Origin of the sequence: Pandoraea pulmonicola, assembly GCF_000815105.2 — a bacterium.
Classification (GTDB): domain Bacteria; phylum Pseudomonadota; class Gammaproteobacteria; order Burkholderiales; family Burkholderiaceae; genus Pandoraea; species Pandoraea pulmonicola.
In genome coordinates, this window is record NZ_CP010310.2 from 5,516,320 (window position 1) to 5,573,990 (window position 57,671).

Annotated in this window: 37 protein-coding genes, 6 tRNA genes and 3 rRNA genes (1 of these 46 running past the window's edge); 14 read left to right on the forward strand and 32 right to left on the reverse strand. The window is 62.5% G+C overall.

The window, feature by feature from the left end; genetic code table 11:
- Nucleotides 1-143: the 5' end (the start) of a 2-oxo-hept-4-ene-1,7-dioate hydratase gene (gene hpaH / locus RO07_RS23875; protein ID WP_039406393.1), read on the reverse strand. Its footprint begins 661 nt before the window's first position; only the first 143 of its 804 coding nucleotides appear in the window; the start codon lies at nt 141-143; its stop codon lies beyond the left edge, outside the window.
- 521 nt (nt 144-664) lie between these two features.
- Here hpaH and RO07_RS23880 point away from each other — a divergent pair.
- Complete coding sequence (locus RO07_RS23880; protein WP_039406395.1) at nt 665-2,848, forward strand: TonB-dependent receptor family protein; 2,184 nt, start codon at nt 665-667, stop codon at nt 2,846-2,848.
- A gap of 122 nt (nt 2,849-2,970) precedes the next feature.
- Here RO07_RS23880 and RO07_RS23885 read toward each other — a convergent pair whose 3' ends face one another.
- The 20 genes from RO07_RS23885 to RO07_RS23980 form a co-directional block, all read right to left on the reverse strand.
- Entirely contained in the window at nt 2,971-6,024 is a 3,054-nt protein-coding gene (locus tag RO07_RS23885) for a Fic family protein (RefSeq protein ID WP_039406397.1), read from the reverse strand.
- Nucleotides 6,025-6,381: 357 nt separating this feature from the next.
- The gene (gene rpoC / locus RO07_RS23890; RefSeq protein WP_039406400.1) at nt 6,382-10,593 is read right to left on the reverse strand and encodes a DNA-directed RNA polymerase subunit beta'; all 4,212 of its coding nucleotides are present in this window, start codon (nt 10,591-10,593) and stop codon (nt 6,382-6,384) included.
- 26 nt (nt 10,594-10,619) lie between these two features.
- Nucleotides 10,620-14,726 (reverse strand): DNA-directed RNA polymerase subunit beta, encoded by a 4,107-nt coding sequence (rpoB, locus tag RO07_RS23895; protein WP_039406403.1) that lies wholly within the window; start codon nt 14,724-14,726, stop codon nt 10,620-10,622.
- A 482-nt stretch (nt 14,727-15,208) separates the two neighbouring features.
- The gene (rplL, locus tag RO07_RS23900) at nt 15,209-15,586 is read right to left on the reverse strand and encodes a 50S ribosomal protein L7/L12 (RefSeq protein WP_023593799.1); all 378 of its coding nucleotides are present in this window, start codon (nt 15,584-15,586) and stop codon (nt 15,209-15,211) included.
- Nucleotides 15,587-15,646: 60 nt separating this feature from the next.
- On the reverse strand, nt 15,647-16,144 hold the full coding sequence (gene rplJ / locus RO07_RS23905; protein ID WP_010804162.1) for a 50S ribosomal protein L10: 498 nt from the start codon (nt 16,142-16,144) through the stop codon (nt 15,647-15,649).
- Between the two features lie 333 nt (nt 16,145-16,477).
- Nucleotides 16,478-17,173 carry a 50S ribosomal protein L1 gene (rplA, locus tag RO07_RS23910; protein WP_039406406.1) on the reverse strand — a complete coding sequence of 232 codons (696 nt, stop codon included), beginning with the start codon at nt 17,171-17,173 and terminating at the stop codon, nt 16,478-16,480.
- Nucleotides 17,173-17,604 (reverse strand): 50S ribosomal protein L11, encoded by a 432-nt coding sequence (gene rplK, locus RO07_RS23915; protein WP_010804164.1) that lies wholly within the window; start codon nt 17,602-17,604, stop codon nt 17,173-17,175. Before rplK ends, rplA begins: the two co-directional genes overlap by 1 nt.
- Nucleotides 17,605-17,747: 143 nt before the next feature.
- On the reverse strand, nt 17,748-18,305 hold the full coding sequence (nusG, locus tag RO07_RS23920) for a transcription termination/antitermination protein NusG (protein WP_039406409.1): 558 nt from the start codon (nt 18,303-18,305) through the stop codon (nt 17,748-17,750).
- A gap of 1 nt (nt 18,306) precedes the next feature.
- Entirely contained in the window at nt 18,307-18,687 is a 381-nt protein-coding gene (gene secE, locus RO07_RS23925; protein ID WP_039406412.1) for a preprotein translocase subunit SecE, read from the reverse strand.
- Between the two features lie 22 nt (nt 18,688-18,709).
- A tRNA-Trp gene (locus RO07_RS23930) sits at nt 18,710-18,785 on the reverse strand.
- 64 nt (nt 18,786-18,849) lie between these two features.
- Nucleotides 18,850-20,040 (reverse strand): elongation factor Tu, encoded by a 1,191-nt coding sequence (tuf, locus tag RO07_RS23935; RefSeq protein ID WP_039406415.1) that lies wholly within the window; start codon nt 20,038-20,040, stop codon nt 18,850-18,852.
- 73 nt (nt 20,041-20,113) lie between these two features.
- A tRNA-Thr gene (locus tag RO07_RS23940) sits at nt 20,114-20,188 on the reverse strand.
- Between the two features lie 34 nt (nt 20,189-20,222).
- Nucleotides 20,223-20,296 (reverse strand) — tRNA-Gly (locus tag RO07_RS23945).
- A gap of 73 nt (nt 20,297-20,369) precedes the next feature.
- Nucleotides 20,370-20,455 (reverse strand) — tRNA-Tyr (locus tag RO07_RS23950).
- A 175-nt stretch (nt 20,456-20,630) separates the two neighbouring features.
- Nucleotides 20,631-21,386 (reverse strand): glycosyltransferase family 25 protein, encoded by a 756-nt coding sequence (locus tag RO07_RS23955; RefSeq protein ID WP_039406418.1) that lies wholly within the window; start codon nt 21,384-21,386, stop codon nt 20,631-20,633.
- Nucleotides 21,387-21,829: 443 nt separating this feature from the next.
- A 5S ribosomal RNA gene (gene rrf, locus RO07_RS23960) occupies nt 21,830-21,942 on the reverse strand.
- A gap of 123 nt (nt 21,943-22,065) precedes the next feature.
- Nucleotides 22,066-24,943 (reverse strand): 23S ribosomal RNA (locus RO07_RS23965).
- A 332-nt stretch (nt 24,944-25,275) separates the two neighbouring features.
- A tRNA-Ala gene (locus RO07_RS23970) sits at nt 25,276-25,351 on the reverse strand.
- Between the two features lie 50 nt (nt 25,352-25,401).
- Nucleotides 25,402-25,478, reverse strand: a tRNA-Ile gene (locus RO07_RS23975).
- 64 nt (nt 25,479-25,542) lie between these two features.
- Nucleotides 25,543-27,075 (reverse strand): 16S ribosomal RNA (locus RO07_RS23980).
- The 16S, 23S and 5S rRNA genes sit together here with 2 tRNA genes alongside, the layout of an rRNA operon.
- A gap of 1,024 nt (nt 27,076-28,099) precedes the next feature.
- Here RO07_RS23980 and RO07_RS23985 point away from each other — a divergent pair.
- Nucleotides 28,100-29,494: a phospholipase D family protein gene (locus RO07_RS23985; protein ID WP_237171335.1), complete on the forward strand. Its 1,395-nt coding sequence runs from the start codon at nt 28,100-28,102 to the stop codon at nt 29,492-29,494.
- A gap of 27 nt (nt 29,495-29,521) precedes the next feature.
- On the opposite strand, the gene RO07_RS23990 is transcribed toward RO07_RS23985, so the two are convergent.
- From RO07_RS23990 to RO07_RS24015, 6 genes are all read right to left on the reverse strand, one after another.
- A complete protein-coding gene (locus RO07_RS23990) occupies nt 29,522-32,092 on the reverse strand; it encodes a TonB-dependent siderophore receptor (protein ID WP_084072785.1) in 2,571 nt (856 codons plus the stop codon).
- 107 nt (nt 32,093-32,199) lie between these two features.
- Nucleotides 32,200-33,234, reverse strand: coding sequence for a DUF4880 domain-containing protein (locus RO07_RS23995; RefSeq protein WP_039406421.1), 1,035 nt, complete (start codon nt 33,232-33,234; stop codon nt 32,200-32,202).
- Complete coding sequence (locus tag RO07_RS24000; RefSeq protein WP_039406423.1) at nt 33,231-33,746, reverse strand: sigma-70 family RNA polymerase sigma factor; 516 nt, start codon at nt 33,744-33,746, stop codon at nt 33,231-33,233. Before RO07_RS24000 ends, RO07_RS23995 begins: the two co-directional genes overlap by 4 nt.
- 405 nt (nt 33,747-34,151) lie before the next feature.
- Nucleotides 34,152-35,534, reverse strand: coding sequence for a 2-hydroxycarboxylate transporter family protein (locus tag RO07_RS24005; protein WP_039406425.1), 1,383 nt, complete (start codon nt 35,532-35,534; stop codon nt 34,152-34,154).
- A gap of 69 nt (nt 35,535-35,603) precedes the next feature.
- The gene (locus tag RO07_RS24010) at nt 35,604-36,833 is read right to left on the reverse strand and encodes a CaiB/BaiF CoA transferase family protein (RefSeq protein ID WP_039406427.1); all 1,230 of its coding nucleotides are present in this window, start codon (nt 36,831-36,833) and stop codon (nt 35,604-35,606) included.
- A 118-nt stretch (nt 36,834-36,951) separates the two neighbouring features.
- Entirely contained in the window at nt 36,952-37,851 is a 900-nt protein-coding gene (locus tag RO07_RS24015; protein ID WP_039406429.1) for an HpcH/HpaI aldolase/citrate lyase family protein, read from the reverse strand.
- A gap of 103 nt (nt 37,852-37,954) precedes the next feature.
- Here RO07_RS24015 and RO07_RS24020 point away from each other — a divergent pair, with 103 nt between their 5' ends.
- The 9 genes from RO07_RS24020 (at nt 37,955) to RO07_RS24060 (ending at nt 45,793) form a co-directional block, all read left to right on the forward strand.
- Nucleotides 37,955-38,842 (forward strand): LysR family transcriptional regulator, encoded by an 888-nt coding sequence (locus RO07_RS24020; protein WP_039406432.1) that lies wholly within the window; start codon nt 37,955-37,957, stop codon nt 38,840-38,842.
- A gap of 244 nt (nt 38,843-39,086) precedes the next feature.
- Nucleotides 39,087-40,094: a 1,2-phenylacetyl-CoA epoxidase subunit PaaA gene (gene paaA / locus RO07_RS24025; protein ID WP_039406435.1), complete on the forward strand. Its 1,008-nt coding sequence runs from the start codon at nt 39,087-39,089 to the stop codon at nt 40,092-40,094.
- A 54-nt stretch (nt 40,095-40,148) separates the two neighbouring features.
- Nucleotides 40,149-40,445, forward strand: coding sequence for a 1,2-phenylacetyl-CoA epoxidase subunit PaaB (gene paaB, locus RO07_RS24030; RefSeq protein ID WP_039406438.1), 297 nt, complete (start codon nt 40,149-40,151; stop codon nt 40,443-40,445).
- Between the two features lie 48 nt (nt 40,446-40,493).
- Nucleotides 40,494-41,306: a 1,2-phenylacetyl-CoA epoxidase subunit PaaC gene (gene paaC, locus RO07_RS24035; protein ID WP_039406441.1), complete on the forward strand. Its 813-nt coding sequence runs from the start codon at nt 40,494-40,496 to the stop codon at nt 41,304-41,306.
- Between the two features lie 31 nt (nt 41,307-41,337).
- A complete protein-coding gene (gene paaD, locus RO07_RS24040; RefSeq protein WP_237171336.1) occupies nt 41,338-41,943 on the forward strand; it encodes a 1,2-phenylacetyl-CoA epoxidase subunit PaaD in 606 nt (201 codons plus the stop codon).
- Nucleotides 41,944-42,029: 86 nt separating this feature from the next.
- Nucleotides 42,030-43,118 (forward strand): 1,2-phenylacetyl-CoA epoxidase subunit PaaE, encoded by a 1,089-nt coding sequence (gene paaE / locus RO07_RS24045; RefSeq protein WP_039406444.1) that lies wholly within the window; start codon nt 42,030-42,032, stop codon nt 43,116-43,118.
- Between the two features lie 323 nt (nt 43,119-43,441).
- Nucleotides 43,442-44,230: a DUF1835 domain-containing protein gene (locus RO07_RS24050; RefSeq protein WP_039406447.1), complete on the forward strand. Its 789-nt coding sequence runs from the start codon at nt 43,442-43,444 to the stop codon at nt 44,228-44,230.
- Between the two features lie 9 nt (nt 44,231-44,239).
- Entirely contained in the window at nt 44,240-44,893 is a 654-nt protein-coding gene (locus RO07_RS24055) for a TetR/AcrR family transcriptional regulator (RefSeq protein ID WP_052266850.1), read from the forward strand.
- 243 nt (nt 44,894-45,136) lie between these two features.
- The gene (locus RO07_RS24060; RefSeq protein WP_039406450.1) at nt 45,137-45,793 is read left to right on the forward strand and encodes a GNAT family N-acetyltransferase; all 657 of its coding nucleotides are present in this window, start codon (nt 45,137-45,139) and stop codon (nt 45,791-45,793) included.
- Between the two features lie 249 nt (nt 45,794-46,042).
- On the opposite strand, the gene RO07_RS24065 is transcribed toward RO07_RS24060, so the two are convergent.
- Together RO07_RS24065 and RO07_RS24070 are read right to left on the reverse strand one after the other, a co-directional pair.
- Nucleotides 46,043-46,531 carry an Lrp/AsnC family transcriptional regulator gene (locus RO07_RS24065; RefSeq protein ID WP_039406452.1) on the reverse strand — a complete coding sequence of 163 codons (489 nt, stop codon included), beginning with the start codon at nt 46,529-46,531 and terminating at the stop codon, nt 46,043-46,045.
- Between the two features lie 239 nt (nt 46,532-46,770).
- Nucleotides 46,771-46,980 (reverse strand): hypothetical protein, encoded by a 210-nt coding sequence (locus tag RO07_RS24070; RefSeq protein ID WP_039406454.1) that lies wholly within the window; start codon nt 46,978-46,980, stop codon nt 46,771-46,773.
- A gap of 588 nt (nt 46,981-47,568) precedes the next feature.
- Here RO07_RS24070 and RO07_RS24075 point away from each other — a divergent pair.
- Nucleotides 47,569-51,135 carry an indolepyruvate ferredoxin oxidoreductase family protein gene (locus RO07_RS24075; protein WP_039406456.1) on the forward strand — a complete coding sequence of 1,189 codons (3,567 nt, stop codon included), beginning with the start codon at nt 47,569-47,571 and terminating at the stop codon, nt 51,133-51,135.
- Between the two features lie 158 nt (nt 51,136-51,293).
- On the opposite strand, the gene RO07_RS24080 is transcribed toward RO07_RS24075, so the two are convergent.
- Nucleotides 51,294-53,573: an NADP-dependent malic enzyme gene (locus RO07_RS24080; RefSeq protein WP_039406459.1), complete on the reverse strand. Its 2,280-nt coding sequence runs from the start codon at nt 53,571-53,573 to the stop codon at nt 51,294-51,296.
- Between the two features lie 322 nt (nt 53,574-53,895).
- Complete coding sequence (locus tag RO07_RS24085) at nt 53,896-55,143, reverse strand: MFS transporter (RefSeq protein WP_084072787.1); 1,248 nt, start codon at nt 55,141-55,143, stop codon at nt 53,896-53,898.
- A 357-nt stretch (nt 55,144-55,500) separates the two neighbouring features.
- Between RO07_RS24085 and RO07_RS24090 the strand changes: the two genes are divergently transcribed.
- Together RO07_RS24090 and crcB are read left to right on the forward strand one after the other, a co-directional pair.
- Nucleotides 55,501-56,190, forward strand: coding sequence for an orotate phosphoribosyltransferase (locus tag RO07_RS24090; protein ID WP_039406462.1), 690 nt, complete (start codon nt 55,501-55,503; stop codon nt 56,188-56,190).
- A gap of 125 nt (nt 56,191-56,315) precedes the next feature.
- Entirely contained in the window at nt 56,316-56,714 is a 399-nt protein-coding gene (gene crcB, locus RO07_RS24095; RefSeq protein WP_039406465.1) for a fluoride efflux transporter CrcB, read from the forward strand.
- 23 nt (nt 56,715-56,737) lie between these two features.
- On the opposite strand, the gene RO07_RS24100 is transcribed toward crcB, so the two are convergent.
- Complete coding sequence (locus RO07_RS24100; protein WP_039406468.1) at nt 56,738-57,583, reverse strand: helix-turn-helix transcriptional regulator; 846 nt, start codon at nt 57,581-57,583, stop codon at nt 56,738-56,740.
- Nucleotides 57,584-57,671: the final 88 nt, after the last annotated feature.

Below are 57,671 nucleotides of genomic sequence, written 5' to 3' on the forward strand. Positions count from 1 at the left end.
GCCAGCCATGCCTGCGCAATCGCGTAACTGTCGGCAATCGTCATGTCGGGGTAGCGGCGGGAAAACTGCATGACCGGCGTGCGGCTGCGTTCGGCGTCTTGCAGCTCGCGCGCGAGGGCCTGATGTGTCGAGGCGTCCAGCATCGCGTTGTCTCCGTGGGCCGCCTTCCCGGGCGGCGCGTTCTTCTGTCGATGCCCTCTATTCTTGCGGCCGCTCCGCCCACGAACAATCAATCGATTTTGGCCGATTGATAAGTAAAACCGGATAATCGGCGCCCCCTCCGGGGCTGTGGGCCGCCGAAATGCGGCGAACGTTGCAACGCTACGACGCCTTCAACCGAACGTTGAAGGGAATCGCGCCATGCCTGCCACCGCACTTCTTCCGGCTTCGTGCCGCCTTTCTTTCCCTTTGCCAACCAACGTCGCGCTTTCCCGGCGACTGGCTTGTGGCTCGGCAGTCTGGCACCGGAATAGCGACTCACAATCGATTCTCAACATAATGAATGAGAGTGATTTGCATTTATAATCCGCTCGCTTTATTACACCGCATTACCCATGACGAAGCGTCCGCCGCCGTCCTTTCTGCTCGGCGGCGGGTCGCGCGCGACACACGCTCGCCATTACCCAAGTCATCCAGATCACCCAGGTCAAGAAGGTCAGCCAAGATGAAGAAGTCCGACAGTCGCCGCGCACTCGCGGCCGCACGCGTCACCTCGCACGTCGCCGTCCACACCCCGCCACGTCATCGTCTGCCGCGCGCCACGACGTGCGCCGTCGCACTGCTCATGGCGACGCTCGGCACAGCCCACGCCCAGCAGGCGACGACTGCCGCAGGGACGCGCGCCGCCGACGAAGCCAGGGCCGAAGTGGAACTCGGCGCGGTAAACGTCTCCGGCGACTGGCTCGGTACTGGCCTCGACACCAGCGCGAAGACCTTCCCCGGGGCACGCACCGTCGTGAAGAAGCCGCAGATCGAGGAGTCGGGTGCCACGAGCATCGGCGACGTCATGCGTCGCATTCCGGGCGTGCAGGCCACCGACAACTCGAGCACGGCCGGGAGTGCGATTTCGCTGAACATCGGTGTGCGCGGCCTCACGGGCCGCTTCACGCCGCGCTCGACGGTCCTGCTCGACGGCATTCCGATGGCGGTGGCGCCTTACGGTCAGCCGCAGTTGTCGTTCGCACCGGTCAGCCTGTTCAACATCGAGAGCATCGACGTGGTGCGCAGCGGCGGCGCCGTGCGCTATGGTCCGCAGAACGTGGGCGGCGTGATCAACTTCAAGACGCGCTCGATCCCGAACACGCCGGGGCTCACCGCCGACGCGACGGTGCGCGAGAACATCTACACCGCCGGCGGCGGCGCCAACACGCAATACGGTCTGTTCCTCGGCACGCAGATGGACAACGGCCTGGGCCTCGCCTTGCTGTATTCGGGCATGGTCGGGCGCGACTGGCGCCGCGGCAGCGACGAGCGCGTGAACGACCTCGCGCTGAAATTCCGCTACGAGATCACGCCCGAGCAGATGGTGTACGGCAAGGTGTCCTACTACGACGTGAAGTCGAAGACGCCGGGCGGCCTCACCGTCGCGCAGTTCAATGCCGATCCGTTCCAGAACACGCGTCCGGACGATTACTGGAGCGGCAACCGCACCGGCCTCGACTTCGGCTACCTGAACACGATCTCCGAGACGCAGGAGTTCGAGGTCCGCACGTTCTACAACGAGAGCTATCGCCAGAGCACGCTGGTCAATCCGGCCTTCACGCAGACCATGCATCAGCCGCGCAACTATCAGACCTTCGGCTTCGAGCCCCGCTTCACGCAGCGCCTCTTCGCCGGCCCCACCGCGCATGACGTGACCGTGGGCTACCGCTACGTGCACGAGCGCGGCGACGACAACAACTGGACGACGACGCTCGCCACCGGCCGCAACTCCGCCATCCAGACGTTCAACAACTTCACCAGCGCGAACGCGTTCTACATCGACGATCGCATCGCGTGGGGCAACTGGCGACTCACGCCCGGCGTGCGCTACGAGACGATCAGCTCGCAGCGCGTGGACAACGCGACGAATGCAACGTACCGCACCGACAACAACAAGGCGCTGCCGTCGGTCAACCTGTCGTATCTCGTGAACGACGCCTGGACGCTGTTCGCCGACTACAGCACCTCGTTCGGCCCGGTGCAGAACACGCAGCTCAATTCGATGTCGGCCTCGAACCCGCTCGAGCCCGAGCTCGCGCGCACGTACGAGATCGGCACGCGCTGGACTGACAAGCGCTGGAAGGCGGAACTCACCGCGTTCAGGATGAAGTTCGACAACCAGATCCTGCAGGTGCCCGGCAGCAGCCCGGCGACCTTCCAGAATATCGGTGCGACGAACCACGACGGCATCGAGACCGCCCTCGACTACACGTTCGATCAGGACAGCGCGCTGCGCGGTCTGAACCTGTACGCCAACTTCACGTACGTGCGCGCGATCCAGAAGTCGGGCGCGACGTCGGGTCTCGATGTGCCGTTCTACTCGCGCTTCACCGATACGCTGGGCGCGCGCTACGAGATCGGCCAGTGGACGTTCAACGTGTCGACCACGCACCAGAGCTCGCAGTACTCGGATCTGGCGAACACGGAAGCGGAATCGGCCGACGGCAGCAACGGCAAGGTGCCGGGCTTTCGCGTCTGGAACCTGCAGGCCATGTACAGGATCCCCGGGTACAAGAAGGCCGACATCACCGTGGGCCTGAACAACGTGTTCGACAAGCGCTACTACACGCGCAACGTCGACAGCAACGCGGGCCGCATGGTCGGCGCGCCGCGCATGGTCTACGTGCAGGGGCACTTCGGGTTCTGATCGGCCGCGCGCCGGCGCACCGCGCAAAAACCCCCAAAGGGTTGGCGCTATGTCCAACGCTTGGGGGGCGGTTCATTTCGATGGCAGGCTTTTTCCCTGCCGAGACGCGGCAGGCAGGCGCGCTACCTGATCTTCTTCTTGCGGCCGCCGGACGTCTTCTTGCGCTCCGCCCATGACGTACGCTTCGGCTTGCGGGTGCCGGACGATTTCCTGGGCGTCCTGGCACTTCGCGCACCGCCGGTCGAACCGCCGCGCATCTTCTCCAGTGCCGCCACCTTCGCGGGCCGTGGCAGCGGCGGGACGATAAGGTCCGCGCTCTCGAGGAACCGCTGCGTCCGCCGGTTGATTCTGCGAGCGCGCGGGACGACGGGCTGTGGCTGTGGCTGTGGCTCGACGAGCATACTGTGATCGTCGGACGACGGCACGACGTCCATCGTATCCTGCGCGTCGTCCTCATCCTGCGCGACCGGTTCGACGACCATCGCGGTCGTATTGTCCGTCGCTGCCGGAACGGACGTCGGATCGCCGTCGTGCTGCGGGTCGAGACCGGCGCTCAAGCGCTGCACTATTTCGATTTCCAGACGTCGCTTGAGCGCTACGGCATCCGCATACGCCTGCCTCGATACGGTGCCCCTCCGCATTGCGCCGTGAGCCTGCACAAACCGGTTCATCTCCTGAACAAGTTCATCCGAGAGCCATGCCTCGCGGTGCGGGATGTAGGCGAGCAACTCCTCGACGACCCACATGTCGTCCCGCTCGATACGCCCTCCCGTCGCCAACCGATCTTCCTCCTCGCGAACACCGGTCAGACGCTCGTCCATCTTGCCGCCGGCAAGTCCGCTCACGAAGCGGTCGACGTCCTCCGTTTCATTGATCGGCATCGAGGCAAGCGACATGTCCCGGTTCGACAGGGGCGAGGGCAGCGCCGACGGCGGTCTGGCAAAGCTGGCTTTCCATTCGCGCGCCGGAGTGGTCTGGTCGGCGTCCTGGTCGAACACGCGCAGCGGTTGCTGCGGTTGATCCGGTTGGATGCCGAAACCCGCACGGCGCAGGATCAGATAGGCATAGGCCCGACTGATCCGTCCGTTCCCGTCGTGCAGCGGATGCAGCACGCTGAGCCTTTGCTGGATCTCGGCGGCCAGCGCGGCGACCCTGGCTTCGTTATCGGGCGACGGCGTTCCCATGATCCGTTTCAACTGCGTCGCCCCGTCTCGCAGAATGGCCTTGAGCAGCGGCTGTTTGTCTTCCTTTTGATAAGCGACGCGGTATTCACCAGGCTTCCGCGTCTCCTTACTGACTGTCATCCCGTTATCAACGAGCGCCTTGTGCGCGCGTTTATCCAGCTTGACCGGTTCGCCCCAGGTCGACGGCGTGTCCGCCTGCGTGATGAAATCGATGTCCTTGGCCGTCCCCCCCGTGAGCCGGGCGGCGATGGACTTGAATCCGTCGATGGACCAGATGTCGGTGCCGTCATCGGTGATCACCTCGTGCCACACTTCGGCCGTCCTCTTGCCGTAGGGATAGGCAAAGCTCGCGTCGCTCTGCCCCTCGACCGTGCCTCCGACGCTATTCGAAATGAACCACGCCTGCGTGCGCTGATCGAGCCCGCTTTGGGGCAGGCCGGTCAACCACCGGTCTTTCGGATTGAGCAGCGCCTCCTGGCTGTGCTTCACGGCGTTGACGTGCGACGACGATTCGCCCTGCTCCAGCAGCGTGACAAGACGCGTGACCCCCGCGCCGAAATTCCCCTCTTCGATCGACAGGACCTTGAATGTCGCCCGGGCGCGGAACACGACTTCACGCTGACCATGACCCACCTGCGGCGCGACCGGACTGATGGGAATGCCGTTGAATCCCTTCGCGTAGATCTTGTAGCGGTCCATGGCGTTGCTACTGTCGGCCACGGCGCCCTTGGAAAACGTGACGGTGCCGCCGGCCGATTCGCTGGCGCTCAACGGCGTGCCCTGACTGAACACCTCGCCGACCTTGAGTGAGTCGTTTCGCGCATAGGCGGCATAGAGCGTGCCTTCGATGGGCGCGATTTGCGCGAGCGTGGTATCGAGCAGCGAGATATTGGCCCCCGGGGTGGAGCGCTTGCGCGACACCTTGCTCTTGGTCACAGTCTCCTGGTCCATGCCCACGTTGTCGCGTTGCATGCTCGTCGCCGGCGACGCCCATTTCGTCAGAATGTCGCGCTCGTTGCGTTTGTCGTTACCGCCCAGACGTTTATGCAACTGCTCGGTGCGTTGGCGCAGGAAGGGACGGTCTTCGATCAGCTCGCGGTGCGACGTCCAGTCGACCGCGGAGACATCGCTGTACTTGGGGGGGCTGTACGCTTCGACCCTGGGCGATTTTCCGCTTCGCACGTCGACGATCGTCTGCAGATAGCGGCCCTTGTCGCCAAGCCCGGCCTCCTTGCCTACGCTTTGGCCGTCGCCACGTCGCGCCGCCAAATGGCTGTAGAGCGCGATCACGTAATCGTCCTTGCCCGATGCGCCTGAACTCACCAGGCGCTCGAGGATTTTCGTGAGCTCGCCGAGATTGTTCCGATGCGTGCCCAGTGTCGCTCTCTGCTCGTCGGTCAGGTTATCCCATGTCGTGTGGTCGATCGTCGCGAGCCGACCCGCGAAGTCCACCGCTTCGTCCGGGTTCCACGGGGCTTGCGCCTCGGGCGATTCCTCCCGGGCGAAAGGAAATATCGTCCTGTAGTGCTTTGCAATCGCTTTGCGGTGGTTGTCGACGGAATAGCGCGAGAGCATCGGAATGTCCCGGGCCGCGCTGTCGAGAAGGCCGGCGTCGTTCTCGGGAGAGGTGCCGAGCGTGTTTGCCTGGCTATCGTCGGGCGGCGCATACGGGGCAAGTTGTTCCCACGCCAATGCGATGTTGTTCGAGAGCCGGACGTTGTTGGGAGACCGCTCTGCCGCCATCCATGTCAGGCGCACATGCGCGAAGCTTTTCCCGCTCGCCTGCTTGAGCTTCGTCAGGTAGGCGTCCTTGGTGTACTGCTTGTCGACGTCGCTCGCGAAGTCGACCACGCGCTGAATGGGGGCGGACGAGGTCGGGGCGACGGGGCGCTGGAGTTGCGGGGCTGGCGGCGCGGCGATGATCTTGCGCTGTTGCGCGACGGCCTGCGTGCGAGGACTGGCGTCGATGGCTGCGCGCATTTGCGCGTGCATGCGGCTCCCGGGTCGATGGTCGTCGATCGCCCAGGTCTGTGCGGACGCCGAAGCGGATGCCGGCGTGCTGTCCGACCTGGTGTCCACCTGCGGCCTTCGCGTCGTCTCCCCTTCGCTCATCGCTGCCCCGTGTCGTGCGTCCCCAGCTTTTTGTGCGTCTTCTCCGGCCTCGCTTGAGGGAGCAAAAATTATATCGCCCTTTCAAGGACATAAGACGACATTGCGGTGGCGCTTCGCGCCGTTTTACCCACGCGCAAAAAAAACGGCACCCCGCAAAGGGTGCCGTCTTCATGACGCTTCGTCCCGGTCCGGCAGCCCCCGCTTTCGCGAGCGCCGCCGTTCCGAAGGTCGCGTGGCTTACTCCGCCGCGCGCTCCTCCTCCGAGGTCGGCATCGGCGCAAACGCCTCTTCCAGCGCGATCTGGTCGTGACGCTCGCGATCCGACGTCTCGCGGGCCTTGCGGGCCTTGTGATACGCCAGACCCGTACCTGCCGGGATAAGACGACCGACGATGACGTTTTCCTTCAGGCCACGCAGGTCGTCCTTCTTGCCCATGATCGCGGCTTCGGTCAGCACGCGCGTCGTTTCCTGGAACGATGCCGCCGAGATGAACGAATCCGTCGACAGCGACGCCTTCGTAATACCCAGCAACACGTTCTCGTACTGCGCCGGACGCTTGTCCTGGGCGATCATCGCGTCGTTCTCGTCGAGCATGTCCGAACGTTCGACCTGCTCGCCGGTGATGAAGCGCGTATCGCCCGAATCGACGATCTGCACACGACGCAGCATCTGGCGAACGATCACCTCGATGTGCTTGTCGTTGATCTTCACACCCTGCAAGCGGTACACGTCCTGCACTTCGTCGACGATGTAACGCGCCAGCGCCTCGATACCCTGCAGACGCAGAATGTCGTGCGGATCGGCCGGGCCGTCCACGATCATTTCGCCCTTGTTCACCACCTGGCCGTCGTGCACCAGCACCTGCTTTTCCTTCGGAATCAGGAACTCGTGCTGGTTGCCGTCCAGATCGGTGATGACCAGACGCTGCTTGCCCTTCGTGTCCTTGCCGAACGACGTGGTACCCGTGACTTCGGCCAGAATGCCGGCGTCCTTCGGTGCACGCGCTTCGAACAGTTCGGCCACGCGCGGCAGACCCCCCGTAATATCGCGGGTCTTCTGCGATTCGGTCGGGATACGTGCGAGCACTTCACCCACCGGCACATGCTGGCCGTCCTTGACGGTAATCAGTGCGCCCACCTGGAAACCGATCGTCACAGCGTGATCGGTGCCCGGGATCTTCACTTCCTGACCGTTCTCGTCGAGCAGCTTGACCTGCGGACGCACGTTCTTCGACGCCGGACCACGACGCTTCGGATCGATCACGACCAGCGTGGACAGACCCGTCACATCGTCGATCTGCTTGGCCACCGTGACGCCTTCCTCGACGTTCTCGAACTTGGCGATACCGCCGTGCTCGGTAATGATCGGGCGCGTCAGCGGATCCCACGTACCCAGCTGGGCGCCGGCCTTGACCTGGGCACCGTCCAGTTGCAGCAGCGTGGCGCCGTACGGCACCTTGTGACGCTCGCGCTCGCGGCCATGGTCGTCCGTGATCAGGATTTCGCCCGAACGCGAAATCACGATCTGCTCGCCCTTGCCGTTCGTCACGTAACGCATGGTTGCCGTGAAGCGAACCGTACCGTTCGACTTGGCTTCGATCGACGAGGCCACTGCCGCACGCGACGCCGCACCACCGATGTGGAACGTACGCATCGTCAGCTGCGTGCCCGGCTCACCGATCGACTGTGCGGCGATCACACCCACCGCCTCGCCGACGTTCACGCGCGCGCCGCGGCCCAGGTCGCGGCCGTAGCAGGCTGCGCACAGACCGTAGCGCGTGTCGCAGGTCAACGGCGTGCGCACGCGCACTTCGTCGATACCGAGCGACTCGATCGTCTCGACCACATCTTCGTCGAGCAGCGTGCCGGCTTCGAACACCGTCTCTTGCGTTTCCGGATTCACGACGTCGGCGACAGCCACGCGACCCAGGATACGGTCGCGCAGGGCTTCGACCACTTCACCGCCCTCGACCAGCGCCTTCATCGCCACGCCGTTGCTCGTGCCGCAATCGTCTTCGACCACGACCAGATCCTGCGTCACGTCGACCAGACGACGCGTCAGGTAACCCGAGTTTGCCGTCTTCAGTGCCGTATCGGCCAGACCCTTACGTGCACCGTGGGTCGAGATGAAGTACTGCAACACGTTCAGGCCTTCGCGGAAGTTCGCGGTAATCGGCGTCTCGATGATCGAGCCGTCCGGCTTGGCCATCAGGCCACGCATACCGGCGAGCTGACGAATCTGGGCGCTCGAACCGCGAGCCCCCGAGTCGGCCATCATGTAAATCGAGTTGAACGACTCCTGATCCACGGCGTTGCCGTCGCGGTCGATCGTCTTCTCCTTCGAGAGCTGCTCCATCATCGCCTTGCCCACGGCGTCACCGGTAGCACCCCAGATGTCGACGACGTTGTTGTAACGCTCCTGCGCCGTGACCAGACCCGACATGTACTGACGATCGTATTCCTTGACCTTCTTCGACGCTTCGCCGATCAGCTCTTCCTTCTTCGTCGGCACGAGCATGTCGTCGACGCAGATCGAGATACCGGCGCGCGTGGCCAGGCGGAAGCCCGATTGCATCAGCTTGTCGACGAAGATCACCGTCTCGCGCAGACCGCAGCGGCGGAACGCCGTGTTGATCAGCTTCGAGATTTCCTTCTTCTTGAGCGACTTGTTGAGCACCGAGAACGGCAGGCCCGGCGGCAGAATTTCCGACAGGATCGCGCGACCGACGGTCGTCGGGTACAGCGTGACCTTCGGCGTCTTCTCGCCCGTTTCCGGATCGACCGTGTACTCCGTGATACGCACGTTCACGCGCGAAGCCAGTTCGACTTCCTTGTTGTCGTACGCGCGCAGCACTTCCGAGACGTCGACGAACGACAGGCCTTCGCCGCGACCGTTGATCTTGTCTCGGGTCGCGTAGTACAGACCCAGCACGATATCCTGCGACGGCACGATCGACGGATCGCCGTTGGCCGGGAACAACACGTTGTTCGAGGCCAGCATCAGGGTACGCGCTTCCATCTGCGCTTCGAGCGACAGCGGCACGTGGACGGCCATCTGGTCACCGTCGAAGTCGGCGTTGAACGCCGCGCAAACCAGCGGGTGAAGCTGGATTGCCTTGCCTTCGATCAGCACCGGCTCGAACGCCTGAATACCCAGACGGTGCAGCGTCGGTGCGCGGTTGAGCATGATCGGGTGCTCGCGGATCACCTCTTCGAGGATGTCCCACACCACCGGCGTCTGGTTCTCGACTTCCTTCTTCGCGGCCTTGATCGTCGTGGCCACGCCCATCACTTCCAGCTTGTGGAAAATGAACGGCTTGAAGAGTTCGAGCGCCATCAGCTTGGGCAGACCGCACTGATGCAGCTTGAGCGTCGGGCCCACGGTAATCACCGAACGGCCCGAGTAGTCGACGCGCTTGCCCAGCAGGTTCTGACGGAAACGACCGCTCTTGCCCTTGATCATGTCGGCCAGCGACTTGAGCGGGCGCTTGTTCGCACCGGTCATCGCCTTGCCGCGACGGCCGTTGTCGAGCAGCGAGTCCACCGATTCCTGCAGCATGCGCTTTTCGTTGCGCACGATGATGTCCGGGGCCTTGAGCTCGAGCAGACGCTTCAGACGGTTGTTACGGTTGATGACGCGGCGATACAGATCGTTCAGGTCCGAGGTCGCGAAGCGGCCACCGTCGAGCGGCACCAGCGGACGCAGCTCGGGCGGTAGCACCGGCAGCACTTCGAGCACCATCCACTCGGGCTTGATGCCCGAGCGCTGGAAGGCCTCGAGCACCTTCAGGCGCTTGGCGTACTTCTTGATCTTGGCTTCCGAGCCCGTGGCCTGCAGCTCGGCGCGCAGATGCTCGACCTGCTGGTCGATGTCGATCGAGCGCAGCAATTCGCGCACGCCTTCCGCGCCCATCTCGGCACGGAATTCGTCGCCGTATTCCTCGACCTTGTTGTAGTAATCCTCCTCGGTCATGATCTGGCAGCGCTTGAGCGGCGTCATGCCCGGTTCGAGGACCACGTACGCTTCGAAGTACAGCACGCGTTCGATGTCGCGCAGCGTCATGTCGAGCACCATGCCCAGACGCGACGGCAGCGACTTCAGGAACCAGATGTGCGCGACCGGCGAGGCCAGCTCGATGTGGCCCATGCGCTCGCGACGCACCTTCGCCAGCGTGACTTCCACACCGCACTTCTCGCAGATCACGCCGCGGTGCTTCAGGCGCTTGTACTTGCCGCAAAGGCACTCGTAGTCCTTGATCGGACCGAAGATCTTTGCGCAGAACAGACCGTCACGCTCGGGCTTGAAAGTCCGGTAGTTGATCGTTTCCGGCTTCTTCACTTCGCCGAACGACCACGAACGGATCTTGTCCGGCGAAGCCAGACCGATCTTGATCGCGTCGAACTGTTCGTCCTGTTGGACTTGCTTGAATAGATCGAGCAAAGCTTTCATTGCTTTCTCCTGTTGCCTGAACGCGATTAACCGCGCTCCAGGTCGATATCGATACCGAGCGAACGGATTTCCTTGACCAGCACGTTGAACGACTCCGGCATGCCGGCATCGATCACGTGATCGCCCTTGACAAGGTTCTCGTACACCTTCGTACGCCCCGTCACGTCATCCGACTTCACGGTCAGCATTTCCTGCAGCACATACGATGCGCCGTACGCTTCCAGCGCCCACACTTCCATTTCACCGAAGCGCTGACCACCGAACTGGGCCTTACCGCCCAACGGCTGTTGCGTCACCAGCGAGTACGGACCGGTCGAACGTGCGTGCATCTTGTCGTCGACCAGGTGGTGCAGCTTGAGCATGTGCATGAAGCCGCACGTGACCGGACGCTCGAAGGCTTCACCGGTACGGCCGTCGAACAGCGTGACCTGGTTCTTCGACGGGGTCATGCCCAGTTCCTTGGCGATCTCGTCCGGGAACGCCAGGTCCAGCATGCGACGGATTTCGTCTTCATGCGCACCGTCGAACACCGGCGTTGCGAACGGCACGCCGTTCTGCAGGTTGCGCGCCAGCGCCATCACTTCGTCGTCCGACAGGCTGTCGATATCTTCCTGCTGACCGCTCTCATTGTAGATCTTCGTCAGGAACTTGCGAATTTCCTGGACCTTGGTGTGCGCCTGCAGCATTTCGCCGATACGCCAACCCAGACCCTTCGCCGCCCAGCCGAGGTGCGATTCGAGAATCTGACCCACGTTCATCCGCGACGGCACGCCGAGCGGGTTGAGCACGATGTCGGCCGGACGGCCGTCGGCCATGTACGGCATGTCCTCGATCGGCACGATCTTCGAGACCACGCCCTTGTTACCGTGACGGCCGGCCATCTTGTCGCCAGGCTGCAGACGACGCTTGACCGCCAGGTAGACCTTGACCATCTTCAGCACGCCCGGCGGCAGTTCGTCGCCCTGCGTGAGCTTCTTGCGCTTCTCTTCGAAAGCCAGGTCGAACTGGTGACGCTTCTGCTCGATCGATTCCTTGATCTGCTCGAGCTGTTGGGCGCCTTCGTCATCGGCCAGGCGGATGTCGAACCAGTGGTAGCGATCGAGATCGGCCAGGTATTCCTTGGTCAGCTTGGTGCCCTTGGCGAGCTTCTTCGGACCGCCGTTCGCGGTCTTGCCCACCAGGAAGCGCTCCAGACGCTGGAACGCGTCGCCTTCCACGATACGCAACTGGTCGTTCAGGTCCAGGCGATAGCCCTTCAGTTCATCGTCGATGATCTGCTGGGCGCGCTTATCGCGCTGGATGCCTTCACGCGTGAACACCTGCACGTCGATGACGGTGCCGCTCATGCCCGAGGGCACACGCAGCGAGGTGTCCTTCACGTCCGAAGCCTTCTCGCCGAAGATCGCGCGCAGCAGCTTTTCTTCCGGCGTGAGCTGGGTTTCGCCCTTCGGCGTGACCTTGCCCACGAGCACGTCGCCGGCTTCGACTTCGGCGCCGATGTACACGATGCCCGACTCGTCCAGACGGCCCAGTTGCACTTCCGCCAGGTTCGAGATGTCGCGCGTGATTTCCTCGGGTCCGAGCTTCGTGTCGCGAGCGACCACGTTGAGCTCTTCGATGTGGATCGACGTGTAGCGGTCTTCCGCAACGACACGCTCCGAGATCAGGATCGAATCCTCGAAGTTGTAGCCGTTCCACGGCATGAACGCGATCAGCATGTTCTGACCCAGCGCCAGCTCGCCCAGATCGGTCGACGCGCCGTCAGCGATCACATCGCCGCGCGCCACCTTGTCGCCCACTTCCACGATCGGGCGCTGGTTGATGTTGGTGTTCTGGTTCGAACGCGTGTACTTGATCAGGTTGTAGATGTCCACGCCGACTTCACCGGCGACGGCTTCGTCATCGTTCACGCGAATCACCACACGGCCTGCGTCGACGTAATCGACCACACCGCCACGGAACGCCTGCACGGTCGTACCCGAGTCGACAGCCACCGTACGTTCGATACCCGTACCCACGACCGCCTTTTCCGGACGCAGGCAAGGCACGGCCTGGCGCTGCATGTTCGAACCCATCAATGCGCGGTTCGCGTCATCGTGCTCGAGGAACGGAATCAGCGAGGCGGCGACCGAGACGATCTGCGACGGCGCCACGTCCATGTACTGGATGCGGTCCGGCGTGACCATCAGCGTTTCGCCGGCTTCACGCGCCGACACGAGTTCGTCGGTCAGCTCGCCTTGCCCGCCGATCGAGGCGTTCGCCTGAGCGATCACGTAGCGGCCTTCTTCAATGGCCGACAGGTAGTCGATCTGGTCGGTGACCTTGCCGTCCACCACCTTGCGGTACGGCGTCTCGAGGAAGCCGTATTCGTTCAGGCGGGCGTACAGGGCCAGCGAGTTGATCAGACCGATGTTCGGACCTTCCGGCGTTTCGATCGGGCACACGCGACCGTAGTGGGTCGGATGCACGTCGCGCACTTCGAAGCCGGCACGCTCGCGCGTCAGACCGCCCGGGCCCAGTGCGGAAACGCGACGCTTGTGCGTGATTTCCGACAACGGGTTGGTCTGGTCCATGAACTGCGAGAGCTGCGACGAACCGAAGAACTCGCGAATGGCCGACGAGATCGGCTTGCTGTTGATCAGGTCGTGCGGCATCAGGTTTTCCGACTCGGCCTGACCCAGACGTTCCTTCACGGCACGCTCGACACGCACGAGACCGGCGCGGAACTGGTTCTCGGCCAGCTCGCCCACGCAACGCACGCGACGGTTGCCGAGGTGATCGATATCGTCGACTTCGCCGCGGCCGTTGCGCAGATCCACCAGGATCTTGATCGTCGCGAGAATGTCGTCGTCCGTCAGCGTCATCGGTCCGAGCACTTCGTCACGGCCCACACGACGGTTGAACTTCATACGACCCACCTTCGACAGGTCGTACGCTTCCTCGCTGTAGAACAGACGGTTGAACAGTGCCTCCACCGCATCTTCGGTCGGCGGCTCGCCCGGGCGCATCATGCGGTAGATCGCGATACGCGCGGCCGTCTTGTCGGCGGTCTCGTCGATGCGCAGCGTGGCCGAGATGTACGAGCCCTGGTCCAGATCGTTCGTGTACAGCGTCTGGATGTCCGACACGTCCGACTCGCGCAGCTTTGCCAGCACGCTTTCGGTGATTTCGTCGTTGGCGTTGGCGATCACTTCGCCGGTGTCGCCATCGATCACGTTCTTCGCGAGCACACGGCCGAGCAGGTAGTCTTCCGGCACCGAGATGAACTTGGTGTTGGCGTTCTCCAGATCGCGGATGTGCTTGGCGTTGACGCGCTTGTCCTTCTGGACGATGACCTTGCCTTCGCGATCCGTGATGTCGAAGCGCGCGACTTCACCGCGCAGCCGCTCCGGCACGAACTCCATCTGCGCGCCTTCCGGCATCAGCTTGAAGTTGTCGAACACGAAGAAGTTCGCGAGGATCTGTTCCGGCGTGAGACCAATGGCCTTGAGCAGAATCGTGACCGGCATCTTGCGACGGCGGTCGACGCGGAAGTACAGGATGTCCTTCGGATCGAATTCGAAGTCGAGCCACGAGCCGCGGTAAGGGATGATACGCGCGGAGAACAGCAGTTTGCCCGAGCTGTGCGTCTTGCCCTTGTCGTGTTCGAAGAACACACCCGGCGAACGGTGCAACTGCGAGACGATGACACGTTCCGTGCCATTGATGACGAAGGAACCCGTGGAGGTCATGAGCGGAATTTCGCCCATGTACACTTCCTGTTCCTTGACTTCCTTCACTACCGGCTTGTTCGGCGATTCCTTGTCGAGAATCACCAGACGAACCTTGGCGCGCAGAGCCGAGCAGAAGGTCAGGCCGCGCTGTTGACATTCCTTGACATCGAACGCGGGAGTGCCGAGCACATAGCTGACAAACTCCAGGCGTGCGAACCCGTTGTGAGAAACGATCGGGAAAATGGAGGAGAAGGCTGCTTGCAGACCCTCCGGCTTCCGCTCCGATGCAAGCGCGTCGGCTTGCAAGAACGATGTGTACGAGGCGAGCTGGGTGGCCAGCAAAAACGGCACCTTGTGCACGGTCGGACGCTTCGCAAAACTCTTGCGAATGCGTTTCTTCTCGGTGAAGGAATAGTGCATTACGATCTCCGAATCACTACGCTGACGACGACGGCAGGCATCGTCAACGGGTGTTCATCGACTGAGACCAGACGTCCCCCACGGCGGGCTTGCCGCGGAGCAACGAGCTTGGTGGTTGGCCGCTACCAACCGCTGGCTGACGGCGACGGATGCCTGTGTTGCCCGTCGCCCGACCAAACTTGCCTTCTGCAGTCGCTTCAGAAGACAAAGAGAAAACCGCCGGGCAAGCCACGCCGCGATTTTTTCTTTGGCCTCTTCGGTACTTCCCGTACCGAGCGCTTCGCTCCGCGCTCACGTGAGACATCCGTTTGAAACGGCACCGTTCACGTGCACTTTCGCAAAAACGCCTTACTTTCAATCACTTGGCATTCGACAACATCGACTTTCGAATCCCGCATCCCGGTTTTGGGATTTGCATCTCCAGAAAGCACAAAAAGGCTGACGACATTTCGTCGCCAGCCTTCCCTACGCGCAGAGTCGAATTACTTGACTTCGACCTTGGCGCCGGCTTCTTCCAGCTTCTTCTTGGCTTCGTCGGCGGCAGCCTTGTCGACGCCTTCCTTGACAGCCTTCGGAGCGCCGTCAACCAGATCCTTGGCTTCCTTCAGGCCCAGGCCGGTGATTTCGCGCACGGCCTTGATGACGCCGACCTTGTTGGCACCGACTTCCGCCAGGATGACGTTGAATTCGGTCTGCTCTTCAGCAGCAGCGGCACCGCCGCCAGCACCCGCCGGGCCAGCCACTGCCAGGGCAGCTGCCGACACGCCGAACTTCTCTTCGAACGCCTTGACCAGGTCGTTCAGTTCCATAACCGACATCGCGCCTACGGCTTCGATGATTTCGTCTTTCGTGATTGCCATTTGTAAAACTCCTAGATTGTGTTCGGACCGAAGTCAGCGATCGTGTAACCGAAGCGAGAATTAAGCAGCTTCCGCTTGCTTCTTCTCTGCCACGGCAGCCAGGACGCGAGCAAAGCCGGAAACCGGCGCTTGCATGACACCCAGCAACTTCGCGAGCAGTTCGTCGCGGCTCGGGATCGAGGCCAGCGCTTGCACGCCTGCCTTGTCCATCACCTTGCCGTCGTACGAGCCGGCCTTCAAGATCAACTTGTCGTTGCCCTTCGAAAAGTCGTTCAGGACTTTCGCAGCGGCTACGGGATCCGTCGAGATACCGTAGATCAGAGGACCGGTCATCTGCTCAGCCAGGTCAGCAAACGGGGTGTTTTCCACCGCGCGGCGAGCCAGCGTGTTCTTCAGAACGCGCAGGTAGACGCCTTGCTGACGCGCATTGGCGCGAAGCTTCGTCAGATCGCCAACCGTGATTCCGCGATATTCAGCCACAACGATGGTCGAAGCGCCGGCGACTTGCGCCGATACTTCAGCCACGACGGCTTTCTTATCATCAAGATTAAGTGCCACGGTTAACCTCCAAAATTGACATCACCTCATGGTGATGCCGTTCCACTAACGGCTTGCCGACATGTCTGGAGTTTCTACCCTCGCGCCCGGTTGCCCGTGTGCGAGGGTGTGACTGCATAACCTGTTCGGGTTCGCCATCTGCGTTGGCTGGCGTATTAAGGGAGTGTCAGTGAATGCCCATTCCCGCCAACGGTCTTTGATAACCGGAAGCGATTTCCGAGGAATCCGCTTCCGCCCAAAGTCTTTTGCTACTGGCTGTCGATCTCGAGGATCTCGGCCATCGCAGGGGACGCCATCACCCTGCGATTGCGATACATTGCAACGTGGTGTCGCTTAGGCGCTCAGGCTGGCCTGGTCCACACGCACGCCAACGCCCATCGTGCTCGACAGAGCGATCTTGCGCAGGTAGACGCCCTTGCTCGAGGCCGGCTTGGCCTTCGTCAGGGCTTCCAGCAGCGCCGAAAGGTTCTGCTGCAGCGCGCTCGGTTCGAACGATGCACGGCCGATGGTCGCGTGGATGATACCGGCCTTGTCGACACGGAACTGCACCTGACCTGCCTTGGCGTTCTTCACAGCCGTGGCGACGTCCGGGGTCACCGTGCCGACCTTCGGGTTCGGCATCAAGCCGCGCGGGCCGAGGATCTGGCCCAGCGTACCGACGATACGCATCGTGTCCGGCGAAGCGATCACGATATCGAAGTCCATGTTGCCGGCCTTGATCTGCTCGGCGAGGTCTTCCATACCCACGATTTCAGCGCCAGCGGCCTTGGCTTGCTCAGCCTTTTCGCCCTGGGCGAAAACAGCCACGCGAACCGACTTGCCCGTACCGGCCGGCAGAACGACCGAACCACGAACCACTTGGTCCGACTTCTTGGCATCCACGCCCAGCTGAACGGCGACGTCGATCGACTCGTCGAACTTGGCGCTTGCGCATTCCTTAACCAGGGCCAGAGCGTCGCCGACCGGGTACAGCTTGTTGCGGTCGACCTTGGCGGCCAGTGCTTGTTGACGCTTCGAGATCTTAGCCATTACAGACCCTCCACCGTGATGCCCATCGAACGTGCGCTGCCAGCGATGGTGCGAACCGCGGCATCCAGATCGGAGGCGGTAAGGTCAGGCATCTTGGTCTTCGCGATTTCTTCCGCTTGTGCGCGGGTGATCTTGCCCACCTTGTCGGTGTGCGGCTTGCTCGAACCCTTTTGCAGGTTGGCAGCCTTCTTGATCAGCACCGTTGCCGGCGGGGTCTTCAGGACGAACGTGAAGCTCTTATCCGCGAAAGCGGTGATCACCACCGGAATCGGCAGACCCGGCTCGAGGCTCTGCGTTTGCGCGTTGAACGCCTTGCAGAACTCCATGATGTTCAGGCCACGTTGACCCAGGGCCGGGCCCACGGGGGGCGACGGGTTGGCTTTACCTGCAGGAATCTGCAGCTTGATAAAGCCGATGATTTTCTTTGCCATGGTTTACTCCGGAACGAATATGTGGCGCATATTCGGGGTTGAGTCATAGCGCGCGTTCACCAGAAACGGGCTACTGACGCTCCTCGGCGACGGTTGTCACCAACGCAAAAACGCGCCGGACGTCGCGCCGGCGCATTTTATTCTTAGATCTTTTCGACTTGTCCGAACTCCAGCTCTACCGGAGTCGCCCGTCCAAAAATGGTGACGGAAACACGGAGGCGGGACTTTTCGTAGTTCACTTCTTCCACCGAGCCGTTGAAGTCCGTGAAAGGACCATCCTTGACTCGTACCAGCTCGCCTACCTCGAACAACGTCTTCGGACGGGGTTTTTCCACGCCATCCTTCATCTGAGACATGATCTTGTCGACTTCCGCCTGGCGGATCGGCTGCGGACGATTGCCCGTGCCGCCGACAAAACCGGTCACCTTGGAAGTGTTCTTCACCAGGTGCCATGTCTCATCCGTCATTTCCATCTCGCACAGCACATAGCCGGGATAGAAACGACGCTCGGTGACCGACTTGTGGCCACCCTTGATTTCTACGACTTCTTCGGTCGGAACGAGAATCTGACCGAAATAGTCTTCCATACCTGCACGGACAATACGCTCACGCAGCGCTTTGACCGCACTTTTTTCCATGCCGGAATACGCTTGAACGACGTACCAGCGCTTCTTACTCGGTGCAGCCCCGGTATCAGACATATCATTTCCAGCCAAGAATCAAAGAGAAAACCGCCCATTCGATCGTCTTGTCGCTGATCCAAAGATACAGCGCCATGACAATGACGAACGCGAAGACGATCGCGGTCGTTTGAGCGGCCTCTTTACGGGTCGGCCAAACGACCTTACCCACTTCCCGGTACGCATCCTTGGCAAAAGCCAGGAAGCCTTTGCCGGTTTGCGATGCCAATCCAACACCTGCTGCGACGGCCAGAACGACGACGATAGCGGCAACGCGCACATACAGTGCTTGTTGCTCCAGCGCGTAGAACGCCACGACGCCAGCAATCACGAGCAGCCCGGCCAGAGCCAGCAGCAGCTTGTCGCCAGTCGTACGTACAGTTTCTACGGGAGAATTCGCCATTTCAAGCTTGCAGACAGTTGTTTGGCAGGGGCAGAGGGAATCGAACCCCCAACCTTCGGTTTTGGAGACCGACGCTCTGCCAGTTGAGCTATACCCCTAAAACAGCAGTGGGGCCAGCCGCCAAAAGCTGACCCCGTAAGCGCGGACCGTTAAGGTACCGGCTTAAGCGATGATCTTGGCAACCACGCCGGCGCCGACGGTACGGCCACCTTCACGGATTGCGAAGCGCAGACCTTCGGTCATGGCGATCGGAGCGATCAGCTTGACCGTGATCGAAACGTTATCGCCCGGCATGACCATTTCCTTGCCTTCCGGCAGGCTGATCGAGCCCGTCACGTCCGTCGTACGGAAGTAGAACTGCGGACGGTAGTTGTTGAAGAACGGAGTGTGACGACCACCTTCATCCTTCGACAGCACATACACTTCGCCCGTGAATTCCGTGTGCGGGGTGATCGAACCCGGCTTGGCCAGAACCTGACCACGCTCAACTTCTTCACGCTTCGTGCCGCGCAGCAGGATACCGACGTTGTCGCCTGCCTGACCCTGGTCGAGCAGTTTGCGGAACATTTCCACGCCCGTGCAGGTCGTCTTCAGCGTCGGCTTGATACCAACGATTTCAATTTCTTCGCCGACCTTGATCACGCCCGACTCGACGCGACCCGTCACCACCGTACCGCGACCCGAGATCGAGAACACGTCTTCCACCGGCATCAGGAACGGCTTGTCGATTGCACGCTCCGGCGTCGGAATGTACGTATCGAGCGCTTCGGCCAGAGCCAGAATTGCCACTTCGCCGAGCTCGCCCTTGTCGCCTTCCAGCGCCAGCTTGGCCGAACCCTTGATGATCGGCAGATCGTCACCCGGGAACTCGTACTTCGACAGGAGTTCGCGAACTTCCATCTCGACCAGCTCGAGCAGTTCGGCGTCATCCACCATGTCGCACTTGTTCAGGAACACGATGATGTACGGCACGCCAACCTGACGGGCCAGCAGGATGTGCTCACGCGTCTGCGGCATCGGGCCGTCGGCAGCCGAGCAAACCAGGATGGCGCCATCCATCTGGGCGGCACCGGTAATCATGTTCTTGACGTAGTCGGCGTGGCCCGGGCAGTCAACGTGTGCGTAGTGGCGGTTGGCCGTTTCGTACTCGATGTGTGCCGTGTTGATGGTAATACCACGAGCCTTTTCTTCCGGCGCCGCATCGATTTCGTCGTACTTCTTGGCTTCACCGCCGAACTTCGCCGACAAAACCGTTGCGATAGCAGCCGTCAGGGTGGTCTTACCATGGTCAACGTGACCGATGGTGCCAACGTTCACGTGCGGCTTGGTCCGCTCGAATTTACCTTTTGCCATTTCAGACTCCTAACGGGGTTATCTTTTGCCGAGGTTGCTCGGCATGTTGATTGCCGCGCTTCACACTATCTCTTGGTGCCCATGGGCAGGATCGAACTGCCGACCTCTCCCTTACCAAGGGAGTGCTCTACCACTGAGCCACATGGGCGAATCCATTGCTTCTACTGCGTCTGCGCGTCACCTGGAGCGGGTGAAGGGAATCGAACCCTCGTCATAAGCTTGGAAGGCTTCTGCTCTACCATTGAGCTACACCCGCTTGGATTCCGACTCTCGCTTCTAGGTAACAAGCGCCGAAAACCGGGTTTTCGACGCTCATTACTTCCGCATTCTGGTGGAGGAGGTTGGATTCGAACCAACGTAGGCGTAAGCCAACAGATTTACAGTCTGCCCCCTTTAGCCACTCGGGCACCCCTCCGCAGAGAATTTGCAATTATGGAGATGTCCCCCCGCCTTGTCAACACCCTCCATGCATTAAATACGCAGATTTTGTGCCAGCTAGCGCGTCGAATTCCAATATATGCGGCAAGTCTTTGATTTTCTTGTAAATCGAGATGACGAAGGGAAAACGAGGAAGTTTGGCTTCGGACAGGTCAAGCTTGGCGCCAAAGCAAGCGCCGGCGCCACACGTCCACATATCTGTTCAAGCTGTCTCGGCCCATGTGGAATTCGCGGCGTAGCTTCTGAACAATGGAACGTTTCGCCTTGCGGCGGCCGGCGATCGTCGTACCAAGCTCATCATCCCTGTGATCGACGATCTTCGGCACCATCGAAATCATACGAACGCCGTGCTCCCAATTGCGGTTGAGCATATCGTCGACCGGGTGAACCATCCGCTTGCCATACTCCAGCAAGGTGAGCGCCGCATCGCGGCGGATCAGGTATCCCTGCGTGCCTCCCGGCTGCTTTCGGTGATCGTGAAGTACCCCACCGTTCGGCAGTTCACCCACTTGCCAACTGCCGGCGGACCCCTCGCTCTTGAGCCGTAGGATTCCCCACGGCACGGTAACGTCCACCACTGAAGCCAGGCGCGGAGCAAAGCCTTCCATCAGTTCGACGTCATCCTCGAGAACGCACCAGATGTCGTCGTTGGATCGGGCGAGATCTTGCCAGATCTGATAGTGGCTGTCGTAGCATCCGACCTCGCCAAGTGTCAGATGATTGCCGTAAGTCCGAAGGCGTGTTTCGGCGTCATAAGCTGGCGGATATTCGCGGATACGCTCGGCATCGAAAAACCGGAAGGGCACACCTGCGCGTGCCAACTGCTCCGTCATGTAGGCTCGGCGATCATGACTGTCGACCAGGGAGATAACGACAACTGGAGGTAACTTAAACTGCGGGGTATACATCTGGTTTATTTCGGGTTGATTTGAGCCGCACGAACATCGTCGATCGCGAAATCGGACGATATCAGGCCAACGCCACGTTAACGGACGTAATTGGGGGACATTGAAGGCTCTCATTTTTAAGAGGATCCCCGACGGACGGCGCAGTTATCACGCTATTACGGGAATTTGAGCGTCTTTGAGGTATTCAACTGGGTCACCCGCGCGTGCTTGCCTGATGGCGTTTTGGGTGATTCACCTCACTCGCGACCGATCACGCCTGTGAGCACGCCCAACTCACGTACAGCGACAAGGACGAAGAATTCTTCTCTCGGTGGTAGAGAAATCAGGGGCCTGCGAAGAGGATTCGCTAGCCGGTGCCGGATCGTGCATTGATCGACTTCGTTTTTTGCCCCGGCAAAGCAAAAACCCCTCACTACATTCGTAGCAAGGGGTTTTTAAGGGGAGCCTGACGATTACCTACTTTCACACGGGAATCCGCACTATCATCGGCGTGGAGTCGTTTCACGGTCCTGTTCGGGATGGGAAGGGGTGGTTCCAACTCGCTATGGTCATCAGGCATAACTTGTATGTTCCGCTGAGGCGCTCAGCGAAACCAATTCGGAAGAAGCGTAGTACAACATATTGGGTTGTGACTGGTATCGGCACAGCGATACTCACACCAGGAAAACACACTGGTTATAGGATCAAGCCTCACGGGCAATTAGTATCAGTTAGCTTAACGCATTACTGCGCTTCCACACCTGACCTATCAACGTCCTGGTCTTGAACGACCCTTAAGGGGAATCGAGTTCCCAGGGAAGTCTCATCTTAAGGCGAGTTTCCCGCTTAGATGCTTTCAGCGGTTATCTCTTCCGAACATAGCTACCCGGCGATGCCACTGGCGTGACAACCGGTACACCAGAGGTTCGTCCACTCCGGTCCTCTCGTACTAGGAGCAGCCCCCTTCAAACTTCCAACGCCCACGGCAGATAGGGACCAAACTGTCTCACGACGTTTTAAACCCAGCTCACGTACCTCTTTAAATGGCGAACAGCCATACCCTTGGGACCGGCTACAGCCCCAGGATGAGATGAGCCGACATCGAGGTGCCAAACACCGCCGTCGATATGAACTCTTGGGCGGTATCAGCCTGTTATCCCCAGAGTACCTTTTATCCGTTGAGCGATGGCCCTTCCATACAGAACCACCGGATCACTATGACCTGCTTTCGCACCTGCTCGACTTGTCAGTCTCGCAGTTAAGCACGCTTTTGCCATTGCACTATCAGCACGATTTCCGACCGTACCTAGCGTACCTTCGTACTCCTCCGTTACACTTTGGGAGGAGACCGCCCCAGTCAAACTGCCTACCATGCACTGTCCCCGATCCGGATCACGGACCTAGGTTAGAACCTCAAACAAGCCAGGGTGGTATTTCAAGGACGGCTCCACAGAAACTAGCGTTCCTGCTTCAAAGCCTCCCACCTATCCTACACAGACCGGTTCAAAGTCCAATGCAAAGCTACAGTAAAGGTTCATGGGGTCTTTCCGTCTAGCCGCGGGTAGATTGCATCATCACAAACACTTCAACTTCGCTGAGTCTCGGGAGGAGACAGTGTGGCCATCGTTACGCCATTCGTGCAGGTCGGAACTTACCCGACAAGGAATTTCGCTACCTTAGGACCGTTATAGTTACGGCCGCCGTTTACCGGGACTTCAATCAAGAGCTTGCACCCCATCATTTAATCTTCCGGCACCGGGCAGGCGTCACACCCTATACGTCCACTTTCGTGTTTGCAGAGTGCTGTGTTTTTATTAAACAGTCGCAGCCACCAGTTTATTGCAACCCCTTCACCCTTCTGGCGCAGGCCAGTCAAGCTACAAGGGCGTACCTTATCCCGAAGTTACGGTACCAATTTGCCGAGTTCCTTCTCCCGAGTTCTCTCAAGCGCCTTAGAATACTCATCTCGCCCACCTGTGTCGGTTTGCGGTACGGTCTCGTATGACTGAAGCTTAGAGGCTTTTCTTGGAACCACTTCCAATTGCTTCGCGAACTAGTTCGCTCGCCCCACAGCCTTGAATTACGCGCCCGGATTTGCCTAAGCGCCTTCTCCACTGCAGGGACCGGGACTTCCAACACCCGGACAACCTTCCGCGATCCGTCCCCCCATCGCATCATACGACGGTGCAGGAATATTAACCTGCTTCCCATCAGCTACGCATCTCTGCCTCGCCTTAGGGGCCGACTCACCCTACGCCGATGAACGTTGCGTAGGAAACCTTGGGCTTACGGCGAGGGGGCCTTTCACCCCCTTTATCGCTACTCATGTCAGCATTCGCACTTCTGATACCTCCAGCAACCTTTACAAGTCACCTTCACAGGCTTACAGAACGCTCTCCTACCATGCGAGCAAGCTCGCATCCGCAGCTTCGGTATATTGCTTAGCCCCGTTACATCTTCCGCGCAGGACGACTCGATCAGTGAGCTATTACGCTTTCTTTAAAGGGTGGCTGCTTCTAAGCCAACCTCCTGACTGTTTTAGCCTTCCCACTTCGTTTCCCACTTAGCAATATTTAGGGACCTTAGCTGGCGGTCTGGGTTGTTTCCCTCTTGACACCGGACGTTAGCACCCGATGTCTGTCTCCCGTGATTGCACTCTTCGGTATTCGGAGTTTGCTATGGCGAGGTAATCCGCAATGGACCCCTCAACCATGACAGTGCTCTACCCCCGAAGGTGATACACGAGGCACTACCTAAATAGTTTTCGGAGAGAACCAGCTATTTCCAAGTTTGTTTAGCCTTTCACCCCTATCCACAGCTCATCCCCTAACTTTTCAACGTTAGTGGGTTCGGTCCTCCAGTACGTGTTACCGCACCTTCAACCTGGCCATGGATAGATCACTTGGTTTCGGGTCTACACCCAGCGACTGAACGCCCTATTCGGACTCGCTTTCGCTACGCCTTCCCTATTCGGTTAAGCTCGCCACTGAATGTAAGTCGCTGACCCATTATACAAAAGGTACGCCGTCACCCCTTACGAGGCTCCGACTGTTTGTATGCATGCGGTTTCAGGATCTATTTCACTCCCCTCCCGGGGTTCTTTTCGCCTTTCCCTCACGGTACTGGTTCACTATCGGTCGATTACGAGTATTTAGCCTTGGAGGATGGTCCCCCCATCTTCAGACAGGATTTCACGTGTCCCGCCCTACTTTTCTCAAGCTTAGTTCCACACCAGGGTTTTCTCATACGGGGCTATCACCCACTATGGCCGGACTTTCCATTCCGTTCTGATAACACCGGTGCTAAATCTTGAAGGCTGGTCCCATTTCGCTCGCCACTACTTTGGGAATCTCGGTTGATTTCTTTTCCTGCAGCTACTTAGATGTTTCAGTTCGCCGCGTTCGCTTCGCTAGACCTATGGATTCAGTCTAGGATGACCCAAAGGGCCGGGTTTCCCCATTCGGACATTTGTGGATCAATGCTTATTTGCCAGCTCCCCACAACTTTTCGCAGGCTATCGCGTCCTTCGTCGCCTGTAATCGCCAAGGCATCCACCACATGCACTTATTCGCTTGACCCTATAACGAGAATGTCTCCCCGTTACAGGTTGAGTTTTCGCGTGTCGGTCCACGTTAGTGCTTTAGCACTTACGTGGAGCCCACACATCGCGTGTGTGCCGTATTCCAAGTCATCTTTCGATCACTTAAATACTGGTTGATACAATCACAACCCGTACAATTTCCACGCGCCATCTCTAACGCGCTTCCGTTGTACTTCTTCTTCCAAATTGTTAAAGAACAAATACTGCATGACATGACTGTCATTCAAAAGCATTCACATTCAGGGATTTACTTCAGAAGTACCACTGAGATAACTTGCTTTTGACTGACATCGATGCGATCCAAGATTTTGGTGGAGGATGACGGGATCGAACCGACGACCCCCTGCTTGCAAAGCAGGTGCTCTCCCAGCTGAGCTAATCCCCCAATCAAGCCGATTACCACTACTCGACTTGGTCAGGCGGTGGTGTAAAGCTTGGTGGGTCTGGAAGGACTTGAACCTTCGACCCCCGCCTTATCAAGACGGTGCTCTAACCACCTGAGCTACAGACCCGACTTAGATCTACGCAGTCAACAACCGATAAGCGTGAACACTCAACTTCCAGTGCATGCTCTAGAAAGGAGGTGATCCAGCCGCAGGTTCCCCTACGGCTACCTTGTTACGACTTCACCCCAGTCATGAATCCTGCCGTGGTAAGCGCCCTCCTTGCGGTTAGGCTACCTACTTCTGGCAAAACCCACTCCCATGGTGTGACGGGCGGTGTGTACAAGACCCGGGAACGTATTCACCGCGACATGCTGATCCGCGATTACTAGCGATTCCAGCTTCACGCAGTCGAGTTGCAGACTGCGATCCGGACTACGATCGGTTTTCTGGGGTTAGCTCCACCTCGCGGTTTGGCAGCCCTCTGTACCGACCATTGTATGACGTGTGAAGCCCTACCCATAAGGGCCATGAGGACTTGACGTCATCCCCACCTTCCTCCGGTTTGTCACCGGCAGTCTCCTTAGAGTGCTCTTGCGTAGCAACTAAGGACAAGGGTTGCGCTCGTTGCGGGACTTAACCCAACATCTCACGACACGAGCTGACGACAGCCATGCAGCACCTGTGTTACGGCTCTCTTTCGAGCACTCCCACCTCTCAGCAGGATTCCGTACATGTCAAGGGTAGGTAAGGTTTTTCGCGTTGCATCGAATTAATCCACATCATCCACCGCTTGTGCGGGTCCCCGTCAATTCCTTTGAGTTTTAATCTTGCGACCGTACTCCCCAGGCGGTCAACTTCACGCGTTAGCTACGTTACTAAGGAAATGAATCCCCAACAACTAGTTGACATCGTTTAGGGCGTGGACTACCAGGGTATCTAATCCTGTTTGCTCCCCACGCTTTCGTGCATGAGCGTCAGTATTGGCCCAGGGGGCTGCCTTCGCCATCGGTATTCCTCCACATCTCTACGCATTTCACTGCTACACGTGGAATTCTACCCCCCTCTGCCATACTCTAGCCTTGCAGTCACGAATGCAGTTCCCAGGTTAAGCCCGGGGATTTCACATCCGTCTTACAAAACCGCCTGCGCACGCTTTACGCCCAGTAATTCCGATTAACGCTCGCACCCTACGTATTACCGCGGCTGCTGGCACGTAGTTAGCCGGTGCTTATTCTTCCGGTACCGTCATCCCCCCGAGGTATTAACCCAGAGGTTTTCTTTCCGGACAAAAGTGCTTTACAACCCGAAGGCCTTCTTCACACACGCGGCATTGCTGGATCAGGCTTGCGCCCATTGTCCAAAATTCCCCACTGCTGCCTCCCGTAGGAGTCTGGGCCGTGTCTCAGTCCCAGTGTGGCTGGTCGTCCTCTCAGACCAGCTACAGATCGTCGCCTTGGTAGGCTTTTACCCCACCAACTAGCTAATCTGACATCGGCCGCTCTTGTAGCGCGAGGCCCGAAGGTCCCCCGCTTTCCTCCTCAGAGCGTATGCGGTATTAATCCGGCTTTCGCCGAGCTATCCCCCACTACAAGGTACGTTCCGATGTATTACTCACCCGTTCGCCACTCGCCACCAGGTGCAAGCACCCGTGCTGCCGTTCGACTTGCATGTGTAAGGCATGCCGCCAGCGTTCAATCTGAGCCAGGATCAAACTCTTCAGTTCAAACCTGTTACTGTTTTCGGTTTTCGCGATAAATCGCTAGAACCGGTCGCTCTCAAAGTATGCTGACAAGTTAATTGCTTAACTTACCTTTTACTATGTGAGCCTCAATAAATTTAAAGCCAATCTGCCGAAGCAGACGCACCATTCATCGAGTGCCCACACTTATCGGTTGTTCAATTTTTAAAGATCAATCGCAGTCACTTTGCGAGTCGCCAACTTACCGCGCCATCGCTTCGTTTTCTGCGTCGCTGCATCAGCAGCAGAGAAGTGAGATTATGTCGCACATCCTCGTCGTCGTCAACAGTTTTTTTCGCGCTTTCCGTTCGTCGCCGTAGCCACTCACCCGCTCAAAATCCTGCAACCACCGGGCTTTTCAGCCCATTCGCTTCAACCGCCCCACCGCTTGCGCTGCGGCGCCGTCGTTGCGAGAGACGAGATATTAGTGAAAACCCCGAAGCCGCGCAAGCCCTTTGTGAAAATAATTTGAAAAGATGCGAAAGCGGAAAAAAAAGGCCCGCCACAAGGGCGGGCCGAGTTCCACGGGACAGGACACATGGAGGAGACGGGTTCACTGTATCCGCGCATCCCCCGGCGACGCAACTAACGAAATCGCATATGCTTCCCGATAGCTTGTCAATATGGAAAGGCCGGCCACGGCGATGGCTTCTCCCTCTTAGCAATGTCTCTATATAGAGCGTCCGGGATGGTCCCTTCGATGTACATTTCGCCTCGCTCGCGTCCGCCAGGGTCTACGTCCTCCGGTGACGCCGCCATATCTGAACCGTCCGCCCATCTCCCTCGCGGAACCGGTCAGCGCGGGTTCCGGCAACTGATTGGCCTTTTCGCACTAGTCGTCTGCGTCGCGGCATGCACATCCGTGCGTCCGCCCGCCGAACCGTCGCAGTGGACCGCCCACACGCCGGCCAGCACGCCGGGTGCGCTGGCGAGCGCCCTCGCGCCCGCGATCCGCGCCCATGACAATCAGTCCGGTTTTCAACTCCTGGCGACAGGATCCGCCGCATTCATGACACGCGTTGCCCTGGTACAGGCCGCGCAGCACAGTCTCGACGTTCAGTATTACAGCGCCGGCGAAGACATCACCGGCCGTCTGCTGCTCCAGTCGCTGCTCGACGCCGCCGATCGGGGCGTACGCATCCGCATGCTGGTCGACGACATCAATCGTCGCCGCACCGACCCCGCGTTCGCCGTTCTGGATCAGCACCGAAACATCGAGATCCGCGTATTCAATCCGTTCGGCACGCGCGACACCACGCTCCTCGAGCGAGCGGGCAATCTCCTTGCCCGCTTCGATCAACTCAACCGCCGCATGCACAACAAGGCGCTGGTTGCGGACAACCAGGTCGCCATCATCGGCGGCCGGAATCTCGGTGACGAATACTTCGACGCCAATCCGGACCTCTCCTTCCGCGACTTCGATCTGCTGTGCGCGGGGCCGGTCGTCAATGCCGTCTCGCACAGTTTCGACCACTTCTGGACGAGTCCCCAAACCTATCCCCTCAAGCAGGTCCAGTCGAAGATCGACGACGAGACGCTCGCCGCCACGCGCGAGGCGCTCGCACAACACTGGCGCGACGCCGACGCTCTGCCCGCCGGCCGCGAGGCCCTGCATCAGCCTCCCCTAGCCGACAGTCTGCGCACAGGCAGGGTGCCGCTCTTCTGGGCGCCGGCCGAGTTGGCCGCCGACACGCCGGACAAACTCGACGCCCCCGCCGATCAGACGCAAAGCGCCCCCGGAGAGAAGCTGCGCCAACTCGCCGCGAAGGCACAAAGCGAGTTTCTGATCATCTCCCCGTATTTCGTGCCGATGGAAGGCGGCGTCCGATTCCTCTCGAAGCTTGCACAACGCGGCGTCAAAGTCCGCGTGCTGACGAACTCGCTCGCGGCGACGGACGTGGTGCCAGTCCACGCCGGCTACGCACGCTACCGTCCGGCGCTCCTGAAGGCGGGCATCGAGCTCTACGAATTCAAACCCATTCGCAGCGACACCGGCGCACCGTCCCCGCGGCGCGTGCAGTTTGGCGGCTCCTCGCGCGCGAGCCTGCACGGCAAAGCCTACGTGATCGACCGGCGCGACGTCGTTCTGGGCTCGTTCAACCTCGATCCTCGCTCGGTACGGCTGAACACGGAACTGGCGATCGTGATCCATAGTCCCGATTTCGCCGAGCGCATGGCGCGCATCTTCGATCGGGCGACGGCGCCACGCGCGAGCTTCCGGGTGGAACTCGCCCCACCGGGCGCGACGCCGCCAACCCCAACGCCGCCGACCATGCCCGCACTGCGCTGGGTCGGTGAAGAGAACGGTCAGCCGCGCATATTCGACGTGGAGCCCTACGCCTCGTTCTGGCGCAACGCTGTCACAGGCGCCTTCACGTTACTGCCGAGCGACGATCTGCTCTAATGGCGGGCCTCGTCCGTCGCTCGTCGCTCAAAACTCGAACGTCGCCGAGAGCGTGGCCGACCTTGCGTCGCCCACGGCCACGAAATACTGGCTGGCGCTCGAGGGGTAATACGTCTTGTTGAACACATTCTTGACGTTCAACTGAAAGCGCACCGGCCGGCGCCCGATCTTCGTGTCATACGTCGCGAACACATCGGCGACGAAATACGCCGGCAGTGTGAAGCTGTTGGCCGAGTCGCCCGGACGCGTGCCGACATACCGCCCCACCGCCCCGAGCCGCAGGTTGCCGCTGCCGTCTCCCAACACGGGCCCCCAGTCGTAGACGCCCGCGAGCGACGCCGTATGCCGCGCCACATTCACCAGCGTCTTGCCGGCGTAGAGCGGATCGTCGGTCGTCTTCGCGTCGATGAACGCGTAGCTGGCGATCACGTTCCACCGCTGCCCGATGCGCCCCGACACATCGAGCTCGACGCCACGCGAGCGCGCCGCCCCGGAGGTGCGCCAGTCAATCAGCTTGGTGGCGTCGTTGAACTGCGAGACGAGCACGTTGCGCTTGTCGATGTTGAACACGGCCAGCGTACCGCTCAGCCCGTTGGGCATATCGAGCTTCGCGCCGACCTCATAGGACTTCGCATGCTCGGGCGCGACGTTGGAGTCGATCACCACGCCGCTCGACAACGGTGCGATGGTCGACGTCGGCTTGAGCGACTCCGAGTAGCTGCCGTACAACGACAGATAGTCGGTCGCCTTGTAGACGACGCCCGCGCGCGGCAACCACTTCGAATCCGACAGATTGGTATTGGCCTGGAACGGCCGTCCCTTGCCCGCCATCTGGCGATAAGTCAGGAGCCGCACACCGCCCACGACGATCCACCGGTCGGTCACGTGAATGGCGTCCTGGAAGAACAGCGACGCGTCGTGCAGCGTATCGGTCTGATCGCTGTCGCTGGCCGACACGGTGGACGGAATCACCTCGCAGCCGTACATCGGCTTCAAATAGGAAAACGTGCATTTCGCCGCCTGGCGAATCAGATCACGCCGATAGATCCGCCGATACTCCCAGTCGCCGCCGAACTGCAGATCGTGGCGCATGCCGGCCAGTTGCACCTTCCCGTCGAGGTACGCGATACCGTAGCTGTCGGTACTGTCCGAGCCGCGCGTGCCGTCGTTGCTGCGCGAGATGACGCCCGTCTTCGTATTGATGCCGTTCACGCGCAGTTGCGTGGCGTCATACGTTTCGGTGTTGTAGCTGTAGCCGAAGTGCGCTTTCCAGTCCGGATTGAACTGATGATCGACGGTGAGCTGAGCCAGATGCGATTGCCCCGTCATCTCGTTGTGCACGTCGTCCAGTCGCTCGCGGGCCGAGACCGCGAGCGGCTTGTTCGTGCTCGGATCGATGACGGTGCCGCGATCGAACGGCGTGAGGAAGTTGCGATATTCATAGGAGAGCACGACCTGCGTGTCGCGCCCGTAATAGGCTAGTGTCGGTGCAACGAGCGTCTCGCGCTGGGAGCCGAAATTGCGCCAGTACTGCTGGTTGCTCTGATCGACGACGAGCCGATACGCCAACCCCGTATCGCCGATGGGCCCGGTCGTGTCGAACGTTTCCTGTGCGCCGTTCTTGCCGTGCCCGTACGTCGTACCCGCCACGCTCACGGCCGTGTACGGCTTGAGCATCGGACGCTTGCTCACGACATTGATGACCCCGCCCGGGTCCATGATCCCGTAGAGCAGCGACGTCGGCCCCTTGAGCACCTCGACCGCATCCGCGTTGGCGTTCAGCCCCCGCCCCTGGACGAGCGGCATGCCGTTGTGCATGATCGAGCCGTCGCGGTTGCCGCCGAAGCCGCGCTTGAGCAGTGTGTCCTGCGTTCCCGCGAGCGTGTTGCCCTGCACGATCCCGCTGACATTGATCAGGGCGTCGTCCAGCGTGCGCGCGTGCTGATCGGCGAGCACCTGATGCGGCACCACGTTGATCGCCTGCGGGATGTCGAGCACCGGTGCATCGGAGCGCGAGACGCTGGCGTCCGCCGGCGTCCGGTAGCCGTCGGACCATGCCTGACCCTGCGTGTGCGTCATCGGCAGCGTCACGTCGCTCCCGGCCGCGCCGGCAGCCTGACCCGGGGGCTCCGCAGCGCTCTGGGGCACCAGCGTATAGCCTGCGCCCTGCGGCGACGCGGCCAGCCCGGTGCCTGCGAGCACCTGACCAAAGGCGCCCGGCACGTCGAAGCGGCCCTGCACGCCGGAGCTGCGTTTGCCGGCCGTCAACGACGGCGCATACGTCAACAGAATGCCCGCCTCGCGGCCGAAGCGCGTGAGCACGGCATCGAGCGCGCCCGCCGGGATATCGAAAGCGCGGGCGCCGGCGGCGACCGTCGCCGATGCCCGCGCCTGTCCCTTCACGGACGACGTCTGCGCGCGTGCATTCCCGGCGACGAGTCCCGCGGCGAACACGACAGCCACCGCCGCGCCCACCGCACGATGACGAGGCGCCGGAGGCCGCCCCTCGGCCAGAGGACGGCCAGGCGGACGGGCAATACCGGCAATACCGGCAATGCGGGCAGAGGCGGGAGAGACGTCGGGTAGTACGGCAGCCATGGTGAGCAATCTCGAACGGGGCAATGGAAGAAAGGGTTTCACTTCCCTTGTCACGCGAGCGCTTCAAAACAGCTCACTGTCCACGCAAAAAATGGCAAGTCGACGCGTCAGCCGCGCGGTCCGATCGTCACCCAATAGCGGGTGAGCGAGGCGACCGAGACCGGCAGCGCATGCGGCAGCGTGGCGAGGATGGCGTCGGTGTCGCCGAGCGGATACGTGCCGGACACTCGCAGTGCCGCCACCGCAGGGTCGCAGCGCAGATACCCGCGCCGATAGCGCGAGAGCTCGGCGAGGAACGCGTCGAGCCGCATGTCGATGGCGACGAACATACCGTCGGCCCAGGCGCCGTCACCGTCGGCAAGCGGTGTGACGGCGGCCACGCGCTGCGCCGTGAAACGTGTCTGCTCGCCGGCCTGAACGATCTGCGATGCCTCGGCGTCACCCACTGCTCGAGGCGCGACACGTACGGCACCTTCGAACACCTGCACCTGCGTATCGCCAATCAGGCCAATCGGGCCGATCGCGCCAGTCCCCTGACTCTCCCGACGCACCACGAACCGGGTGCCCAACGGCGTAAGCGAGCCCTGCGCGGTGACGACGACCAGCGCACGCGGCGGAACATGCCCGGCGTCCTTTCCAGTGGTGACCATGATCTCGCCATCGATGAGCGTGATGCGTCGGGTCTCGGCGTTCATCGACCAGCGCACGGCGCTGCGGGTGTTGAGCACGAGCGTCGTGCCATCGGCCAGACGCCACGTGCGGCGCTCGCCCGTCCCCGTGCGCGCGTCGGCGCGCAGGTGCTGCACAGTCGGCGTATCGCTTGCGACCCACGCGCCGGTGCCGACGAACAGCGCGCCCGCAATAGCCTTGATCGCGTGACGACGTCCACGCGAGCGCGGTACCCGAAGCGCGGCTTGCGCCACGGCGGCGCCGAGCGCACCGGACACTCGTTGCAGGCGTCGGTCCGCACCTTCGATATGTCGCCACGCACGCTCGTGCTCCGGATGCGCTTCGCGCCAGCGCGCACAGGCCGCCCGCAGCGTCTCGGTGGCATCGCCGCCGTGCAGCGTGACCCACCACTCGACGGCTTGCTGTGCAACGCCGGCATCGAAGTCGCCAACGGTGGTCGCCCGCCCCGTCATGCCACGTTCATCGCGAAGAAGCACTGCGTGCCGGCGCGCACCAGATGGCGCTTCACCGTGGCGAGCGAGATGTCGAGCTCGGCGGCAATCTCGACATGCGTGAGTCCGTCGAGTTGGGCGAGGAGGAACGCTCGCTTGACGAGCGGCGGCAGTCCGTCGAGGCAGCGATCGATCTCGATCAGCGTCTCGAGCACGATGGCGCGCTCTTCCAGTGACGCGGCGCAGGCTTCGGGTTGTTGCGCCAGCGCTTCGAGGTAAGCGCGTTCGACCGCTTCGCGGCGCCAGTGGTTGTACAGCACGCGTTGGGCGATGGTGGTGAGAAAGGCACGCGGTGACGCCAGCAGGCGAGGCGGATCGCGTTCGAGCAGGCGCACGAACGTGTCATGGGCAAGATCGGCCGCGCGATGCGAGCAGCCGGTCTTGCGATGCAGCCAGCCATGAAGCCAGCCGTGATGGTCGTTGTAGAGTCCCTGCAGCGTGGTCTCACGCGGCAGTGTGTCGTCGGCGGGCATGCGCCCCTCCTGTCCCCGGCCGGGTGCGGCCGGAAGGCTGGGCACCCGCTTTGCAAATGAGAATCGTTCGCAGTATACCAAACGACACCCGGAGGACGGCACATGCTAAAGCCTCGTCATCGCTGCGCGTGGCGCGTATGCGACAACGGTATGGAACTCACTGACATCACGAAATAACGGGAAGCGAAGTAGGCGCGATCGATGAACGCCGCCCGCGTGATGCGGGGAGGGCTGCAGCGCTCCGCTCAAGACGATTGTGTGGCGATGCGGTTCGGCGATCAGCACTACATGCGCAAAGTGTTTCAGCGCCGCTTCGGTGCATCTCCGCAGCAGTACCGCGAGCACTTCGGACAGCCTCAGGCTGACGGCTGCCCGGCACCGGCAGGGCATTGCACCCTCCACGGCTTACCGCCAGTAGGCGAACGCCGCCAGCGCCAGCATCACGACGATCGCGCCGCCGATGCGCGTGGCGATCTGCGCGAACGGCATCAACTCCATGCGATTGGCGGCAGTGAGAATCGCCACGTCGCCGGTGCCGCCCAGCCCGCTGTGCGTGACGTTGACGATGGCCGCTTCCACGGGATACATACCAACGCGCTTCGCCACGAAGAATCCCGTGAGCGCGAGCGACATCACCGTCGAGACGGCGGTCACGATATTGATCCAGTGGAACGCCGTGACGATTTCACCCCAGGGCGTCATCGCGATACTGATGGCGAACATCAGCGGATAGGTGACGGCAGTCGAGAAGAAGCTGTACATGAAACGCGCACCACCCCGCACGCGCGGCGAGACGATTTGCAGGAGCTGCGCGATCACCACGAACACAAGCATCACCACCGGGGCGGGCCAACCGAACCATTGGTGGCTCAACACGCCGAGCAGATAGAGCGCGATGGCCGTGCCCCCGGCTGCCGCCACGCTCGCGGCGTCGAAGCCGTGGACGCTGTCCTGAGCCTGCGGCGCATCGTCGTGCGTTTCGCCCACGGGCGTGACGGTCAACTGTCCGTTACCGGTGAGCTTCGGCTTGCGCGTGCCGACATAGCTCAGCAGCCCGGCGAGACAAATCGCCGAGATGTTGCCGAGCATCGCGGCCGACAGTGCCTGCGCGAAGAGCGGCCCCTGCTCGACGCCAAGAATCTGCGCGTAGCCCGCGGAGAGCGGCAATGCGCCCTCGCCCACTCCGCCCGCCATGATCGGCACGACGATATAGAACAGCGCATGTTTGACGTCCAGACCGAGTGCCGTGCCCACCGCGGTGCCCACGCACGCGGCGACCACCGAACCGCTGGCCAGCGGAATGAAGATGCGCACGAAGCCTTTCACCAGCGTGCGGCGGTCCATGCTCAGCACGCTGCCGACGATAATCGCCGCGATGAACAGATAGAGGAAGTTGGAGCTCTTGGTGAACGTGGTCACCGCCTTGGTCACCGCTGCGGGCATCAGGCCGTAGTACACCATGGCCGACGGGATGAATGCCGCGAAGATCGACGTCGCGCCAATGTGGCGCACCCACGGAATCCGCTTGGCCAGCTCCGCGCAGGTGAAGCCACCCACGGCCACCAGTGCGATGCCCGTGGGCAGATCGGCGGCCAGCTTGCCGTTGTGCGTCATCGCGGCGAGGATGCCGATGAGCGCCAGATAGGTCGGCAGCGGCAACGCGCCGATGCGCACGTCGAATATGGCCCACCAGCGCTCGCGCAGCGACGGCCGGGGGCGGCCTGGCGACTCGTCGGCCACCGGAGCGGCCGCACGCACGGCCTCGGCGCGCGGGGTTGCGGTTTCCATGGATTTGTCTCCGTTCATCTCGTTATATGGACATGGGGGACGCTGACGCCGGCGCGGCGCAGCGTCCGGTTACTGCACGGCCTGCGTCGCGCGCAGAGCCGCGATGTCTTCGTCATTCAGTCCGGCTTCGTGCAGCACGTCGTCGGAGTGCTGCCCGAAGGCGGGTGCGGCGCGCGATGACGCCGCGGCGCCGGTGTCTGTCGACGTCCCGAACCTGATCGGCTGACGAAAGCCGCGATAGCCGCCCACGCCCGGATAGGTGTAGTGCTGCATCATCGCTTCGGCCTCGACCTGCGGATCGTCGAACATGTCTTCGACGGCGCGCGCGGCGGCACACGGCACGGCGTCGCCGAAGATCGCCTCCCATTCGCGCGCACTGTGCGCCTGCAGGGCGGCGTGCAACCGCGGCACGATCTCGTCGCGATGCTCGGCGCGCTTGCGCACCGAATCGTAGCGACTGTCGGCAGCGAGCGCGGCGAGGCCGGTCTTCTCGCACAACGCCTGCCAGAAGTGCGGCGTATTCGCGGAGATGTACAGATAGCCGTCGCGCGTGGGATGGATGCCCGTGATGCCGCCCGAACGCATGTCGCGGCCAACCTCGCGCGGTTCGCCATCGGCCCAGACCAGACGCGCCGATTGCATGGCCAGTGCACTGCGCAGCAGCGAGACGCTCACGTACTGTCCCCGCCCGCTGCGCTCTCGCGCGAACAGCGCCGACGAGACGCCCGCCGCCACCATCGACGCCGCGTAGTAATCGACCACCGAACCGTACAGAATCTCCGGCGGACCTCCGGGCTTGCCTTGCATGGCACACATGCCGGTCATCGTTTGCAGTACCTGATCGTAGCCGGCCTTGTCCCGGCTCGGCCCCGTCTCGCCGTAGCCCGTCACCGCGCAATAGATCAGACGCGGGTTCACGTCGCGCAGTTGTTCATAGGCGATGCCCAGGCGCGCCGGCACACTCGGGCGGAAGTTGTGAACGAGCACGTCGGCGGTCTCGACCAGGCGTCGCAGGACGTCGAGCGCCGCCGGCTGCTTGAGATCCAGCACGAGGCCGCGCTTGCCGCGATTCACGCCGAGAAAGGCGCGGCTCTCGGCCGCGAGCGTCGACGGATACTTGCGCAGGTTGTCGCCCGCCGGCGGTTCGATCTTGACGACGTCGGCGCCTTGGTCGGCGAGCAACGTGCACCCGTAAGGACCCGCGATGTAGGCGCTCAGGTCGAGCACACGGACCCCCGTCAGCGGGCCGGCGGCCGGTGTGACGTCTGCGGTGGCGGGCGTGGGAGATTCTCGTTTCATTGCGATGTGTCTACTGCCTGAATTTTGCCGGGGCGACCCGGTGCTTGTGCTGGCGCTTTTGTCGGCTTGTACCGGCTTGTGCCGGCCTCCAGCGGCCCTTTCCACGGCGCTCTCCTGCTCACACGGTGGCCAGAACCTCACGCTGCGCGTCGCTCAGCAGCCCCATGCGCTCGGCGTCGCCGACCAGCGCCCTGGCGCGCTCGAGGAAGGGCGCGTCGATCATCTTGCCGTCGACGACATACGCGCCGACGCCATCGCGCCGCGCCGCCCGCGATGCGTCGAGCACACGCACGGCATGGGCGATCTCGTCGTCGGACGGACGGAAGATGTCGTTGGCCAGCGCGATCTGGCTCGGATGGATACAGCTCTTGCCGAGGAAACCGAGCGCCTTGGCGAGTTGCGCCTCCGCGCGAAAACCCGCTTCGTCCTTGATGTTGGCGAAAGCGGAGTCGTAAGCGAAAACGCCTGCCGCGCCGGCCGCCATGCGCAGACCGAACATCGCCTGCGAGATGGCGGCGGTCTCTCGACGGGCCATGCCCAGCGGCTCGAACAAATCGCCCAGGCCGAGCTGCAAGCCGGCAACGCGCGGATGCGCGGACGCGAGTTCCCCGGCGCAGAGCAGCGCCCTGGGCGATTCGATGTTCAGCAGCAGTCGCACCGGCGTGGCGACGCCGTTGGCGCGTTCGGCGCGTTCGATGCGCTCGGCCGCGCGGCGCACGTCGTCGGCGCATTCCGGCTTCGGGAGGTTGATCAGCGCGACACCGCCGCGGACGACGGCATCCACGTCGTCGTCGAAATATTCGGTGTCGAGCGCGTTCACGCGCACGATGAGCTGCTTGGTTTGCGCCTGCGCGGCGGGCAATGCCGCGAGCCAGTCGCGCAGGGTTTCGCGCGCGGCCCGCTTCCGATCCGGGGTGACGGAATCTTCCAGATCGAACGACAGCGCGTCGGCCGCGCTGGCAAGCGCCTTGGCGAACAACTCCGGTCTTGCCGCCGGCACGAACAGTTTGCTTCTCACGTCTCCAGTCCTTCCTTTCTTGTCACTGGAGAGGAGTCTAAGGGCCGTCTTGTTTTAGATAAACTATCCACATCTATCTTGAAAACGTAGAAAAACTATCGTTATGGATACGGCATTTCTGGCAAATCTTCTGCTCGTGGTGGACAGCGGGTCGATGGCGGAGGCGGCACGTCGCATCGGCGTGACGCCGGCGGCCATCGCGCAACAGGTGCAGGCGCTGGAGCGGGAGCTCGGTGTGCCGCTGCTGGTGCGCGCCGGCCGCACGGTCATCCCGACGGAAGCGGGGCGTCGCGTGATCGAGAGGGCACGTGCGCTCGTGCGCGACGCCGCGGACCTCAAGGCGGTGGCGCTCACGGACGAGCCGTCCGGCGAACTGCGCATCGGCACGATCACGACGGCATTGCTCAGCCTGCTGCCCGATGCGCTGGCGGGGTTTTCGAAAGCCTTTCCGCAGGCACAGGTGCTCATTCGTGCAGGAACGTCGATGGAACTGTATGAGACGCTGCAACGCGGCGAACTCGACGTGGCGATCTGCCTGCACCCGCCGTTCGCGTTGCCGAAGGCTTACGACTGGCATTTGCTACGCGAGGAGCCGATCGTGGTGCTGGCGCCGATGGCGTTGGCGGATGTCGATCCGCACACGTTGCTCGCACGCGAGCCGTTCATCCGATACGACCGGTCGCTGGGCGGCGGCAAGCAGGCCGATCAGTACCTGCGCGCGGCGAAGATCGTACCGCACGAGCTGTTCGAACTGAATTCGCTGATGGCCATCGCGATGATGGTGGACCGGGGCCTGGGCGTGTCGCTCGTGCCGGACATCGTCTCACCGCTCACGACGAGCCTCGATATCGTGCGTCTGCCGCTGCCGGCGCCGGTCGAGCGGCGCCGCTTCGGCCTGCTTTGGCACCGCGCTTCGCCACGCGCGCGACTGATCAAAGGGTTGATGACATGTGCCGAGGCAGTGCTGGCGCGCGAGGCGCGCCAGCAGTAGTCTCCGAACGGTGCCCGATCCCCCGCGCCGGCGGCATTTCGAGTCATCGCCGCGCCCGATGCGACGTCCAACGCGCTTCGGCGACGAGCTTCGGGGAGCAACCAACGGACGGGGGCACGCCCCGCCGGACCCGCTTCTCATCCCGCAATCGTCCCCGCCTTCTCATGGAAAACATTTATTGACCGACCGGCCGGTCGGTTTATAATGCGTTCCATATCCCCACATGCCGCGGAGGCCTCCCTCTATGTATACGCAAGCCATCGATCTGGCCGGCAGCAGCCCCAAGGGTGTGCGCGCCCTGAGCGAGGCGGAGCAGCAACAGCAAGCCCGCTTCGACGCGCGCGTCGCCGCCGATCAGAAGATCGAGCCCCAGGACTACATGCCCGCCGAGTACCGCAAGACGCTCGTGCGCCAGATCTCGCAGCACGCACACTCGGAAGTCGTCGGCATGCTGCCCGAAGGCAACTGGATCTCGCGTGCGCCCAGCCTCAAGCGCAAGGCCATCCTGCTCGCGAAGGTGCAGGACGAAGCCGGCCACGGCCTCTACCTGTATTCCGCGGCCGAGACGCTCGGCACCTCGCGCGACCAGATGATCGACGCCCTGCACTCCGGCAAGGCGAAGTACTCCAGCATCTTCAATTACCCCACGCTCACCTGGGCCGACGTCGGCGTGATCGGCTGGCTCGTCGATGGCGCCGCCATCATGAACCAGGTGCCGCTGTGCCGCTGCTCGTACGGCCCGTATGCACGCGCCATGATCCGCGTGTGCAAGGAGGAGTCGTTCCACCAGCGCCAGGGCTTCGATGCACTGCTTTCCATGATGAACGGCACGCAGGCGCAGCGCGACATGGTGCAGGAAGCGGTGAACCGCTGGTGGTGGCCGGTGCTGATGATGTTCGGCCCGAGCGACAAGGACTCGATCCACAGCGCGCAGACCATGAAGTGGGGCATCAAGCGCATCTCGAACGACGATCTGCGCCAGAAGTTCGTGGACGCGGCCGTCGAACAGGCCAAGGTCCTCGGCGTGACCTTCCCCGATCCCGATCTGAAGTGGAACGAAGCGCGCAAGGCGCACGACTACGGCGAGATCGACTGGAGCGAGTTCTGGCGCGTGGTCGGCGGTGAAGGCCCGTGCAACAAGGAACGCCTCGGCACGCGTGTGGCCGCCCACGAAAAGGGCGCCTGGGTGCGCGAAGCCGCCCTCGCCCACGCCGCCAAGCAGCGCCGGCGCGCCGAGAAGCAAGCCGCATAGGTCGAAGCGCCACCGACTTCGGTCGCGCGACCTCACAAGACATCAGGAACGATCATGACGCAAGCAAGCAACAAGGAATGGCCCCTCTGGGAAGTGTTCGTGCGCAGCAAGATGGGTCTCGAGCACAAGCACAGCGGCAGCCTGCACGCCGCCGACGCCGAAATGGCGCTGCGCATGGCGCGCGACGTCTACACGCGCCGCCAGGAAGGCGTGAGCATCTGGGTCGTGCCGTCGGCCGCCATCACGGCTTCGGCACCGGAAGACAAGGCCGAGCTGTTCGATCCGGCCGCCGACAAGATCTACCGCCATCCGACCTTCTACCAACTGCCGGAAGAAGTGAACCACATGTAAGCGGCGGCGCGCCGCCATGCATGGCGCGCCCCATGTGAGACCCAGAACATGAAACCGACGCAGGAACATCTGTCCTATCTGCTGCGCCTCGCCGACAACGCCCTGATCCTCGGTCAGCGCAATGCGGAGTGGTGTGGCCACGGCCCCGTGCTCGAAGAAGACATCGCGCTCACCAACCTGAGCCTCGATCTCATTGGCCAGGCCCGCATGCTGTACCAGCACGCCGCCAAGGTCGAAGCCGAACTCACGGGCGTCACCAAGCAGGAAGACGACTACGCCTTCTGGCGCGACGAATTCGCCTTCCGCAACTGGACGCTCGTCGAACTGCCGCACTACGGCCCGACAGCCGGCACCACGGCCGCCGAACGCGACTACGCCGTGACCATCGTGCGCAATTTCCTGTACTCGGCCCTGATGGTCGAAGTCTGGCAGGCGCTCACGGCGTCGACCGACGCCGAACTGGCCGCCATCGCCGCCAAGTCCGTCAAGGAAACGAACTATCACCTGCACCACGCACGCGACTGGCTCGTGCGCTTCGGCGACGGCACCGAGGAATCGCACCGCCGCGCCCAGGCCGCGCTCGATTACCTGATGCCGTACATGAACGAAGTGTTCAAGGGCGATCCGCTCGAAGAAGCCGTGGCCGCCGCCGGCACGGGCGTTACGATGGTCGAACTGAAGGACGCCTGGCAAGCCACCGTGAACGACGCGCTCGCCGAAGCGACGCTCGACGCGACCAACGCCCCGGTAGGCGGCGCGTTCGAGAGCACGGGCAAGTTCGGTCGCCACTCCGAGCACATGAGCTATCTGCTCGGCGAGATGCAGGGTCTGGCGCGCCAGCACCCCGGCGCAACCTGGTGAGCCACGGCTTGCCACGCACGACATGCCGCCCATGAATCCATTCACCGACTTCGCGGACAAGTCCATGAATCTGCCGCTCACGCCACCCGTTGCGCCCGACGTCCTCACGCCGGCCTCGGAAGCGTCGCTGCCGCTCGCATGGCAAACGCTCGAGTCGGTGCCGGATCCAGAGATTCCGGTCGTGTCGATTCGCGAGCTCGGCATTCTGCGCGACGTGCGCGTCGTCACGCGTGACGACGTCGCGGCCTTCGAGATCGTGATCACGCCCACGTATTCGGGCTGCCCGGCGATGCAGCAGATCGCGGAGGATATCGACGCCGCCATGACGCGCGCCGGCCTCGGTCCATGGCACATCACGACGGTGCTGGCCCCGGCCTGGACGACGGACTGGATCAGCCCCGAGGCGCGCGAGAAGCTGCGCGGCTACGGCATTGCACCGCCCACGGGCGCGCACGCCGTGGCCGTCGACGCACCGCGCAAGATCACGTTCTACGGCCGCCCGAAAGACGGCGTGCCATGCCCGCATTGCGGCTCGACCGAGACCGAAGTGGTGTCGGCGTTCGGTTCGACCGCCTGCAAGGCGCATTACCGTTGCCGCGCGTGCCGCGAGCCGTTCGACTACTTCAAGCCCTATTGATTGATCCGACTGATCCCGCCTCCCCTGCGGGGACGCCGACACCCACCGGTGCCGACGCCCGTAACCCGGCGGCAAGGAAGCCCACGATGACGACCCCGCAATTCCATTCGCTGACCATTCGCGAAATCCGGCCCGAGACCGCCGACGCCATCTCCATCGCCTTCATGGTGCCGGACGCGCTGCGCGACGCCTATCGTTTCACGCAAGGCCAGTTCCTCACGCTCAAGACCGAGATCGAGGGCGAAGAAGCGCGTCGCTCGTACTCGATCTGCGTCGGCGTGCCCGAGTACGAGGCGACGGGCGAACTGCGCGTGGGGATCAAGCGCGTGCCGGGCGGCAAGTTCTCGAACTTCGCCAACGATCAGTTGAAGCCGGGCCAGCAGATCGACGTGATGACGCCGGACGGGCGCTTCTTCACACGGCTGTCCGCCGACAACGCCAAGCACTACGTCGGCTTCGCCGGCGGTTCGGGCATCACGCCGATGCTCGCCCTCATCAAGACGACCCTCGCCGCCGAACCCCGAAGCCAGTTCACGCTCGTGTACGGCAACCGCTCGGTGCCCGCGATCATGTTCGCCGAAGCGCTCGAAGACCTGAAGAACACGTATCTGGGCCGTCTGCGCCTGTATCACGTGCTCTCCGACGAGGCGCAGGAAGTCGAACTGTTCAACGGCCTGCTCGATCGCGAGAAGTGCACCGCGTTCCTCGACACGCTGATTCCGGCGTCGAGCATCGACGAGGCCTTCATCTGCGGTCCCGGCCCGATGATGGACGCCGCCGAAGCCGCGCTGGCCGCCGCCGGTGTCGCCAAGGAGAAGATCCACGTCGAACGTTTCGGCGTGCCGTCGCCGCAAGCGGGCGCGAAGCCGGTCGTCATCACCGACGACACGCCGATGGCAGAACTCGTCGTCGTGATGGACGGCAAGGAGCGTCGCCTGCGTCAGCCGTACGAAGGCCAGAGCATTCTCGACACGGGCCTCGCGGCCGGTCTGTCGCTGCCCTACGCGTGCAAGGGCGGCGTGTGCTGCACGTGCCGCGCCAAGGTGCTCGAAGGCGAAGTGGCCATGGACAAGAACTACACGCTGGAGGACTACGAAGTCGAACAGGGCTTCGTGCTGACATGCCAGGCGCGTCCGCTCACCGAACGTGTGGTGGTGAGCTACGACGAACGTTAAGTCCGTCGGCCGTTGCACCGATCGACGTATATGGACGTATATCGACGTCTCGATCGGGCAGCGGCCTGGCCCCTCGTCGTGGGCGATGGACGGCAGAGTGGCGAGGCCCGGTTCGCCGCCGGACGAAGCCGCCGCGGAGCAGGGCCATCAGCCCGGGATATGCCCGGTTTTATGCCCCGCAACCTCAAACGGATGTTTGCCGCGCGGTGCGAACGTTACGTCAACTCGGCGGGATCGAACGGGAAATCCCGCCAATGCGTCGATTATTGCGGTCATTGCGGGAGCGTCCACCCGAGGTTGCGGGAATACCGTAAACTACCGGCATGAATACCATCCATGTCGTCTGTGGCGATGTTGCCGCGCAGCAGTTGCGCGCGGCGATGGCGCAAGCGCTTCGCGCCGACCCCGTGCTTGTCCTGCGTGACGATCTGGCCATCGGGCCGGTGCGCGAGATCGACGAGAACGAGCGGCAACGGGCGGCTTTCTGGCAACGGGTGGCGCCCGCCGCCGGGCGCGACTACGCGGGCGAACTGCGCGAAGAACTGGCGGCACTGCAGCGTCTGGCCGAAGGCGACAACGCCGTGGTGTGCTGGCATGGCGACAGCGCATCGGATCAACTGACGCTGCGTCGCGTGGCATTCACACTGCGCAACACGCCCGCGAGACTCAACGAGATAGCGCTGCGCGGCAGCGATCTCGCACCATCGGGCGCCGCGTACGGCGTCGATCGCCGCACGAGCGTGGGCATGTACGCACCGGAAATCCTGGCCGAACGTTTTGTCCGTATCGCCCCGATTTCGTTGTTGCGCATCGGCCGCCTGTCGCTGGAGTGGCGTGCGCTCAAGCAAGTGAACACCCAGGTGCGCCGCTGGGTGCACAACACGTTCGAAGGCGCGACGTTCGCGGAGATCGACGACCAGATCCTCACGCTCGCGCCGGTCCCATGGACGCCGATGGCCGCATTCCTCGGCGAAGCGATGCCGCGCATCGAAGGTTTTTTTGCAACCGACAGTTTTCTGCTGTGGCGCTGCCGCGAACTCGGCGCGGCAGGCCGGCTTGCATTGCGCGGCGACACCACGGCGCCCGCCGCGTGCGATCTACGACTGGAGTAACCCCCGTTTATGGCACGTACCAAAGCGCCCGATCACGAATCGCAGCGCGAACAGATTCTCGACGTCGCGGCCGAAGCGTTCGCCCGCGCCAGCTATCCGAGCACCTCGATGTCCGAGCTCGCGGCGGCGTGCGGTACATCGAAGGCGCGGCTGTATCACTATTACGCGAGCAAGGACGCCATCCTGTTCGATCTGCTGGAGCGCTACACCAAGCGCCTGATGCTGATCGTCACCGAAGTGGAGGCGCTCGGTCAGCGTCGCGGGCTGTCGGAGCGCGAAACGTTCCACGAGCTCATCCGCGCGTTTCTCGATGAGTACGAAACCTCCCAGACGCGTCACATCGCGCTGCTCAACGACGTCAAGTTTCTCAACGACGAACAACGCGAAATCGTGCTCAACCGCCAGCGCGACGTCGTGGCGGCGTTTGCCCGCCAGCTCTCGCGCGCCTTTCCGGAGCGCATCGGCAAGCACAATCAGACCGCCCTCACGATGATGCTCTTCGGCATGATCAACTGGACCTTCACATGGCTCAAACCTGGCGGCCGGATGCGCTACCGCGACTTCGCCAACGAAGTCATCGCCGTGCTCGAGCATGGCCTCGCGGCGCCGCTGCCCGAGAGCGGCGAAACGCCGACCACGGAGGCCACGCCGTCACGTGCATGACAAAGTGAGTGCACACAGACATTAAAAAGGGCGAATTTCCGCCCTTTTTTATTGCCTCGCAACAACTCCTCTCTCGCGACAGGTGGCCTGCATATCCTGAAAAGACGCCAATCTTCAGTCACTTAGACGTTTCCCTCCACCGCGGTCGCTCAATAACTAGGGTTTTCACCTATCCAATGAGGTATAATTCTTTTGCGTCGCACAACTCAGTGCACGCACTATAGATTACGCAAGGATTACGTCATGACCGCCCCGAATTCCACGCCTGACGTCGCACGCGCGACGGTTGCCGCCAACGAGCGGTCGAGCGTGCTGATTCGTGAGCTGACGTCCGGCGACGTTCATCGTCTACTGCGCCACTTCCTGGCACTCGGCGAAGAAGACCGTCTGCTGCGTTTTGGCCAGGCCGTCACCGACGACGTGATCACCCGCTACGTCGCCAGCCTCGACTTCGCTCGCGACAGCATCTTTGGCGTCTACGACGACAACCTGGCGCTGGTCGCCGTTGCCCACGTTGCGCAACTGCCCGAAGGCAAGAAGGGCCGCGTGGCGGAGTTCGGCGTTTCGGTGCTGGAGTCGGCCCGTGGCCGCGGCATCGGCTCGCGCCTGTTCGAGCGCGCCGCGATCCATTGCCGCAACAAGCGTGTGGACACGCTCTACATGCACTGCCTGTCGCGCAACGCACGCATGATGCGCATCGCGAAGAAGGCCGGCATGGAAATCAATTTCGCTTACGGCGAAGCCGACGGCTACCTCAGCCTGCCGCCGGCCGACACCCAGTCGATGCTCTCGGAAATGATGCAGGAGCAGGTCGCCGCGTTCGACTACGCCATCAAGCGCCAGCTTCGCAACACTCGCCGTCTCTTCGGCGCGCTCCTGCCGAATCACCGCGCGGCGTGAACAGCCGTCGGCCCGAAGGCCGCGCTCTCGACACCGACCCCGCCGAATCCCCTGAAAGAAGACCCGGCCTTGACCGTGACGCGGTTCAGTTAAACGTGTTCGTTGCGGGTCCGACCAGACGAAGGGCCACGAAACACCGTAAAAAATGCCGCTTCGATTGGCGTCGAAGCGGCATTTTCGCGCTAGCTGAACGGCATTCCGGCCTTGGCCGGTTTTTTTTGTCCCGTCACAATGACGGGGTCGATGAGGTCAAGGCAGCGGCAGTGCCGTCGTCTCCTTCAACTGGTCGAGCACGAAACTCGTTTTGACGTCGACCACGCTGGGGTGCACGAGCAACTGCGATTGCATGAAATTGGAGAAGTGGGCCATGTCGCGCACGTGTACGCGCAGCAGGTAGTCCATGTCACCCGCCATGGCATAGCAGCCGACGACTTCCGGCCAGGTATCGACCACGTTGCGGAAGTGTTCGTTGACCGAGCCGCCCTGCCCGTCGCCGGGGTGCCGCTTGTCGAGGCGAACGTTCACATACGCCAATAGGCCCAGGCCGATGCGCGTCGGTTCGAGCAGCGCTACGTAACCGCGAATGACGCCCGCCTCTTCCAGGCGCCGGATGCGTCGCAGGCAAGGACTCGGCGAGAGACGCACCTGCTCGGCGATTTCGAGATTCGACAGCCGGCCGTTATGCTGCAGCAAGGCAAGAATGCGCCGGTCGATCTTGTCCAATTCCAGTTTTGACATATCTCCCCCTGATATTGAAACTTATGCGCAACATTATTGCGTATAAATTCTCGTATATGGGAAGTTTTGTCAAAAATGACCGGTTACAAGACATTACAGCAAAGTTTCATGGGCGAAGAAAAAGGCGCCAGCCTTGTCGGACGGCGCCCTGGATGTGGAACCGTGACAGTCTGCAATACCGGGGAAGGCGTGAGCGCTTCCCCTCATGCCGACTGCCTGCGGGAGAGAGGATGGCCGGCTTAGCGGCGCTGAAATTCGCGCGGATCGATCGTGCGCTGGTCGAGCGGGCCTTCGTAGCGCTGCGGCGGTTGCGTGGTTCGCTGCTGCGTGATGGGGGTAGGTTGGGCCGTCTTGTCGCGCGCCAGTTCGTCGGCGCGGGCGACGCTCACTTCCAGGGTCAGGAACGAAGCGGAAACCAGCAGGAATTTGGCGATGTTTCGTTGATTCACAGTGACTCCTTCTTGCGTATCGCTTATGACTAAAAATGCACAATGTGCGTCCCCGACATATCGGGTAACGCATTATAGGCATTCTGCCCGGTCCGCTCCTGCCCACCCCGAACCGTTACACGTTGTTACCCGCAGGTCGGAAGGCACCGACATACGTACGGTTCCCGACATATTCGCGACACAATAGCGCCATTTTCGGGTGAAATCTGAAAGACACCATGCGTCGCGATGCCGCAGCGCCCGCGAGTGTCACATTGGGATATCTCCCCCGAATATCAGCCAAGGGTTTACGCCAGCTATATTACGTTTACGTAAACGTCACAATGCTCGTTATACTTCCGCTCGATCCGCAACTCATAGGGCGTGAGCACCGATGTCAGGCAATGCCGCGACACCGGTGCTACCATGAGTCCGACTGGCATAGCATCATGAAAAAAGGCCCCACCGTTCGAGTGGCGTCACATCGTTGAGCATACGAACGAGCGACGAACAAAGGCCGCATTCACCACCGCCGTCCTGCTTCACGAGAGCGGGAGGGTAGGAAGTTTTGGCGATCCCAAAATCAGTGAGAGTGAGGAGCACACCCCCATGAACGCCCCCGTCAATCCGAGCTTGCTGGCCGCGCTGGAGTCGGTCACGCTCGACGACAAATACACGCTCGAGCGCGGTCGCGCTTACATGAGCGGCATCCAGGCACTGGTTCGACTACCGATGCTGCAGCAGGCGCGCGACGCCGCCGCCGGGCTGAACACCGCGGGCTTCATTTCGGGCTATCGCGGCTCGCCGCTGGGTGGCCTGGATCTCTCGCTATGGAAAGCCAAGCAGCATCTCGCAGGTCATAACATCGTCTTCCAGCCGGGGCTGAACGAAGACCTCGCCGCCACCGCCGTGTGGGGCTCGCAACAAGTCAATCTGTATCCCGCCAAGTTCGACGGCGTGTTCTCCATGTGGTACGGCAAGGGCCCTGGCGTCGACCGCTCGATGGACGTGCTCAAGCACGCCAACTCGGCCGGCTCGTCCAAACACGGCGGCGTGCTCGTGCTCGCCGGCGATGACCACGCCGCCAAATCCTCCACGCTCGCGCACCAGTCGGAACACGTCTTCAAGGCGGCCGGCATTCCCGTGCTGTATCCGTCGAACGTGCAGGAGTATCTCGATTACGGTCTGCACGGCTGGGCGATGAGCCGTTATTCGGGTCTGTGGGTCGCCATGAAGTGCGTGACCGACGTGGTCGAATCGTCGGCCTCGGTAATGATCGATCCGCACAATGTCGACATCCGCCTGCCGGACGACTTCGTCATGCCGCCGGACGGCCTGAACATCCGCTGGCCCGATCCGCCGCTGGTGCAGGAAGCGCGTCTGCTCGACTACAAGTGGTACGCGGGCCTCGCTTACGTGCGCGCCAACAAACTCGATCGCGTGATGATCGATTCGCCCAATGCGCGCTTCGGCATCATGACGGGCGGCAAGGCGTATCTCGACGTCTGTCAGGCGCTCGCCGATCTCGGGCTCGACGAAGCCACCTGCCAGCGCATCGGCATCCGTCTGTACAAGGTGGGCTGTGTGTGGCCGCTCGAAGCGCAGGGCGCGCGCGCGTTCGCACAGGGTCTGCAGGAAATCCTGGTGGTCGAGGAAAAGCGTCAGATCCTCGAATACGCCATCAAGGAAGAGTTGTACAACTGGCGCGACGACGTGCGTCCGCGCGTGTACGGCAAGTTCGACGAAAAGGACGGCGCCGGCGGCGAATGGTCGGTGCCGATGGCCAACTGGCTGCTGCCCGCCCACTACGAGCTCTCGCCGGCGCTGATCGCCAAGGCCATCGCCACGCGTCTGGAAAAGTTCGAACTGCCGAGCGACGTGCGCGAGCGCATCGCCGCCCGTCTGCGCGTGATCGATGCCAAGGAGCAGGCGCTCACCAAGCCGCGCGTGGCCGTGGAGCGCAAGCCGTGGTTCTGCTCGGGTTGTCCGCACAACACGTCGACCAATGTGCCCGAAGGCTCGCGCGCAATCGCGGGTATCGGCTGCCACTACATGACGGTGTGGATGGATCGCCGTACCGACACCTTCTCGCAAATGGGTGGCGAAGGCGTGCCCTGGATCGGCCAGGCGCCGTTCTCCGCCGACGAGCACATCTTCGCGAACCTCGGCGACGGCACGTATTTCCACTCGGGTCTGCTCGCCATCCGGGCGGCGATCTCGTCGAACGTCAACATCACCTACAAGATCCTGTACAACGATGCGGTCGCCATGACCGGCGGCCAACCCGTCGACGGCACGCTCACCGTGCCCCAGATCGTGGCGCAGGTCGCGGCCGAAGGCGCGGCGAAGATCGTCATCGTGACTGACGAACCGGAAAAGTACGAAGGCGTAAAGCTCGTGGGCGACGTGCCCATCCATCACCGCAACGAACTCGATCGCGTTCAGCGCGAACTGCGGCTGGTCAAGGGCACCTCGATCCTGATCTACGACCAGACCTGCGCCACCGAGAAGCGCCGCCGTCGCAAGCGCGGGGCGTACCCCGATCCGGCCAAGCGGGTGGTCATCAACGAGTCCGTGTGCGAAGGCTGCGGCGATTGCTCGGTGAAGTCAAACTGCCTGTCGGTCGAACCGCTCGAGACGGAATTCGGCACGAAGCGTCAGATCAACCAGTCGACGTGCAACAAGGACTTCTCGTGCCTGAACGGCTTCTGCCCGAGCTTCGTGACGGTCGAAGGCGGTCAACTGCGCAAGCCGAAGACGGCGCAGGTCGACAGCAGCAACCTGCCGCCGCTGCCCGAGCCGGCACTGCCTGCCATCGCGCGTCCGTATGGCATTCTCGTCACCGGCGTGGGCGGTACAGGCGTCGTGACCATCGGCGGGCTGCTGGGCATGGCCGCACACCTCGAGAACAAGGGCGTCACGACGCTCGACGTGACCGGCCTCGCGCAAAAGGGCGGCGCGGTGACGAGCCACGTGCAGATCGCGCTCCAGCCCGAAGACATTCACGCCACGCGTATCGCCATGGGCGACGCCCGCGTGGTGATCGGTTGCGACGCGATCACCACGGCCAGCGACGACACCCTCTCGCGCGTGCAGCATGGCGTGACGAACATCGTGGTCAACAGCGCGCACACGCCGACAGCCGAGTTCATCCGCAACCCGAACTGGCGCTTCCCCGGCGCAAGCACGGAGAACGACATCCGCGCGGCGGCGGGGGAGAATGTCGACTTCGTCGACGCGAACCATCTCGCGCTGCGACTGCTCGGCGACACGATCTACACGAACCCGTTCGTGCTCGGCTACGCCTGGCAGAAGGGTTGGGTGCCGCTCTCGCATGCCGCGCTCACGCGCGCCATCGAACTCAACGGCGTGTCGATCGAGAAGAACAAGCAGGCCTTCGAGTGGGGACGTCGTGCCGCTCACGATCTGGCCAGCGTGCGCCAGCTCGCCGCGCAGAACGAAGCGCCCGAGACGTCCGCGACCGGTGGCAAGCTGATCACGCTGCACACGCCGCGCGCACTCGATATGCTGATCCAGCGCCGCTACGACCAGCTCGTGGCGTATCAGGATCGCGCGTACGCCGAGCGCTTCAAGCAGACGGTCGATCGCGTGCGCGCCGCCGAGACGCCGCTCACGCAGGAAGGCGCGCAAATGCCGCTCACCGAAGCCGTCGCACGTGCGCTCTACAAGCTCATGGCGTACAAGGACGAGTACGAAGTGGCGCGTCTGTACACCGATCCGGCGTTCATGAAGAAGCTGAACGAGCAGTTCGAAGGCGACTTCACGCTGCGCTTCCATCTCGCACCGCCGTCGCTCGCCAAGCACGACGACAAGGGACACCTCGTCAAGAAGGCGTACGGCCCATGGATGATGAAGGCGTTCCGCGTGCTGGCCAAACTCAAGGGCCTGCGCGGCGGCGCGTTCGACGTCTTCGGTCGTACGGAAGAGCGTCGCACCGAGCGTGCGCTGATCGGCGAGTACGAGGCGCTGGTGAACGAACTGCTGTCCGGTCTGAACGAGCACAACGTGTCGCTCGCCATGCAACTGGCCGAGCTGCCGCAGGAGATCCGCGGCTACGGTCACGTGAAGGAGCAGAACCTCGCCGCCACCCGCATCAAGTGGACGAAGCTGCTCGCGCAATGGCGCGAAGGCGGCTCGCACCGCGCCGCGGCATGATGTGCATGAGGTTGCGGACAGCGCACTGGCGCTGAGCGCCGGGCACCGTACCCTCGATAAAAATCCCGCCAGTGCGAAAGCGACTGGCGGGATTTTTCATCCGCTGTCCGGCCGCGATGCACGCCGATCCGTCGATCGGCGGCGCCACGACCCGAACATCAACGGCTGACGTTGGCGGCGGCCACCGCGGTCATGTTGATGATACGTCGCACGGTCGCGGCCGGCGTCAGGATGTGAACCGGCTTGGCGCAGCCGAGCAGGAACGGGCCGACCGTCACGCCTTCGCCGCCCGTCATCTTGAGCAGGTTGTACGTAATGTTGGCGGCTTCCACGTTCGGCATGACGAGCAGGTTCGCCTCGCCCGACAGACGCGAGGCCGGATAGGCCGCGCGACGCACCGCTTCGGACAGCGCGGCATCGCCGTGCATTTCGCCGTCGACTTCCAGTTCCGGCGCACGCGCGGCCAGCAGCTCGGCCGCACGCGCCATGCGCTGCGCCGATGCCGACTTCACGCTGCCGAAGTTCGAGTTCGAGAGCAGCGCCACCTTCGGTGCAATGCCGAAGCGCTCGATTTCCTTCGCGGCCAGCACCGTCATCTCGGCGAGCTGCTCCGAGGTCGGCGTCTCGTTCACGTACGTGTCGCTGATGAACAGGTTGCGCTTCTCGAGCATCAACAGGTTCATGGCGGCGTAGTTCTCGACGCCGGCGGCGCGGCCAAGCACTTGATCGACCACGTCGAGATGACGATGGTACGTATCGATCATGCCGCAGATCATGCCGTCGGCTTCGCCCAGACGCACGAGGATCGCGCCGATGAGCGTGTTGTCCTTGCGCATGGCCGCCTTGGCGACCTCCGGCGTGACACCATGGCGGGCGCCGAGGTTGTGATATTCCTGCCAGCAACGCTGATAGCGCGAGTCGTCTTCCGGATTGACGATTTCGAAGTCGACGCCCGGCTTGAGCTTCGAGCCGATCTTCTGCAGGCGCATCTCGACCACGGCCGGACGGCCGATGATGATCGGCTTGGCGATACGCTCGGCGAGCACGAATTGCGCGGCGCGCAGCACGCGCTCGTCTTCGCCCTCGGCGAACACGATGCGTGCGGCGTCGTTACCGAAGCGTGCGCGCGCGGCGGCGAACACCGGGCGCATGATGAAGCCCGTGCGATACACGGTCGTGCCGAGTTGCTCGCGATAGGCGTCCATGTCCTGAATCGGACGCGTGGCCACTCCCGAATCCATCGCGGCTTGCGCCACGGCCGGCGCGATCTTCATGATCAGGCGCGGATCGAACGGCTTGGGAATGATGTATTCCGGACCGAATTCGAGCGACTGGCCCTCGTAGGCGCGCGCGACTTCTTCGCTCTGCTCCTCTTCCTGCGCGAGTTCGGCGATGGCGCGCACGGTGGCGAGCTTCATCTCCTCGGTGATGGTGGTCGCACCGACGTCGAGCGCGCCACGGAAGATGAACGGGAAGCACAGCACGTTGTTGACCTGGTTCGGATAGTCCGAACGGCCCGTCGCGATGATGCAGTCCGGACGCGCCGCCTTGGCGACTTCCGGACGAATTTCCGGTTCCGGGTTGGCGAGCGCCAGAATCAACGGACGCGGGCCCATGGTCTTGACCATGTCGGCGCTCAGCACACCGGCGGTCGAGCAGCCGAGGAAGACGTCGGCGCCGTTCGAAGCGTCGGCCAGCGTGCGAGCTTCGGTGGCCACGGCATAGCGCGCCTTGCTTTCGTCGAGCTTGTCGCGGCCGCTGTGGATCACGCCCTTCGAATCGAGAACGAGGATGTTCTCTTTCTTCAGGCCGAGATTCACGAGCAGGTCCAGACAGGCGATGGCGGCGGCGCCCGCGCCCGAGCACACCAGCTTGACCTTGGCGATGTCCTTGCCGACGACCTTCAGGCCGTTGAGGATGGCGGCCGACGCAATGATGGCGGTACCGTGCTGATCGTCGTGGAAGACCGGGATCTTCATGCGCTCGCGCAGCTTCTTCTCGATGTAGAAGCACTCGGGCGCCTTGATGTCTTCGAGGTTGATGCCGCCGAGCGTCGGCTCGAGCATGGCGATCGCTTCGACGAGCTTGTCCGGATCGTGTTCGGCGAGTTCGATGTCGAACACGTCGATGCCGGCGAACTTCTTGAACAGGCAGCCCTTGCCTTCCATCACCGGCTTGGCGGCGAGCGGGCCGATGTTACCCAGGCCCAGCACGGCGGTGCCGTTCGTGATCACACCCACGAGGTTGCTGCGCGACGTGTAGCGGTTCGCGGCGAGCGGGTCTTCGGCGATGGCCTCGCAGGCGTACGCGACGCCCGGCGAATAGGCCAGCGACAGATCGATCTGGTTCGACAGCGGCTTGGTCGGCGTCACCGAGATTTTGCCCGGACGCGGATTCTCGTGGTACGCCAGGGCGCTTTGTTTCAGTTGTTCATCCATATCTCGATACCTAAGAACAGGGCGACGGCCGGTCTGTGCCGCATGCGGGCAGCGTGTCGACTCGGCCGTCTTTTGACGGGATCACGGCGGGGAAGAAGCCTTCCGGAGGGATTCGGCGATTGTGTCGTCGACGGAGTTCTTCGCGGCGCGGCGGCGTGATGACCGACGCTTCCCCGGCCCGGAATGTCGCGCTCTCGCGCGTCGGGCCGTGGGACTTGCGGTGCGCCGGACGCACCGCAGGACGCAAAGTGTACACCCTGCGCCGAAAGCCCGATGCCGCGCGCGCAGTATGGCGCGCGTGCGTCCGGGCTGGCCGGCGGCCTTATTGCAGCGCCTCGCCGCGACGCTCGGGGATCAGGAACAGCGTGGCGATGATGTCAAGCACGTAGATGCCCGCGAGAAAGACGAGCGCCAGCTTGAACGAGTACGCTGCCGCGAGGGCGCCCACGGTGAGCGGGCCGAAGCCGCCCACGGCGCGGCCGATATTGAACAGCACGTTTTGCGCGGTGGCCCGGGCCGCCGTCGGATACAGCTCGGAGATGAGCGCGCCGTAGCCACCGATCATGCCGTTCACGAACAGCCCCATCACCGCACCGCCGACGAGCAGCGCGAACTGCGACTGCAGTTGTGCGTACACGAACACCATCACGACCGCGCCGATCTGGTAGCCGATGAAGGTCGGACGACGGCCGACGCGATCGGCCAGGCGCCCGAACAGCCAGATGCCGAACGCCATGCCGAGCACCGTCACCGCCGTCCACATGGCCGACTTGGTGAGCGAGTAGCCGAACGTCTTCGACAGGTAGGACGGCATCCAGATCATCAGGCCGTAGTAACCGAAATTCTGCACCGAGCACAGGATCGCCACGCCGAGGCTCGCGCGCGTGGTCGCGCAGTCCTTGACCAGCAGCTTGAGCGGCGCATGCTCGCGCGGCTGCTTCTGCTGCGCGAGGAACATCTCCGGCTCGCCGAGCGTGCGACGCATGACGAACGACACCACGGCGGGCAGCAGGCCGACGGCAAACATGCCGCGCCAGCCGATGACCGGCAACAGCACCGGCGTGAGCAGCGCGGCGGCGAGCACGCCCGCCTGCCACCCCAGCCCCACGAACGACGACGCCCGCGCCCGACGGGCCGGTGCGCACGCCTCGGCGGCCAGCGCCATACCGATGCCGAATTCGCCGCCCAGGCCTATGCCGGCAATCGTGCGGTACGCGAGCAGATCCCAGTAGCCCTGCGCGAGCGCGCACATGCCGGTGAACACGGCGAAGACCAGGATCGTCCACGACAGCACGCGCACACGACCGTAGCGATCCGAGAGCATGCCGAAGACGATGCCGCCCACGACCGCACCGACGAGCGTCCAGGTCACGAGCGCGCCGGATTGCGCGCTGGTGAGCGCGAGGTCGGCTGCGATGGCCGGCAGGATGAAGCCGAGGATCAGCAGATCGAAGCCGTCCATGGCATAGCCGATGGCGGAGGCCCACAGGGCGCGGTTCGCGTAGGCGTTGTCTTGCGGCACACCGGCGAGCGGTGAAGCGGCAAGCGAGGGCGAGGAATCGTTAGGCATGAGCACGTCCGACGGGGCTGAAATTCGGCGAGAGTGTATGCCTGTCATAAAGGCTCGGCAACTATCTCTTTTTTTGGACTCATCTGTCGTCGGCAGATTTTCATATGCGCTGTGCGGGCACTCTTTGCGTATTCCGCGCTCGAAAAATATACGCTAAGTGCATAATTGCCCGTGCATCTGCTCAAACTTGTGGCATAATTCGCGTTCAAGCGCCGGGCTGTCGCCGCAGCACGCACCGACCGGCCGACTTGCTCAGCCGTTCTGCCGTGGCGCCCCCATGCCGCGGCGGTGCGCTGACCGACCCATGACTCCTGGTTGTACGCCGCGCGGCGGGCAGCCAAGCAAAGGAACCGCATCATGATTGGCATCGACCGCCAGGCGATTTCCGACATCACCGCCAAGATCCTGCTCGAAGTGGGCGCGGTGCATTTCAACGCCGAGAAGCCGTACATCTTCACCTCGGGCTGGGCCAGCCCGGTCTACACCGACTGCCGCAAGCTGATCTCGTACCCGCGCGTGCGTCGCACGCTGATGGACTTCGCCGAGGCCGTCATCATTCAGGACGTCGGCTGCGAGCAGTTCGACACGGTGGCCGGCGGCGAGACCGCGGGCATTCCGTTCGCCGCCTGGATCGCCGACAAGCTGATGCTGCCGATGCAGTACGTGCGCAAGAAGCCGAAGGGTTTCGGCCGCAATGCGCAGATCGAGGGGGATTTGCCGGAAGGCTCGCGCGTGCTGCTCGTCGAGGATCTGACGACCGACGGCCGCAGCAAGATCAACTTCTGCAAGGCGCTGCGCGAAGCCGGTGCGAAGGTCAATCACGTGTTCGTGATCTTCCACTACGACATCTTCCCGGAGAGCCGTCAGGTGCTCAAGGACATCGACGTGCAACTGCACTCGCTGGCCACGTGGTGGGACGTGCTGCGCGTTGCCAAGCAACAGAACCACTTCGACACGAAGACGCTCGACGAAGTCGAGAAATTCCTGCACGCACCGGCCGAGTGGTCGGGCGCGCACGGCGGCGCCACGTCCTTCCCGAAGGACTGAGTTCCGTGGCAGTATTCGCTTGAGAGGCGAGATGTGGCCGAACGGCCGGCTTGAAAAGGCCGGCCGTTTTTTCATCCGCCCGCATCCATCGTCACAATTCGCACGATCCGGGAGGAGAGTCGCCCATGGTTGCTTCGGTCGTCGCCATCAGTATCGGCGCCGCACTCGGCGCGCTGCTGCGCTGGGTGCTCAACGTGCAATTCAACGCGCTACTGCCCACGCTTCCGCTCGGCACCCTCGCCGCGAACCTCGGCGGCGGCTATCTCATCGGCATCGCCGTGGCCGTCTTCAGCCACGTGCCGTCGCTGCCCGTCGAGTGGCGCCTGTTCATCATCACCGGCTTTCTCGGTGGCCTCACCACCTTCTCCACGTTCTCCGCCGAAGTCACCGAACTGCTGCGCGAAGGACAGATCGGCTGGGCATCGCTGATCGTCGTCACGCACGTCGGCGGCTCGCTGATCATGACGCTGCTCGGCATGGCCAGCGGCACGCTGCTCGTGAACTGGCTGCGTCCGGTAGCCTGAATCTTCCGACGACGGCGCACCGGTTACGGCAGCAGCATCACGAGCTTGACGTCGTCATGGCCGGACAGGCGAAACGTGACCTGCGCGAAATCGATGTCGCCCCGCACCGGGTGATGGAAGCCCCGCCGCCCGCCTTCGCGCTCCACGACATCCTGTTGCGACCACAGCGCCGCGAAGACGCGGCTCTCGCGTTGCAGGGCATCGGTGAGCGCGCGCACCGGCGTGTCGTCGAGATACGCGCTGCACTCCGCCCGAAATTCCGCCACCACGCGTCGCGCGCGGCTGTCCCAATCCCGGATCAGCGCTCGCGCGCCGACGTCGAGAAAGATGTAGCGCATCAGGTTCTTCGCGCCAGGGGTGTCGAGCCAGCCGCGAAAGATGTCTGCCGCGGCGTCGTTCCACGCGAGCACGTCCCAGCACCGGTCGAGCGCATACGCAGGCGCGGCCACGGCCGCGACAGCCGCCTGCACCTGCGCCGCCGCGTGATGCGGCAACGGCTCGGCGCCACGCTCCGGGTCGCGCCGGCCGGCGAGTTCGAACAGATACGCCCGCTCGGCGCGCGAGAGGCGCAGGGCACTCGCCACTGCCGCCAGCGCACCCGCTGAGATCGACACCTCGCGCGCCTGCTCGATCCACGTGTACCAGGTAGCCGACAGGCCGCACAACTGCGCCACCTCTTCACGGCGCAGGCCAGGGGTGCGGCGACGCCCGATCGGCGGTAGCCCGACGGCGGCCGGTGTGAGCCGCTCGCGATGCGCGCGCAGGAAGTCGCCGAGCGCGCGACGCTGGCTCGCGGCGCCGCGCGCGTCGTCGGCGGGTGCGTCGTCCAGACGTGCAACGTCGGTTTGCAGGATAGGGGTAGTTTTCATACCAGGATAAATGCGTAACTTGTACCGGTATCGACGAGCCATTATCGTGACACTCGTCGACATCGTGCAAGCCCCGATTGGTGCACGA

What these genes read in the sequence shown, in the direction of transcription:
- RO07_RS23880 (WP_039406395.1), top strand. Translation starts at nt 665, where the DNA reads ATGAAGAAGTCCGACAGTCGCCGCGCACTCGCGGCCGCACGCGTCACC.
- RO07_RS23885 (WP_039406397.1), bottom strand. Translation starts at nt 6,024, where the DNA reads ATGCACGCGCAAATGCGCGCAGCCATCGACGCCAGTCCTCGCACGCAG.
- rpoC (WP_039406400.1), bottom strand. Translation starts at nt 10,593, where the DNA reads ATGAAAGCTTTGCTCGATCTATTCAAGCAAGTCCAACAGGACGAACAG.
- rpoB (WP_039406403.1), bottom strand. Translation starts at nt 14,726, where the DNA reads ATGCACTATTCCTTCACCGAGAAGAAACGCATTCGCAAGAGTTTTGCG.
- rplL (WP_023593799.1), bottom strand. Translation starts at nt 15,586, where the DNA reads ATGGCAATCACGAAAGACGAAATCATCGAAGCCGTAGGCGCGATGTCG.
- rplA (WP_039406406.1), bottom strand. Translation starts at nt 17,173, where the DNA reads ATGGCTAAGATCTCGAAGCGTCAACAAGCACTGGCCGCCAAGGTCGAC.
- rplK (WP_010804164.1), bottom strand. Translation starts at nt 17,604, where the DNA reads ATGGCAAAGAAAATCATCGGCTTTATCAAGCTGCAGATTCCTGCAGGT.
- nusG (WP_039406409.1), bottom strand. Translation starts at nt 18,305, where the DNA reads ATGTCTGATACCGGGGCTGCACCGAGTAAGAAGCGCTGGTACGTCGTT.
- secE (WP_039406412.1), bottom strand. Translation starts at nt 18,687, where the DNA reads ATGGCGAATTCTCCCGTAGAAACTGTACGTACGACTGGCGACAAGCTG.
- tuf (WP_039406415.1), bottom strand. Translation starts at nt 20,040, where the DNA reads ATGGCAAAAGGTAAATTCGAGCGGACCAAGCCGCACGTGAACGTTGGC.
- RO07_RS23955 (WP_039406418.1), bottom strand. Translation starts at nt 21,386, where the DNA reads ATGTATACCCCGCAGTTTAAGTTACCTCCAGTTGTCGTTATCTCCCTG.
- RO07_RS23985 (WP_237171335.1), top strand. Translation starts at nt 28,100, where the DNA reads ATGACACGCGTTGCCCTGGTACAGGCCGCGCAGCACAGTCTCGACGTT.
- RO07_RS23990 (WP_084072785.1), bottom strand. Translation starts at nt 32,092, where the DNA reads ATGGCTGCCGTACTACCCGACGTCTCTCCCGCCTCTGCCCGCATTGCC.
- RO07_RS23995 (WP_039406421.1), bottom strand. Translation starts at nt 33,234, where the DNA reads ATGACGGGGCGGGCGACCACCGTTGGCGACTTCGATGCCGGCGTTGCA.
- RO07_RS24000 (WP_039406423.1), bottom strand. Translation starts at nt 33,746, where the DNA reads ATGCCCGCCGACGACACACTGCCGCGTGAGACCACGCTGCAGGGACTC.
- RO07_RS24005 (WP_039406425.1), bottom strand. Translation starts at nt 35,534, where the DNA reads ATGGAAACCGCAACCCCGCGCGCCGAGGCCGTGCGTGCGGCCGCTCCG.
- RO07_RS24010 (WP_039406427.1), bottom strand. Translation starts at nt 36,833, where the DNA reads ATGAAACGAGAATCTCCCACGCCCGCCACCGCAGACGTCACACCGGCC.
- RO07_RS24020 (WP_039406432.1), top strand. Translation starts at nt 37,955, where the DNA reads ATGGATACGGCATTTCTGGCAAATCTTCTGCTCGTGGTGGACAGCGGG.
- paaA (WP_039406435.1), top strand. Translation starts at nt 39,087, where the DNA reads ATGTATACGCAAGCCATCGATCTGGCCGGCAGCAGCCCCAAGGGTGTG.
- paaB (WP_039406438.1), top strand. Translation starts at nt 40,149, where the DNA reads ATGACGCAAGCAAGCAACAAGGAATGGCCCCTCTGGGAAGTGTTCGTG.
- paaC (WP_039406441.1), top strand. Translation starts at nt 40,494, where the DNA reads ATGAAACCGACGCAGGAACATCTGTCCTATCTGCTGCGCCTCGCCGAC.
- paaD (WP_237171336.1), top strand. Translation starts at nt 41,338, where the DNA reads ATGAATCCATTCACCGACTTCGCGGACAAGTCCATGAATCTGCCGCTC.
- paaE (WP_039406444.1), top strand. Translation starts at nt 42,030, where the DNA reads ATGACGACCCCGCAATTCCATTCGCTGACCATTCGCGAAATCCGGCCC.
- RO07_RS24050 (WP_039406447.1), top strand. Translation starts at nt 43,442, where the DNA reads ATGAATACCATCCATGTCGTCTGTGGCGATGTTGCCGCGCAGCAGTTG.
- RO07_RS24055 (WP_052266850.1), top strand. Translation starts at nt 44,240, where the DNA reads ATGGCACGTACCAAAGCGCCCGATCACGAATCGCAGCGCGAACAGATT.
- RO07_RS24060 (WP_039406450.1), top strand. Translation starts at nt 45,137, where the DNA reads ATGACCGCCCCGAATTCCACGCCTGACGTCGCACGCGCGACGGTTGCC.
- RO07_RS24065 (WP_039406452.1), bottom strand. Translation starts at nt 46,531, where the DNA reads ATGTCAAAACTGGAATTGGACAAGATCGACCGGCGCATTCTTGCCTTG.
- RO07_RS24075 (WP_039406456.1), top strand. Translation starts at nt 47,569, where the DNA reads ATGAACGCCCCCGTCAATCCGAGCTTGCTGGCCGCGCTGGAGTCGGTC.
- RO07_RS24080 (WP_039406459.1), bottom strand. Translation starts at nt 53,573, where the DNA reads ATGGATGAACAACTGAAACAAAGCGCCCTGGCGTACCACGAGAATCCG.
- RO07_RS24085 (WP_084072787.1), bottom strand. Translation starts at nt 55,143, where the DNA reads ATGCCTAACGATTCCTCGCCCTCGCTTGCCGCTTCACCGCTCGCCGGT.
- RO07_RS24090 (WP_039406462.1), top strand. Translation starts at nt 55,501, where the DNA reads ATGATTGGCATCGACCGCCAGGCGATTTCCGACATCACCGCCAAGATC.
- crcB (WP_039406465.1), top strand. Translation starts at nt 56,316, where the DNA reads ATGGTTGCTTCGGTCGTCGCCATCAGTATCGGCGCCGCACTCGGCGCG.
- RO07_RS24100 (WP_039406468.1), bottom strand. Translation starts at nt 57,583, where the DNA reads ATGAAAACTACCCCTATCCTGCAAACCGACGTTGCACGTCTGGACGAC.